Source organism: Vallicoccus soli (genome assembly GCF_003594885.1).
GTDB classification, from domain to species: domain Bacteria; phylum Actinomycetota; class Actinomycetes; order Motilibacterales; family Motilibacteraceae; genus Vallicoccus; species Vallicoccus soli.
In genome coordinates this window covers 57,672-115,342 of the sequence record NZ_QZEZ01000002.1, presented here as the reverse complement: position 1 = coordinate 115,342, position 57,671 = coordinate 57,672, and the positions used below count along the sequence as shown (strand labels likewise).

Annotated in this window: 56 protein-coding genes and 1 riboswitch (2 of these 57 cut by a window edge); of the genes, 48 read left to right on the top strand and 8 right to left on the bottom strand. The window is 77.6% G+C overall.

Going from position 1 to position 57,671, the window contains the following annotated elements; translation table 11 throughout:
• The 15 genes from D5H78_RS05735 to nusB all read left to right on the top strand — a co-directional run.
• On the top strand, positions 1-1,342 hold the 3' portion of the coding sequence (locus D5H78_RS05735; RefSeq protein ID WP_119949488.1) for a PulJ/GspJ family protein. The gene continues 461 nt to the left of window position 1, outside the view; only the last 1,342 of its 1,803 coding nucleotides appear in the window; the start codon falls outside the window, past its left edge; it ends in the stop codon at positions 1,340-1,342.
• Between the two features lies 1 nt (position 1,343).
• On the top strand, positions 1,344-2,123 hold the full coding sequence (locus D5H78_RS05730; protein WP_119949487.1) for a prepilin peptidase: 780 nt from the start codon (positions 1,344-1,346) through the stop codon (positions 2,121-2,123).
• Between the two features lie 100 nt (positions 2,124-2,223).
• On the top strand, positions 2,224-3,279 hold the full coding sequence (pilM, locus tag D5H78_RS05725; protein WP_119949486.1) for a type IV pilus assembly protein PilM: 1,056 nt from the start codon (positions 2,224-2,226) through the stop codon (positions 3,277-3,279).
• Positions 3,276-4,133 carry a PilN domain-containing protein gene (locus tag D5H78_RS05720; RefSeq protein WP_119949485.1) on the top strand — a complete coding sequence of 286 codons (858 nt, stop codon included), beginning with the start codon at positions 3,276-3,278 and terminating at the stop codon, positions 4,131-4,133. Before pilM ends, D5H78_RS05720 begins: the two co-directional genes overlap by 4 nt.
• A gap of 1 nt (position 4,134) precedes the next feature.
• Complete coding sequence (pilO, locus tag D5H78_RS05715) at positions 4,135-4,824, top strand: type 4a pilus biogenesis protein PilO (RefSeq protein WP_119949484.1); 690 nt, start codon at positions 4,135-4,137, stop codon at positions 4,822-4,824.
• A gap of 11 nt (positions 4,825-4,835) precedes the next feature.
• Positions 4,836-5,585: a hypothetical protein gene (locus D5H78_RS05710; protein WP_119949483.1), complete on the top strand. Its 750-nt coding sequence runs from the start codon at positions 4,836-4,838 to the stop codon at positions 5,583-5,585.
• A 58-nt stretch (positions 5,586-5,643) separates the two neighbouring features.
• Positions 5,644-7,983, top strand: coding sequence for an Ig-like domain-containing domain (locus D5H78_RS05705; RefSeq protein WP_165865620.1), 2,340 nt, complete (start codon positions 5,644-5,646; stop codon positions 7,981-7,983).
• Between the two features lie 70 nt (positions 7,984-8,053).
• Positions 8,054-9,235 carry a chorismate synthase gene (gene aroC / locus D5H78_RS05700; protein ID WP_119949481.1) on the top strand — a complete coding sequence of 394 codons (1,182 nt, stop codon included), beginning with the start codon at positions 8,054-8,056 and terminating at the stop codon, positions 9,233-9,235.
• A complete protein-coding gene (locus D5H78_RS05695; RefSeq protein ID WP_119949480.1) occupies positions 9,235-9,744 on the top strand; it encodes a shikimate kinase in 510 nt (169 codons plus the stop codon). Before aroC ends, D5H78_RS05695 begins: the two co-directional genes overlap by 1 nt.
• Positions 9,741-10,832, top strand: a complete 1,092-nt coding sequence (gene aroB / locus D5H78_RS05690) for a 3-dehydroquinate synthase (protein WP_119949479.1) — start codon at positions 9,741-9,743, stop codon at positions 10,830-10,832. The genes D5H78_RS05695 and aroB overlap by 4 nt, the downstream gene beginning before the upstream one ends.
• Before the next feature lie 212 nt (positions 10,833-11,044).
• Positions 11,045-13,480, top strand: coding sequence for an immune inhibitor A domain-containing protein (locus tag D5H78_RS05685; protein WP_119949478.1), 2,436 nt, complete (start codon positions 11,045-11,047; stop codon positions 13,478-13,480).
• A 535-nt stretch (positions 13,481-14,015) separates the two neighbouring features.
• Positions 14,016-14,567 carry a DUF5818 domain-containing protein gene (locus tag D5H78_RS05680; protein WP_133412007.1) on the top strand — a complete coding sequence of 184 codons (552 nt, stop codon included), beginning with the start codon at positions 14,016-14,018 and terminating at the stop codon, positions 14,565-14,567.
• A 19-nt stretch (positions 14,568-14,586) separates the two neighbouring features.
• The gene (locus D5H78_RS05675; protein ID WP_119949476.1) at positions 14,587-15,681 is read left to right on the top strand and encodes a M24 family metallopeptidase; all 1,095 of its coding nucleotides are present in this window, start codon (positions 14,587-14,589) and stop codon (positions 15,679-15,681) included.
• Between the two features lie 52 nt (positions 15,682-15,733).
• Positions 15,734-16,297, top strand: a complete 564-nt coding sequence (gene efp / locus D5H78_RS05670; RefSeq protein ID WP_119949475.1) for an elongation factor P — start codon at positions 15,734-15,736, stop codon at positions 16,295-16,297.
• Positions 16,297-16,704, top strand: coding sequence for a transcription antitermination factor NusB (gene nusB / locus D5H78_RS05665; RefSeq protein WP_119949474.1), 408 nt, complete (start codon positions 16,297-16,299; stop codon positions 16,702-16,704). The genes efp and nusB overlap by 1 nt, the downstream gene beginning before the upstream one ends.
• Before the next feature lie 91 nt (positions 16,705-16,795).
• Here nusB and bldD read toward each other — a convergent pair whose 3' ends face one another.
• Positions 16,796-17,296, bottom strand: coding sequence for a transcriptional regulator BldD (bldD, locus tag D5H78_RS05660; RefSeq protein ID WP_119949473.1), 501 nt, complete (start codon positions 17,294-17,296; stop codon positions 16,796-16,798).
• Between the two features lie 279 nt (positions 17,297-17,575).
• Between bldD and pyrR the strand changes: the two genes are divergently transcribed.
• The 20 genes from pyrR to rpe all read left to right on the top strand — a co-directional run bounded on the left by pyrR (position 17,576) and on the right by rpe (position 38,416).
• Positions 17,576-18,157: a bifunctional pyr operon transcriptional regulator/uracil phosphoribosyltransferase PyrR gene (gene pyrR / locus D5H78_RS05655; protein WP_119949472.1), complete on the top strand. Its 582-nt coding sequence runs from the start codon at positions 17,576-17,578 to the stop codon at positions 18,155-18,157.
• A complete protein-coding gene (locus tag D5H78_RS05650; protein WP_119949471.1) occupies positions 18,154-19,134 on the top strand; it encodes an aspartate carbamoyltransferase catalytic subunit in 981 nt (326 codons plus the stop codon). Before pyrR ends, D5H78_RS05650 begins: the two co-directional genes overlap by 4 nt.
• Positions 19,131-20,417 (top strand): dihydroorotase, encoded by a 1,287-nt coding sequence (locus tag D5H78_RS05645; RefSeq protein ID WP_119949470.1) that lies wholly within the window; start codon positions 19,131-19,133, stop codon positions 20,415-20,417. Before D5H78_RS05650 ends, D5H78_RS05645 begins: the two co-directional genes overlap by 4 nt.
• Positions 20,414-20,950: a PH-like domain-containing protein gene (locus tag D5H78_RS05640; protein ID WP_119949469.1), complete on the top strand. Its 537-nt coding sequence runs from the start codon at positions 20,414-20,416 to the stop codon at positions 20,948-20,950. The genes D5H78_RS05645 and D5H78_RS05640 overlap by 4 nt, the downstream gene beginning before the upstream one ends.
• Positions 20,947-22,062 (top strand): glutamine-hydrolyzing carbamoyl-phosphate synthase small subunit, encoded by a 1,116-nt coding sequence (gene carA / locus D5H78_RS05635; RefSeq protein WP_119949468.1) that lies wholly within the window; start codon positions 20,947-20,949, stop codon positions 22,060-22,062. The genes D5H78_RS05640 and carA overlap by 4 nt, the downstream gene beginning before the upstream one ends.
• Positions 22,059-25,358, top strand: a complete 3,300-nt coding sequence (gene carB, locus D5H78_RS05630; RefSeq protein ID WP_119949467.1) for a carbamoyl-phosphate synthase large subunit — start codon at positions 22,059-22,061, stop codon at positions 25,356-25,358. Before carA ends, carB begins: the two co-directional genes overlap by 4 nt.
• On the top strand, positions 25,355-26,233 hold the full coding sequence (locus D5H78_RS05625) for a dihydroorotate dehydrogenase electron transfer subunit (RefSeq protein ID WP_119949466.1): 879 nt from the start codon (positions 25,355-25,357) through the stop codon (positions 26,231-26,233). The genes carB and D5H78_RS05625 overlap by 4 nt, the downstream gene beginning before the upstream one ends.
• 26 nt (positions 26,234-26,259) lie before the next feature.
• Positions 26,260-27,207 (top strand): dihydroorotate dehydrogenase, encoded by a 948-nt coding sequence (locus D5H78_RS05620; RefSeq protein ID WP_119949896.1) that lies wholly within the window; start codon positions 26,260-26,262, stop codon positions 27,205-27,207.
• Positions 27,204-27,899 (top strand): orotidine-5'-phosphate decarboxylase, encoded by a 696-nt coding sequence (gene pyrF / locus D5H78_RS05615; RefSeq protein ID WP_119949465.1) that lies wholly within the window; start codon positions 27,204-27,206, stop codon positions 27,897-27,899. Before D5H78_RS05620 ends, pyrF begins: the two co-directional genes overlap by 4 nt.
• A gap of 169 nt (positions 27,900-28,068) precedes the next feature.
• Positions 28,069-28,389, top strand: coding sequence for an integration host factor, actinobacterial type (gene mihF / locus D5H78_RS05610; protein WP_119949464.1), 321 nt, complete (start codon positions 28,069-28,071; stop codon positions 28,387-28,389).
• Complete coding sequence (gene gmk, locus D5H78_RS05605) at positions 28,386-28,991, top strand: guanylate kinase (protein ID WP_119949463.1); 606 nt, start codon at positions 28,386-28,388, stop codon at positions 28,989-28,991. Before mihF ends, gmk begins: the two co-directional genes overlap by 4 nt.
• A gap of 34 nt (positions 28,992-29,025) precedes the next feature.
• Positions 29,026-29,292 carry a DNA-directed RNA polymerase subunit omega gene (gene rpoZ / locus D5H78_RS05600; RefSeq protein WP_119949462.1) on the top strand — a complete coding sequence of 89 codons (267 nt, stop codon included), beginning with the start codon at positions 29,026-29,028 and terminating at the stop codon, positions 29,290-29,292.
• Positions 29,293-29,303: 11 nt separating this feature from the next.
• Positions 29,304-30,545: a bifunctional phosphopantothenoylcysteine decarboxylase/phosphopantothenate--cysteine ligase CoaBC gene (gene coaBC, locus D5H78_RS05595; RefSeq protein WP_119949461.1), complete on the top strand. Its 1,242-nt coding sequence runs from the start codon at positions 29,304-29,306 to the stop codon at positions 30,543-30,545.
• A gap of 100 nt (positions 30,546-30,645) precedes the next feature.
• On the top strand, positions 30,646-31,842 hold the full coding sequence (gene metK, locus D5H78_RS05590) for a methionine adenosyltransferase (protein WP_119949460.1): 1,197 nt from the start codon (positions 30,646-30,648) through the stop codon (positions 31,840-31,842).
• A gap of 67 nt (positions 31,843-31,909) precedes the next feature.
• Positions 31,910-33,958: a primosomal protein N' gene (locus D5H78_RS05585; RefSeq protein WP_165865619.1), complete on the top strand. Its 2,049-nt coding sequence runs from the start codon at positions 31,910-31,912 to the stop codon at positions 33,956-33,958.
• A gap of 72 nt (positions 33,959-34,030) precedes the next feature.
• The gene (locus D5H78_RS05580; RefSeq protein WP_119949459.1) at positions 34,031-34,633 is read left to right on the top strand and encodes a DUF4282 domain-containing protein; all 603 of its coding nucleotides are present in this window, start codon (positions 34,031-34,033) and stop codon (positions 34,631-34,633) included.
• A gap of 138 nt (positions 34,634-34,771) precedes the next feature.
• A complete protein-coding gene (def, locus tag D5H78_RS05575; RefSeq protein ID WP_119949458.1) occupies positions 34,772-35,317 on the top strand; it encodes a peptide deformylase in 546 nt (181 codons plus the stop codon).
• Entirely contained in the window at positions 35,318-36,244 is a 927-nt protein-coding gene (locus tag D5H78_RS05570; protein WP_119949457.1) for a methionyl-tRNA formyltransferase, read from the top strand.
• Between the two features lie 3 nt (positions 36,245-36,247).
• Positions 36,248-37,720 (top strand): RsmB/NOP family class I SAM-dependent RNA methyltransferase, encoded by a 1,473-nt coding sequence (locus D5H78_RS05565; RefSeq protein WP_119949456.1) that lies wholly within the window; start codon positions 36,248-36,250, stop codon positions 37,718-37,720.
• 9 nt (positions 37,721-37,729) lie between these two features.
• A complete protein-coding gene (gene rpe / locus D5H78_RS05560) occupies positions 37,730-38,416 on the top strand; it encodes a ribulose-phosphate 3-epimerase (protein WP_119949455.1) in 687 nt (228 codons plus the stop codon).
• Between the two features lie 29 nt (positions 38,417-38,445).
• On the opposite strand, the gene D5H78_RS05555 is transcribed toward rpe, so the two are convergent.
• Positions 38,446-38,787 carry a hypothetical protein gene (locus tag D5H78_RS05555; protein WP_119949454.1) on the bottom strand — a complete coding sequence of 114 codons (342 nt, stop codon included), beginning with the start codon at positions 38,785-38,787 and terminating at the stop codon, positions 38,446-38,448.
• A gap of 94 nt (positions 38,788-38,881) precedes the next feature.
• Positions 38,882-39,012, top strand: a riboswitch (FMN riboswitch).
• Between the two features lie 118 nt (positions 39,013-39,130).
• Here D5H78_RS05555 and D5H78_RS05550 point away from each other — a divergent pair.
• The 7 genes from D5H78_RS05550 (at position 39,131) to D5H78_RS05520 (ending at position 43,893) form a co-directional block, all read left to right on the top strand.
• Positions 39,131-39,727 (top strand): riboflavin synthase, encoded by a 597-nt coding sequence (locus D5H78_RS05550; RefSeq protein ID WP_119949453.1) that lies wholly within the window; start codon positions 39,131-39,133, stop codon positions 39,725-39,727.
• Position 39,728: 1 nt separating this feature from the next.
• Positions 39,729-40,406 (top strand): nicotinamide riboside transporter PnuC, encoded by a 678-nt coding sequence (pnuC, locus tag D5H78_RS05545; RefSeq protein WP_218566280.1) that lies wholly within the window; start codon positions 39,729-39,731, stop codon positions 40,404-40,406.
• A gap of 80 nt (positions 40,407-40,486) precedes the next feature.
• Entirely contained in the window at positions 40,487-41,713 is a 1,227-nt protein-coding gene (locus D5H78_RS05540; protein ID WP_425472926.1) for a bifunctional 3,4-dihydroxy-2-butanone-4-phosphate synthase/GTP cyclohydrolase II, read from the top strand.
• A complete protein-coding gene (ribH, locus tag D5H78_RS05535) occupies positions 41,710-42,192 on the top strand; it encodes a 6,7-dimethyl-8-ribityllumazine synthase (protein WP_119949452.1) in 483 nt (160 codons plus the stop codon). The genes D5H78_RS05540 and ribH overlap by 4 nt, the downstream gene beginning before the upstream one ends.
• A gap of 46 nt (positions 42,193-42,238) precedes the next feature.
• Complete coding sequence (locus D5H78_RS05530) at positions 42,239-42,502, top strand: phosphoribosyl-ATP diphosphatase (protein WP_119949451.1); 264 nt, start codon at positions 42,239-42,241, stop codon at positions 42,500-42,502.
• A 56-nt stretch (positions 42,503-42,558) separates the two neighbouring features.
• Positions 42,559-43,404 (top strand): ATP phosphoribosyltransferase, encoded by an 846-nt coding sequence (gene hisG, locus D5H78_RS05525; protein WP_119949450.1) that lies wholly within the window; start codon positions 42,559-42,561, stop codon positions 43,402-43,404.
• A 3-nt stretch (positions 43,405-43,407) separates the two neighbouring features.
• Positions 43,408-43,893, top strand: a complete 486-nt coding sequence (locus tag D5H78_RS05520) for a PH domain-containing protein (RefSeq protein WP_119949449.1) — start codon at positions 43,408-43,410, stop codon at positions 43,891-43,893.
• Positions 43,894-43,901: 8 nt separating this feature from the next.
• Here the strand turns inward: D5H78_RS05520 and D5H78_RS05515 are convergent, their stop codons facing one another.
• Together D5H78_RS05515 and D5H78_RS05510 are read right to left on the bottom strand one after the other, a co-directional pair.
• On the bottom strand, positions 43,902-45,251 hold the full coding sequence (locus tag D5H78_RS05515; protein WP_119949448.1) for a hypothetical protein: 1,350 nt from the start codon (positions 45,249-45,251) through the stop codon (positions 43,902-43,904).
• On the bottom strand, positions 45,248-45,577 hold the full coding sequence (locus tag D5H78_RS05510; RefSeq protein ID WP_133412006.1) for a hypothetical protein: 330 nt from the start codon (positions 45,575-45,577) through the stop codon (positions 45,248-45,250). Before D5H78_RS05510 ends, D5H78_RS05515 begins: the two co-directional genes overlap by 4 nt.
• Before the next feature lie 158 nt (positions 45,578-45,735).
• Here D5H78_RS05510 and D5H78_RS05505 point away from each other — a divergent pair, with 158 nt between their 5' ends.
• The 4 genes from D5H78_RS05505 to D5H78_RS05490 are packed head-to-tail and all read left to right on the top strand — an operon-like array spanning position 45,736 to position 49,454.
• Positions 45,736-46,686: an AAA family ATPase gene (locus tag D5H78_RS05505; protein WP_119949446.1), complete on the top strand. Its 951-nt coding sequence runs from the start codon at positions 45,736-45,738 to the stop codon at positions 46,684-46,686.
• The gene (locus D5H78_RS05500; protein ID WP_119949445.1) at positions 46,683-47,792 is read left to right on the top strand and encodes a vWA domain-containing protein; all 1,110 of its coding nucleotides are present in this window, start codon (positions 46,683-46,685) and stop codon (positions 47,790-47,792) included. The genes D5H78_RS05505 and D5H78_RS05500 overlap by 4 nt, the downstream gene beginning before the upstream one ends.
• Positions 47,785-48,879: an XdhC family protein gene (locus D5H78_RS05495; protein WP_119949444.1), complete on the top strand. Its 1,095-nt coding sequence runs from the start codon at positions 47,785-47,787 to the stop codon at positions 48,877-48,879. Before D5H78_RS05500 ends, D5H78_RS05495 begins: the two co-directional genes overlap by 8 nt.
• A complete protein-coding gene (locus D5H78_RS05490) occupies positions 48,876-49,454 on the top strand; it encodes a nucleotidyltransferase family protein (protein WP_119949443.1) in 579 nt (192 codons plus the stop codon). Before D5H78_RS05495 ends, D5H78_RS05490 begins: the two co-directional genes overlap by 4 nt.
• A gap of 161 nt (positions 49,455-49,615) precedes the next feature.
• Here D5H78_RS05490 and D5H78_RS05485 read toward each other — a convergent pair whose 3' ends face one another.
• Genes D5H78_RS05485 through D5H78_RS05470 form a run of 4 tightly spaced genes read right to left on the bottom strand, consistent with a single transcriptional unit; the run spans position 49,616 to position 54,789 of the window.
• Positions 49,616-50,848: an MFS transporter gene (locus D5H78_RS05485; protein WP_119949442.1), complete on the bottom strand. Its 1,233-nt coding sequence runs from the start codon at positions 50,846-50,848 to the stop codon at positions 49,616-49,618.
• A gap of 37 nt (positions 50,849-50,885) precedes the next feature.
• Positions 50,886-52,322 (bottom strand): YlbE family protein, encoded by a 1,437-nt coding sequence (locus tag D5H78_RS05480; protein ID WP_119949441.1) that lies wholly within the window; start codon positions 52,320-52,322, stop codon positions 50,886-50,888.
• Positions 52,319-53,866 (bottom strand): AllF/FdrA family protein, encoded by a 1,548-nt coding sequence (locus tag D5H78_RS05475; protein WP_218566279.1) that lies wholly within the window; start codon positions 53,864-53,866, stop codon positions 52,319-52,321. The genes D5H78_RS05480 and D5H78_RS05475 overlap by 4 nt, the downstream gene beginning before the upstream one ends.
• Positions 53,863-54,789: an oxamate carbamoyltransferase subunit AllH family protein gene (locus D5H78_RS05470; RefSeq protein ID WP_119949440.1), complete on the bottom strand. Its 927-nt coding sequence runs from the start codon at positions 54,787-54,789 to the stop codon at positions 53,863-53,865. The genes D5H78_RS05475 and D5H78_RS05470 overlap by 4 nt, the downstream gene beginning before the upstream one ends.
• A gap of 82 nt (positions 54,790-54,871) precedes the next feature.
• Here D5H78_RS05470 and D5H78_RS05465 point away from each other — a divergent pair, with 82 nt between their 5' ends.
• Positions 54,872-56,578 (top strand): PucR family transcriptional regulator, encoded by a 1,707-nt coding sequence (locus tag D5H78_RS05465; RefSeq protein WP_218566278.1) that lies wholly within the window; start codon positions 54,872-54,874, stop codon positions 56,576-56,578.
• A 111-nt stretch (positions 56,579-56,689) separates the two neighbouring features.
• A protein-coding gene (locus D5H78_RS05460) for a uracil-xanthine permease family protein (RefSeq protein WP_119949439.1) crosses the window boundary here: on the top strand, positions 56,690-57,671 show its 5' portion. It continues 446 nt past the right edge of the window; only the first 982 of its 1,428 coding nucleotides appear in the window; it begins with the start codon at positions 56,690-56,692; the stop codon falls past the right edge of the window.

Below are 57,671 nucleotides of genomic sequence, written 5' to 3'. Positions count from 1 at the left end.
GCAGTTCCTCAACTACGTGTACTACACCGACAAGGAGTCGCCGTCGCCGCGCACCATCGCGGCGCTGCGCCCGCCCCGCAAGGTGCGGCTCGACCCGACGTACTCGACGGGCGGGCGCACCTACACCGACATGGCCTACGCCGGCGTCACCAGCGCCGAGGCGGACAAGTGCGGCCGGTACTACTACTCGGTGCCGCCGGCGACCGGCGCGCGCAGCTCGAGCTACACGGAGTCGTTCACCTACTCCAACGCCACCCAGACCTCGGCGGTGACCACGACGAACGCCGGCGGCTGCGACATCCAGTTCGGCGGCGGCGACACCATCGACGGCCCGCTCTACAGCAAGGACGCGCTGCTCGTCAGCGGCAGCCCGCTGTTCAAGGGCGAGACCTCGACGTACTGGCAGACCTCCTACAGCCCCGCCGCGCCGGCCACGGCGCCGTACCGCAAGGCGACCACGAGCAGCGCGCCGTCGAGCGCCGGCCGGAGCATCGGCATCACCGACCGCAGCGTCGACCTGCCGCCGACCAACGTCGCCCTGCGCGACAAGGCCGACCCCGCCAAGACCTCCGGCGGCTGCCTCTACACCGGCCCCACGAGCATCGAGCTGCTGCCCGACGGGACGATGCGCGTGCTGAGCCCCATGACCACGGCCGCGACGCCGGCCTGCGGCGGCGACCTGCGCACCGAGCAGGTCGTGCCGCTGCCGAGCAACGGCGTCGTCTACGTGGACGCCGGGACCGGGGCGTGCCCCGCCGGCAAGGTCCTCGGCCGCTACCCCCTGGACGGCGAGGTCGTGCCCGCCGACGACTACGGCTGCACCGCCGGCGACGCGTACGTCAAGGGCACCCTGGACGGCCGCCTCACCATCGGCACCGCCGGCACCATCTACGCGGTCGGCAACATCCGGTACGAGGAGGGCACCAGCGGCGGCGACGTCCTCGGCCTCGTCGCCCAGGGCTACGTCAAGGTCTGGCACCCGGTGAGGTGCGACTTCGTGCCGGAGCCCGGCTACTACTGCCAGAAGGCCCGCAACGCCGACAACCGGTTCGACAACCTGCTGTCGCAGGCGGACTCGGTGGTCGAGGTCGACGCGGCCATCATCTCGGTCGACAACTCGTTCATCGTGCAGAACTACGACAAGGGCGAGCCGATCACCGGCAAGCTGCGCGTCGTCGGCGGCATCTACCAGCGCTACCGCGGCACGGTGGGCACCGGCCAGGGGACGACCGGCTACCTCAAGGACTACGTGTACGACACCCGCCTCAAGAGCCTGCCCCCGCCGTACTTCCTCGAGCCGACCAAGGCGCCGTGGGAGGTCGTCGGGTTCAGCGAGGACTGACGTGCTCGCCCCCACCGTCGCTGCAAGCGCTCTCCTCGGGCTGCTCGTCGGCTCGTTCCTCAACGTCGTCGTCCACCGCGTGCCCGCGGGGCTCTCGGTGGTCCATCCGCCGAGCGCCTGCCCCGGCTGCGACGCGCGGATCGCCGCGTACGACAACGTGCCGGTGCTCTCGTGGCTCGTGCTGCGGGGGCGCTGCCGCCGCTGCCGCACGGGCATCAGCGTGCGGTACCCGCTCGTCGAGCTCGGGACCGCGTGCCTGTTCGCGGTCGTGGCCTGGCGGCTGGGGGCGTCGTGGGAGCTGCCGGCGTACCTCTGGCTGGCCGGCGTCGCCGTGCCGCTCGCGCTCATCGACCTCGACGTGCGGCGGCTGCCGGACGCGATCGTCCTGCCGGCCTACCCGGTCAGCGCGGCCCTGCTCGCGCTGGCGTCCGAGGGGACGGGGGAGTGGGGCGCGCTGCTGCGCGCCGGGGCGGGCGGCCTGCTGCTCTTCGCGCTCTACCTCCTGCTGGCCGTGGCCCAGCCCGGGGGCATGGGCTTCGGCGACGTGAAGCTCGCGGGCGTGCTCGGCCTGCACCTCGGCTGGCTCGGCTGGGGGACGCTCGTGGTGGGCGGCTTCCTCGGCTTCCTGCTGGGCGGGGCGGTCGGCCTCGCCCTCATGGCGGCGGGGCGCGCCGGCCGGCGCAGCGCCATCCCCTTCGGCCCCAGCATGCTCGCGGGCGCGCTCCTGGCCGTCCTGTGCGGCGAGGCGCTCGCCGGCCTCTACGTCGACCTCCTGCTCTGAGCGCCCGGCCCCGGACGGCTCAAGGGCACCACCCGTACGGCCGATGGACGCAGGGAACGCGCCGCGGAGGACCGCGGCGCACCTGGCGGAGGGACGCGGAGTGGCTGTGCGATCGGCCGTGGGCCTGGACATCGGCACCTCGAGCGTGCGCGCCGCGCAGCTGTCCTTCGGCGGCGGCAGCGCCCGCCTCGACCGCTTCGGCCAGCTCGCGCTGCCCGACGGCGCCGTGCGCGACGGCGAGGTGGCCGACGCCGACGCGGTCGGCGAGGCGATCAAGCGCCTCTGGAGCCTGACCGGCTTCCGCAGCAAGCGCGTGCACGTCGGCGTCGCGAACTCCAAGGTCATCGTGCGGCAGGTCGACCTGCCCTGGCTGCCGCTCCACGAGCTGCGCGCCGCCCTGCCCTTCCAGGTGCAGGACGTGCTCCCCATGCCGGTGGAGAGCGCGCTGCTCGACTTCCACCCGCTCAGCGAGTCCGGCAGCGACGAGGGCCGTACGGTGACCGGCCTGCTCGTCGCCGCCTCGCGCGAGATGGTCAGCGGGGCGCTCGAGGCCGTCGAGCGCGGCGGCCTCACCCCCGTGGCCGTGGACCTCTCCTCCTTCGCCGTCCTGCGCTCCCTCGCCGAGCCGGACCACCTCGGGCTCGCGGCGGAGGCCGAGGCCCTGGTCGACGTCGGTGCCCGCGTGACGAACGTCGTCGTGCACCAGGGCGGGGTGCCGCGCTTCGTGCGCATCCTGCTCGCGGGCGGCCGCGACGTCACCGACGCGGTCGCGGATCGGATCGGCCTGCCGCACGCCGACGCCGAGGCGCTCAAGCACCAGGTCGGCAGCGACGCCCCGATCGGCGGCGTCGAGGCGACGACCGCCGTGGTGGTGGAGGGCTCGACCGCGTCCTTCGTCGACGACATCCGCGGCTCGCTCGGCTACTACGCCTCGACGGGCGGCGCCCCGGTGTCGCGGATCGTCCTCACCGGCGGAGGCTCGCGCCTGCACGGGCTCGCCCACCGCCTCGGCCTCGCCACCGGCCTGCCCGTCCAGACCGGTGCGCCCTTCTCCCGCCTCACCCTGGGCCGCACCGGCCTGACCGCCGAGCAGCTCGCCTTCGTCGAGCCGCTCGCGGTCGTGCCGGTCGGCCTCGCCCTCGGAGCCGCCGCATGAGCCGCACCCGCAGCACCGCCCCGGCCGAGGCCGGCGCGGGGACCGCCCTGCTCGCGACCGCCTCGCTCGCGGCCCTGCCGCGCGTCGACCTGCTCCCGCCCGAGGTGGCCGAGGGCCAGCGGTTCGCGCAGGTCCGGCTCGGCCTCGTCGGCGGCCTCGTCGCCACCGCCGCGGTCGTCGGCGGGCTGTACGCCCACGCCACGGCGCAGGTCGGCGACGCGCAGGCCGAGCTCGACGGGGTCCGGGCGCAGACCGTCGCGCTCACCGCCCAGAAGGCCGAGTACGCCGAGGTCCCCCTCGTCCTCGCCCAGGTCGACCAGGGCCGCGCGAAGCTCGCCGCCGCCCTCGGGCAGGAGGTGCGCTGGTCGTACCAGCTCAACTCCCTCGGCAACGAGCTCCCGCCGAGCGTCTGGGTCGACGAGGTCAGCGTCAGCGCCGCGGCGGTGCCGGTGGCCACGACGCCCACGGGAACCGCGGGCACCACGGGCACCACGGGCACGGGGACGACGACCACGGGGACGGCGCCCGCGACGGGCACGGCGGCGGCCGGCGCGGCGGCCCTGCCCGGCTGGACCGTCACCGTCACGGGCAAGGCCGAGCGGATGGAGGACGTCGCCGCCTGGCTCGACGTCGTGGCCCAGCGACCGGGCTGGAGCGGCGCCACCGTCTCGTCGGCGGCGCTCGAGGTCGAGGAGGGGCGCAAGACCACGACCTTCACCTCCACCGTCCAGGTCGGCGGGGAAGCGCTGTCCAAGCGGTACGCCCTCCCGGGCGCCGCGGCGCCGGCCGCGAGCCCGGCAGCCCCGGCCACCACGTCCGCCCCCACCACGACGACCGCGCAGGCAGGGCAGTGACATGACGCGCACCCAGAAGTGGTCCGCCGGCACCGCGGTGCTCGCGGTCCTCCTCCTGCTGGCCGGCTGGTTCCTCCTCGTGGCCCCGCAGCGGAGCACCGCCGCCGGGCTGCGGCTCGAGGCGGTGGCCGCGGAGCAGGCGAACCAGGGCCTGCTGACCGAGATCCACCAGCTCCAGGCCCAGAGCGCCGAGCTGCCCGCGAAGCGCGAGGTGCTGGAGGCGATCAGCCGCAAGCTCCCGGCCGACGTGCAGCTGCCGGCGCTCGTGCGCGCCCTGACCGGGGCCTCGGCCGCGGCGGGCGCCGAGCTGCAGGCGATGGCCCCGGGCGTGCCGCAGGCGCTGGCGCCCGCCGACGCCGCCGCCGTCGGCAGCGCCGCCGCCGCCACCGTGTCCGCCGTCCCCGTGACGCTCACGGCGGGCGGGGAGTTCGCGCAGCTCGACCGTTTCCTCTTCGAGCTCGAGCGGCTGGACCGGGCGTTCCTCGTCACCGGGCTCACCCTGCGGGGCGGTGACGGGGCCGAGGTCGCCACGACGAGCGCCACGGCCCTGGCCGGGCCGCTGACCCTCGAGGTGCAGGGCCAGGTCTTCGTCGACGCGGCGGCGGTGCCCACCGCGACGTCCGTCCCCGGCACGACCGCCACGACCCCCACCCCGACGACCGGCACGGCGCCCGCGCCGGCCGCCTCCTGAGGACGGACGACATGACCCGCTCCGCGGCCGGCGACGCCGGCTCCAGGCGCCGCCTCATCGCGCTGTCCGTCGGCGCGACGACCGCCGGCGCCGTCGCCGCCTGCCTGCTCCTCCTCGGCGGTGCCGACGACGAGGGGACGGCCCTCGCGGTCGTCCCGGGGTCCGGGGCCGCGGCCGCGGCCACCCCCTCGCCCCGGCCCACGCCGACGGCCGAGGACGTGCTCCTCGTGGGCGTGCGCGACCCGTTCTCGGACCCGCGCGGCCCCGCGCCCGTCGCGGTGCCGACGGCGGACCCGACGCTCCCCGCGCCGGCGCCCTCGTGGACCTGGCCCGCGAGCACCCCGACCGCGACCTCGAGCCCCGCGCCGGCCGCGCCGAGCGCCACGGCGACCCCCACGCCGACCAGCAGCCCGACGGCGCGCCCGACGGCGCGCCCGACGGCCCGCCCGACGGCCCGCCCGACGACCCGCCCGACGACCCGGCCGACGACGCGCCCGACGACCCGGCCGACGACCGAGCCGTCGCCGGCCCCGACCGCGACGACCGCGCCGGCCCCGCGCCGCGTGCTGCTCACGGTCGGCAGCGTCCTCGTGGACCGCGAGCAGGTCCGGCTCTACCTCGACGGCGTCGAGCACCACGTGGACGTCGCGGACGCGGTCGCCGGCCTCGAGGTGCTCCGGGTGACCGAGGGCTGCGCCACCTTCCGCTACCGCTCCGGCGAGCCCTTCGACCAGTGCTCCGGCACCTCGCGCCGGCTCTGAGCCCCCACCCCACGACCCGCAGGACCCGGCGCGCAGGGCGCGGACCAGGAGGAACCACGTGAAGAACGAGCGACGCGGCGCGCTGCTGCGCGCCGCCGCCGCGACCGCCGCGGCGGCGCTCGCGGCCGGCCTCGCCCCGGCCGGGGCGCTCCCGGCCGCGGCCGCCGCGCCGCCGGCCCCCGCCGTCATCGCCCCGACGAGCGCCGACGGGCAGGTCCGCGACGTGGAGCTGGCGTGGTCGCCGGTCGCCGGGGCGACGGCGTACCAGGTGCAGGTCAGCGACACCGGCCTCTGGGGCGCGGGGACGTACACGGCGACCACCGGCGTCCCCCGCTTCGCCGCGCCCGTCACGCTGCCGCACGGGGACCTCGTGTGGCGGGTCCGCGCGCTCGAGGGCGACGAGCGGGGGGCCTGGAGCGCGGCGACCGAGTTCACGCGCGGTTGGGACGCCATGCCGCAGGACCCGCAGACCCACCTCGACGCGAACGGGGTGCTGCCCGCGGTCTCCTGGGCCCCCGTCCCGGGTGCCTCCTTCTACGAGGTCGAGTACAGCCGGGTGCCGTTCGACGCCCTCGACGAGGCCGACGCGCCCCAGGAGGGCACGTTGGACCACTTCACCTGCTACACCTCCCACACCTGGCTCGCGCCCTACGGCGTCTCGATCGGGCAGGCCCTGGAGGACCCCCCGGGTGGCGAGGAGGCGTGCGCGTTCGTCGTCAACTCCGGCGAGGAGGCCGACCCCGACGCCGGCCCGTCCTCGCCGTTCGAGATGGGCGGTTCGTTCGTCTGGGACACGCAGTACTTCTGGCGCGTCCGGGCCCGGGACGGGGCCGTGGACGACCGCGCGAGCATCGCGGACGGGAGCGCCGCGTGCACCGGGGTCTGGGTCGAGTCCGGGGCCGTGGTCGAGTCGGACGGCAAGGTGACCGTGCCGGTCGGGATGGACCCGCCGGAGTACGCGCCGACGCCCGACTGCTCCCGGTGGGTCGACGGCGGCAGCTTCACTCCCACGGTGCCGGACGGGTGGCGTGACGAGCCGACCGTCCCCACGGGGCTGCGCGTCGAGCCTGCAGCGGAGCCCACGAGCTCGCCCGCCTCCGCGAGCGACACCCCCCTGTTCCGGTGGGACCCCGTGCCCGGTGCCTTGAAGTACCGCGTGAGCCTGGGGCGGTCCGCGGACCTGCGCGACCCGGTGCACGTGTGGGAGACCCACGCGACCGGGATGCTCCCGCTGGGTGCGCTGCCGGACAAGGACCTGCGCACCTACTGGACCGTGCAGGCCTGCAACGGCAACGCGCGGTGCAGCCCCCCGGCACCCGTCCGCTCCTTCACCAAGCGCGCCACGTCGACCACGACCGTGGTCAGGGGCGCGGTGGACGACCGCTACCGCCTCGGCACCCTGCGCTGGTCCGTGCAGGGCGGCGCGCCGGCGGCGGCCGGGCAGCTGGTGGGCCCGGCGCCGCAGGCCAAGGGCTACGAGGTCCAGGTCCTGCGGGCGGGCGAGGTCGCGGCTGCCGAGCGGGCGGAGCGGCCGCCGGTCGTCGCGCTCTCGGCGCGCACCGACGGCGTCGGCGACGCGGCCCGCGAGCTGCGCTGGACCTTCGACAGCAGCGAGCTGGCGCAGGGGCAGTACGAGTGGCGGGTGCGGGCGCTCCCCGAGGTCGGCGAGCCGCTGGCCTGGAGCGCGCCCGGCCCGCTCGACGTGGGCGCCCCGGTGCTGACCCTCGCCGCGCGCAGCGGCTTCGAGCCCGGCGCGCCGGTCGCCGTCACCGCGTCCGAGGCCGTCACGGGCGTCGACGGCACGTCGGTGCAGGTGGTCGTGGCCGCCTCGGGGGAGCCCGTGAGGGGCACCCTCAGGCCGACGGCGGCCGGGCGGGCCTGGACCTTCACCCCGGACGGCGGCTGGGTCGCGGGGCAGGCGTACGCGCTGCGCGTCGGCACCGCCGTCGTCGACCTCGCGGGCAAGCGCGCGAGCGCGGCGGCCGGCACGGTGACGGCGGGCCTCCAGGTGGACAGCGCGAGCGGCGCGCTGCAGCTCGGCAGCGCCGGCGGCGCCTGGACGACCGTCCCGGCCTCCGACGCGGTGGGCAAGTCGTTCCTGCGGACCAGCGCGAAGGCGCCGCTGGGGACGCCCTCCTACGCCCAGGCGCGGTTCCGCGGCACCGGCGTGGACGTGCTCGCGTGCCGCGGCCCGAGGGCCGGCGTGCTGCGGGTCCTCCTCGACGGGCGGACGGCGGCGACGGTCGACCTCTACCAATCGTACAGCTCGTGCGGGCGGGTCTGGCGCAGCCCCGCCATGACCGACGGGCCGCACGCCGTGCGCCTGCAGCCCACCGGCACCCGCAACGCCCGCTCGACCGGGCGCCTGCTCGACGTCGACGCGGTGGTCGCGCGCTGAGCGGCTGACGGGCCGTCCGCACGGCGGACGAGGGCGGGGCCGTGCGGACCGCCGTGGGAGACTGGCGCCCATGCTGCGCTGGTTGACCGCGGGGGAGTCGCACGGCCCCGCCCTCGTCGCGATCCTCGAGGGCCTCCCCGCGGGGGTCCGCACCTCGATGCACGACGTCGCGTCCGCCCTGGCCCGGCGCCGGCTCGGCGCCGGGCGCGGGGCGCGGATGTCGTTCGAGAAGGACGAGGTCGAGTTCCTCGGCGGCGTGCGGCACGGCCTCACCCAGGGCGGGCCGGTCGCGATCCGCGTGGGCAACACCGAGTGGCCCAAGTGGGAGCAGGTCATGGCGGCCGACCCGGTCGACGAGGAGGTCCTCGCCGGGCTCGCCCGCAACGCCCCGCTCACCCGCCCCCGCCCCGGGCACGCCGACCTCGTCGGCATGCAGAAGTACGGCTTCGACGAGGCCCGGCCGGTCCTCGAGCGGGCCAGCGCCCGCGAGACCGCCGCGCGCGTCGCGCTGGGCAGCGTGGCGCAGGCGTTCCTCGAGCAGGCCGCGGGCGTGCGCGTGCTCAGCCACGTCGTCGCGCTCGGCGAGGCCGACGCCCCCGACGGCGTCGTCCCGCTCCCCGAGGACCTCGCGCGGGTCGACGCCGACCCGGTGCGCTGCCTCGACCCCGCCGCCGCGGCGGCGATGCTCGAGGAGGTCGAGCGGGCCCACAAGGACGGCGACACGCTCGGCGGCGTCGTCGAGGTGCTCGCGTACGGCCTGCCGCCCGGCCTGGGCAGCCACGTCCACTGGGACCGCCGGCTCGACTCGCGCCTCGCCGGCGCCCTCATGGGCATCCAGGCGATCAAGGGCGTCGAGGTCGGCGACGGCTTCCGCACGGCGCGGCGCCGCGGCTCCGAGGCGCACGACGAGATCGAGCGCGGCGAGGACGGCGTCCTGCGCCGGCGCACCGGGCGCGCGGGCGGCACCGAGGGCGGCATGTCCACGGGCGAGCCGCTGCGCGTGCGCGCGGCGATGAAGCCGATCGCCACCGTGCCGCGGGCCCTGGCCACCGTCGACGTGCAGACCGGCGAGGCCGCGAAGGCGCACCACCAGCGCTCCGACGTCTGCGCGGTCCCCGCGGCGGGCGTCGTCGCCGAGGCCATGGTCGCGCTCGTGCTCGCCGACGCGCTGCTGGAGAAGTCCGGCGGCGACTCGGTCGCGGAGACGGCCCGCAACGTGCGGTCGTACCTCGACGCGCTGCCCGACTTCTGATGGCGCCGCGCGCCGTCCTCGTCGGCCCGCCCGGGGCTGGCAAGACCACCGTCGGCCGGCTGCTCGCCGAGCGGCTGGGCTGCGCCTTCCGCGACACCGACGAGGACGTCGAGGCCGCGGCAGGGCGCAGCGTGGCCGACGTCTTCGTCGAGGACGGCGAGGCGCGGTTCCGCGAGCTCGAGCGGGCGGCCGTGGCGGGCGCCCTCGTCGGGCACGACGGCGTGCTCGCCCTGGGCGGCGGCGCCGTGCTCGACCCGGGCACGCGCGCGGACCTCGCCGGGCACCGCGTCGCGTTCCTGGACGTCGGCATCGCCGACGCCGCGCCGCGGATCGGGTTCGGCGCGGCCCGCCCGCTGCTCGTCGGCAACCCGCGGGCGCAGTGGACCAGGCTCATGCAGGCCCGGCGCCCGCTCTACGAGGAGGTCGCGACCGTGACCGTGCAGACCGGCGGCGTGGACGCCGACGAGGTGGCCCGCCGCGTCGCGGCGGCCCTGGGGGAGGGCTCGTGAGCGGCGCGACGCGGATCACCGTCGGGGGGGAGCGGCCGTACGACGTCGTGGTCGGCACCGGGCTGCTCGGCGAGCTGCCGGCGCTGCTCGGCCCGGCGGTCCGGCGGGTCGCGGTGGTCCACCCGCGGGCGCTCGCCGCCACCGGCGAGGCGGTGCGCGAGGACCTCGTGGCCCAGGGCTACGAGGCGATCGCCCTGGAGACGCCCGACGCGGAGGAGGCGAAGACCGCCCAGGTGGCCGCCTTCTGCTGGGGCGTGCTGGGGCAGGCCGGCTTCACCCGCAGCGACGCGGTCGTCGGCGTCGGCGGCGGGGCGACGACCGACCTCGCCGGCTTCGTCGCCGCGACCTGGCTGCGCGGGGTGAGGGTCGTGCACGTGCCGACCACGCTGCTCGGCATGGTCGACGCCGCGGTCGGCGGCAAGACCGGCATCAACACCGCCGAGGGCAAGAACCTCGTCGGCGCCTTCCACGAGCCCGCCGGGGTGCTCTGCGACCTCGCGACGCTGGAGAGCCTCCCGCGAAACGACCTGGTCAGCGGGCTCGCCGAGGTGGTCAAGGTCGGCTTCACCAGCGACCCGCGCATCCTCGAGCTCGTCGAGGCCGACCCGGCCGAGGCGTCCCGCGCCGACGGCCCCGTGCTGCGCGAGCTCGTGGAGCGGGCCGTCGCGGTCAAGGCACGCGTCGTGGCCGCCGACCTGCGCGAGTCCGCGGCCGACGGGCTCGGGCGCGAGGTGCTCAACTACGGCCACACCCTGGGGCACGCCGTGGAGAAGGTGGAGCGCTACCGGTGGCGCCACGGCGCCGCCGTGTCCGTCGGGCTCGTCTTCGCCGCCGAGCTCGCCCGCCTCGCGGGCCGGCTGCCCGACGCGGTCGCCGACCGGCACCGCACGGTCCTCGCCTCGCTCGGGCTGCCCACGACGTACGCGGGCGGGCCCTGGCCGCGGCTTCTCGAGGCGATGAAGGTCGACAAGAAGGCCCGGGGCGACCTGCTGCGGTTCGTGGTGCTCGAGGACCTCGCGCGCCCGGCGCGCCTCGAGGGCCCCGACCCCGCGCTGCTCGCCGCCGCCTTCGGCGAGCTCGCGCCGTAGCGCGCCCGCAGCCCGCCCGGATCGTCCCGTCGTGTCCCGGGACGTCCCCCGCGCGCCCGGCGGCGCGGCCGGTTCCCCGGTTTGCCGAACCGTTACGGGACGAACCCTCGCATCCGGTGCCCGGAGCACCTAGGGTCCGCCGGGTGGGGCTCGCACCGGGCGTCAGGCCGGCGCTGCGCCCCGCCACCCTGTCAGGACTACCAGGAGGCGCTGTGCGCAAGATCTCTGCCGGGCTCGTGAGCCTGGCGCTGGCGTCGGGGACGGGGGTGGCGCTGGGGACCCCCGCCGCCACCGCCGCACCCTCCGTGGGCGGGGCCGTGACCGCGGCCGGCGCAGCGGGGGCCCGCGTCGAGGACGAGCTCCCCAACGCGCTCGAGGACAAGCGGCGCGCGCTGCGCGAGGCAGGCCTCACCAAGGTGCTCAACGGCGAGGCGCGCCCGGAGAAGCGCGGCTCCAGCACCGTCGTGAAGGTCGGCGAGGGCAACGCCTCGTCCGTCGCCTCCGCGGGCGGCCGCGCGACCGCCAAGGCCGCCAAGGCCAAGGGCCAGGGCGAGGTCGACCAGTACGTCGAGCTCTCGCGCGAGAAGACGGACAAGGTCTTCGTCATCCTCGCCGAGTTCGGCAACCAGCGGCACCCGGACTTCCCGGACGTGGACACCGACCCCGACACGCCGGGGCCGACGACCTTCGACGGCCCGCTGCACAACAGCATCCCGCAGCCGGACCGCTCGCAGGACAACTCCACGCCCTGGCAGGAGGACTTCGACCGCGAGTACTACCAGGACCTGTACTTCGGCGAGGGCGACGGCGTCGAGTCCCTCAAGACGTACTACGAGCGGCAGTCCTCCGGGCGCTACAGCGTCGACGGCACCGTCAGCGACTGGGTGAAGGTCCCCTACAACGAGGCGCGCTACGGCCGCGAGGACGCGACCACCTGGAACCTCATCCAGGACGCGCTCGCCGCGTGGGTCAAGGACCAGCGGGCGCAGGGCCGCACCGCGGCGCAGATCAAGGCGGACATCGCCGAGTACGACCAGTGGGACCGGTACGACCACGACGGCGACGGCGACTTCGACGAGCCCGACGGCTACATCGACCACTTCCAGATCATCCACGCGGGCGGCGACGAGGCCGACGGGGACCCGTACCAGGGCGAGGACGCGATCTGGTCGCACCGCTGGTACGCGTTCAACACCGACGCGGGGATCACCGGCCCGGCGACGAACAAGCTCGGCGGCACGCAGATCGGGCGCACCGGCGTCTGGGTCGGCGACTACACGATCCAGGCCGAGAACGGCGGGCTCAGCACCGTCGCGCACGAGTACGGCCACGACCTGGGCCTGCCGGACCACTACGACACCTCGGGGCCGGGCTCGGCCAACGAGAACGGCGTCAACTGGTGGACGCTCATGGCGCAGAGCCGCGTCAGCGCCCCCGGCGACCAGGCCATCGGCACCCGCGCGCCCGACCTCGGCGCCTGGGACAAGCTCCAGCTCGGCTGGCTCGACTACGAGGTCGTGCCCGCCGGCCGCAAGCGCGTCGTCGACCTCGGCCCGCACGAGTACAACAGCGCCAAGGCGCAGGGCATCGTCGTCCCGCTGCCCAAGAAGGAGGTCACCCGCGAGCTCGGCGAGCCGGCCAGCGGCGAGAGCTTCTTCTGGTCCGGCCAGGGCGACGACCTGTCCAACACGATGACCCGCGAGCTCGACCTCACCGGCGCGACCACCGCGTCGATGTCGCTCAAGGCGCGCTTCGACATCGAGGGCAACGAGGAGGACGGCTACTACGACTACCTCTACGCCCAGGCCTCCTTCGACGGCGGCGAGAACTGGACCTCGCTCGACGGCACCGTCGACGGCGTGCCGTTCATCCGCGACGCGTCCGGCCAGCCGGCCATCTCCAACACCTCGGGCGGCGAGTGGCTCGACGTGGTCGTGCCCATGGACGCGGCCGCGGGCCAGACCCCGCTGTTCCGCTTCCTCTACCGCACCGACGGCGGCGTCGCGCCCGTCGGCTTCTTCGCCGACGACATCGTCGTGACGAAGGACGGCGAGACCGTGCTCGAGGACGGGGCCGAGGAGGGCGGCGAGGGCTGGACCCTCGACGGCTTCACGGTCACCACCGGCACCGAGGTCGACCAGTACGACAACTACTACATCGCCTCGCACCGGACCTACGTCTCGTACGACCGCTACCTGCAGTCCGGCCCGTACAACTTCGGCTGGGCGAGCACCCGGCCGGACTGGGTCGAGCACTTCCCGTACGAGGACGGCCTGCTCGTCTCCTACTGGGACACCTCCCAGGCGGACAACAACACGAGCCAGCACCCGGGCGAGGGGCTCATCCTGCCGGTGGACGCGCACCCGCAGCCGTTCTACAACCTGCAGGGCCAGCCGTGGCGCCCGCGCATCAACGGGTACGACGCCCCGTTCTCGCTCGACCGCCCGGCGTCCTTCACGCTCCACCTCAACGGGCAGCCGAGCTGGATCCGCGGCCAGGCCGCGCAGCCGGTCTTCGACGACCGCCGCTCGTACTGGTCCGAGGAGCAGCCGACCGCCAGCGTGAAGGTGCCGAACGCCGGCGTGCGCATGCAGGTCGTCCAGCAGAACGGCACGTCGATGCGGGTGCGGATCACCAGCACCAAGTGACGCGCTGAGCACGACCGGGCCCCGCGGGGACCGGGCGACGGGCCGGGGAGCAGCCGCTCCCCGGCCCGTCGTGCATCCGGGGGCGGGCGACGTCGCGCCTGCCCACCCGGGCGCCCGCTGCGTCCGCCGCGTCCGCCGGGGCTGCGCGCAGCGCGTGCCCGGTCCGCGCGCACGACGGTGCCGCGGGAGCGGCGCGTCCGGCCGGGACGGCTGCGACACGCCGTCCGCAGGGTGCGCGGACCGGACAGGGGGCGCCGCCGGTACGCACCGCCCGCCCTCCGGGAGGTGGTCCGCGCAGCGCACCACCGGCGCGGCGACGACGGACCGCGGGCGGGACCGTGCCCGGTTCGCGCACACCGCCGTGGCCGGGGAGCGGCGTGTCGGGCCGGGACGGCCGCGGCACGCCGACCGCTGGGTGCGCACTTCGGGCACGGGCGCAGCCCGCGCCCGCACACCGGCCTGCGAGGGCAGGGGGCGGCGCGAGCCGGGGCGGACCGGGTGGAACCGGACGGGGTCCGGCTGCGTCGGAGCGGGCATGGGAGCGGTGCGGAGGAAGGTACGGGTGCGGGCGGCGGCGGTGGCCGGGCTCGTCCTGCTGGGAGGTGCGGTGGCGGGCTGCGGCGAGCAGGGCGGTGGCGCGCAGGGCGGCGGGCCGGGGGCCGTCCCGACGGGCGGCGCCCTCGGCGCCTCGACCCCGGCGACGCCCCCCGGCGACGGCGGCCCTGCCGCGACCGGCACCCCCGCCGGCACCCCCGCCGGCACCCCCGCCACGACCCCGACCCCGACCCCGCCGCCGCCGCTGTCGAGCACGAGCCCTCCGGTGCTCGCGCGCCCGTCCGGGCCGCCCAAGGCGCCGACGGACGTGCCGACGGCGCGCACGATCACCGGCACCGTCCGCGAGGGCGTCGAGCCGGGCTGCCTCGAGCTCGTCGCGGACGACGGCGGCTCCTGGGTGCTGCCGGAGCGGCTGCGCGGGGCGGTGGAGGTCGGGGCGCGGGTGCGGGTGCAGGGCACCCCCTCGCCGCAACTGGTGAGCCCCTGCGCGGGGACGGTGCTGTCCGTGTCCTCCTGGGCGCCGGCCGGCTGAGCGCGGCTAGGGTCGCGGGGTGCACCCGCGACGCCCCCAGCCCGCACCGCCCGAGGCGCTCGCCGCGCGCCGCGACCGAGTTCGGGCCGCGCTGCCCGGGCTGGGCGCCGACGCGGCGCTGGTGACGCGCCTGGTCGACGTGCGCTACCTCACCGGCTTCACCGGGTCGAACGGGGCGCTGCTCGTGGGCGCCGGGCGCGACGTGCTGGCCACCGACGGCCGCTACCGCACGCAGGCCGCCGAGGAGGCGCCGGGCGTCGAGCTGCTCGTGCAGCGGGCCGTCGCCCTCGCCCTCGCCCGCGAGGCGGCGCGCGGGGGACGGGTCCGGGTGGCGGTCGACGAGCAGCACGTGACCGTGGCCCTGCACCGCGAGCTCGCCGGGACCGGCGTCGACCTCGTCGCCCTGGGCCCGCTCGTGCAGGGGCTGCGCTCGGTCAAGGACGAGCACGAGCTGGCGCTGCTGCGCGCGGCGTGCGCCATCAGCACGCAGGCGCTCGAGCAGCTGCTGCCGACGGTGGCGCCGGGGCGCTCGGAGCGCGACATCGCCCTCGACCTCGAGTCCCGCATGCTGGCCCTCGGCGCCGAGGCGGTGGGCTTCCCCTCGATCGTCGCGACGGGGCCGCACTCGGCCGTCCCGCACCACCGGCCCACGGACCGGCAGGTCGCGCGCGGCGACCTGCTCAAGATCGACTTCGGCGCCCGCTACGGCGGCTACCACGCCGACTGCACCCGTACGGTGGTCCTCGGCGAGCCGGCCGCCTGGCAGCGCGACCTGCACGCCCTCGTGCACGAGGCGCAGCGCGCGGGGCGCGAGGCCCTGGCCCCGGGCGTGCCCGTCGCGGACGTCGACCGCGCCGCGCGCCGGGTCGTCGAGGAGGCCGGGCACGGCGAGGACTTCCCGCACGGGCTCGGGCACGGGGTCGGCCTGGAGATCCACGAGGCGCCGATGATGGGGTACGACGCGGAGGCTAGACTGGCCGACCGCACGCCGGTCACCGTCGAGCCCGGGGTCTACCTCGCAGGGCGCGGCGGCGTCCGCATCGAGGACACGCTCGTGGTCGGTGCGACGACCGAGCTGCTCACCGCCACGACCCGCGAGCTGCTCGTCCTCTGACGGAGCCGGCTCGCCCCCGAACCGCTACCGACCGCGCAGGAGACCGCCACCCGTGGCCACCACCAACGACCTCAAGAACGGCCTCGTCCTCAACATCGACGGCCAGCTCTGGTCCGTCGTCGAGTTCCAGCACGTCAAGCCCGGCAAGGGCGGCGCCTTCGTGCGCACCAAGCTGAAGAACGTGCTCTCGGGCAAGGTCGTCGACCGCACCTTCAACGCCGGCGTGAAGGTCGAGACCGCCACGGTCGACAAGCGCGACATGCAGTACCTCTACCCGGACGGCGACGACTTCGTGTTCATGGACATGGAGTCGTTCGACCAGATGCACGTCCCCGCGGCCACGGTCGGCTCGGCCAAGGACTACATGCTGGAGAACCAGGACGCGGTCGTGGCGATCCACGAGGGCACGCCGCTCTACATCGAGCTGCCCGCCGCCGTGGAGCTGGAGATCCAGTACACCGAGCCGGGCATGCAGGGCGACCGCTCCACCGGCGGCACCAAGCCGGCGACGCTGGAGACCGGGGCGGAGATCCAGGTCCCGCTGTTCATCACCACCGGCGAGAAGGTCAAGGTCGACACCCGCTCGGGCGACTACCTCGGGCGCGTGACCAGCTAGTGCCGGCCCGGAGCAAGGCGCGCAAGCGCGCGCTGGACGTGCTCTTCGAGGCCGAGGCGCAGGGCGTGGCGCCGTCGGTGGCGCTCGCGCGCCGCGTCGACGCCGCCGACCCGCCGGTGAACGACTACACGGTGACCCTCGTCGAGGGGGTCACCGCGCACCGCGAGCGCATCGACGAGCTGCTCGCGACGTACGCGCGGGGGTGGACCCTCGAGCGCATGCCGGCGGTGGACCGCAACGTGCTGCGCCTGGGGGCGTACGAGCTCCTCGTCGGCGACGTGCCGGCCGAGGTCGTGCTCGACGAGGCCACGAGCCTCGTCGCGGAGCTGTCCACGGACGAGTCGCCGGACTTCGTCCACGGCCTGCTGGGCCGCCTGCGCGACCTGGGGCTCACGCTCGCCCCGTGAGGCGCGGCCCCGCCGGCGCGTCCACACGGGCCGGTTGAGGGCCCGGGACGAGCACGGGGCGGGGGACCGACGTCCCCCGCCCCGCGGCGCGTCAGCGGTCGATGCTCTCCACGGCGCGGCGCGCCTCCGGGTTGAGCACGCCCCAGCCGATGAGCTGCTCGGTGAGCACGCTCGGCGACTCGTCGTAGATCACCGCGAGGGTGCGCAGGTCGTCCTGGCGGATCGAGAGCACGCGGCCGTTGTAGTCGCCGCGCTGCGCCTGGATCGTCGCGGCGTAGCGGGCCAGCGGCCCAGCCTTCTCCGACGGCACGGCGGCGAGCTTCTCGAGGTCGAGCACGAGCCGCGGCGGCGGCTCGGCGGCGGCCATGGGGCTGCTGTCGGGCAGCAGCTCGGCCACGGGCACGCCGTAGAAGTCGGCGAGCTCGGCGAGCTTCTGCACGGTGACGGCGCGGTCGCCGCGCTCGTACGAGCCGACGACGACGGCCTTCCACCGCGACTGGGACTTCTCCTCGACGCCGTGCAGGGACAGGCCCTGCTGGGTGCGGATGGAGCGGAGCTTGAGCCCGAGGGCCTTCGCGTACTCGGTGGACACGGGTGACCCCCCGGTCGATGGGCGGCGGACCGGCCCCTCGCCGGTCCGGTGACCGGCTGTCATGCCTGTCACCGGGAGTGACATTACGGAGGGTCACGTGCGGATGCAAGCGTTTCGCCGATTCTCACGGACCGTGCTCAGCAGGGGCTCGACGAGCACGCTCTGCTCCGTACGGGGGGACGGTGCGCGTGCGCGGCGCGTCCGCCGGGCCCTGTAGGGTCGACGCGCACGACGTCCTTTAACGACCCGTCCCGAGAGGCGGGGAAGGAGGTCCACCCCGTGACGTCCGCCAGCGCCGCGGCACCGCCGCCGCCCGAGCGCCCCGTCCTCGAGCCGGACGAGATCTCCCGGGCCCTCACGCGCATCGCCCACCAGGTCGCCGAGCGCAACAAGGGCACCGACGGGCTCGTCCTGCTCGGCGTCCCCTCGCGCGGGGTCCCCCTGGCCCGCCGGCTCGCCGAGCGCCTCGAGCAGGTCGAGGGCACCCCCGTCCCGGCCGGCAGCCTCGACATCACCCTGCACCGCGACGACCTGCGCCTGCGCCCCGCCCGGGCGCTCGAGCGCACCGAGATCCCGCCGGGCGGGGTCGACGGGCGCACCGTGGTCCTCGTCGACGACGTGCTCTTCTCCGGGCGCACCGTCCGCGCGGCGCTCGACGCGCTCGCCGACGTCGGGCGCCCCCGCGCGGTCCAGCTCGCCGTCCTCGTCGACCGGGGGCACCGCGAGCTGCCGATCCGGGCGGACTACGTCGGCAAGAACCTGCCGACCTCGCTGCGCGAGGAGGTCCGCGTGCTCCTCGAGGAGCTCGACGGCGAGGACCGCGTGCTCATCCGCCAGGGCGCAGCGGGGGCCGGCGCGTGAGGCGGCACCTGCTGAGCACCCAGGACCTCGCGTACGACGACGCGCTGCTCGTCCTCGACACCGCCGCCGAGCTCGCCCGCGTGGCCGACCGCCCGGTGCGCAAGCTGCCGACGCTGCGCGGGCGCACCGTGGTGAACCTCTTCTTCGAGGACTCCACCCGCACCCGCATCTCCTTCGAGGCCGCCGCCAAGCGGCTCTCCGCCGACGTCATCAACTTCTCGGCCAAGGGCTCGAGCGTGTCCAAGGGCGAGAGCCTCAAGGACACCGCCCTGACCCTGGAGGCCATGGGCGCGGACGCGGTCGTCGTGCGGCACCAGGCCTCGGGCGCGCCGCACCGGCTCGCGCACTCGGGCTGGATCCGCGGCGCGGTGGTCAACGCCGGCGACGGCACCCACGAGCACCCGACCCAGGCGCTCCTCGACGCGTACACGCTGCGCCACCACCTCGCCGGCGGCCGCGGCGACCTGGCCGGGCGCCGGGTCACGGTCGTCGGCGACGTGCTGCACAGCCGGGTCGCGCGCAGCAACGTGCACCTGCTGCACACCCTGGGGGCTGAGGTCGTCCTCGTCGCGCCGCCGACCCTGCTGCCGCTGGGGGTCGAGGGCTGGCCGTGCGAGACGTCCTACGACCTCGACGCGGTGCTGCCCAAGACCGACGCGGTGATGATGCTGCGGGTGCAGCGCGAGCGCATGAGCACTGCCGGCGGCGGCTACTTCCCGAGCGCGCGCGAGTACTCCCGCCGCTACGGCCTCGACGCGGCGCGCCTGGCCGCGCTGCCGGAGCACGCGCTCGTCATGCACCCCGGGCCCATGAACCGGGGCCTGGAGATCAGCGCCGAGGCCGCGGACTCGCCCCGCTCCACCATCGTCGAGCAGGTGGCGAACGGCGTCAGCGTGCGCATGGCCGTGCTCTACCTGCTCCTCGGGGGCAGCGAGCCGGCGATCGGGACCGACGACACCAGCGGGGGAGCGGCATGAGCGAGCGCGTCTACCGGGGGGCCCGGCCGCTGGGCGGCGAGCCGGCGGACCTCCTCGTGCGCGGCGAGGTCCTGGCCGAGGTGGGCCCGGCCGGCACCCTCTCCGGCGCCGAGGTCGTCGACGTGGACGGGCTGGTCGCGCTGCCGGGCCTGGTCGACCTGCACACCCACCTGCGCGAGCCGGGCCGCGAGGACGCCGAGACCGTCGAGAGCGGCACCGCCGCGGCCGCGCTCGGCGGCTACACCGCGGTGCACGCCATGGCCAACACCGACCCGGTCGCCGACACCGCGGGCGTGGTGGAGCAGGTCTGGCGCCTCGGGCGCGAGGCCGGGCACTGCGACGTGGCGCCGGTCGGCGCCGTGACCGTCGGGCTGGCGGGCGAGCGGCTCGCCGAGCTCGGCGCCATGGCCGACTCCCGCGCCCGGGTCCGGGTGTTCAGCGACGACGGCCGGTGCGTGTCCGACGCGGTGCTCATGCGCCGGGCGCTGGAGTACGTCCGCGCCTTCGACGGCGTGGTCGCCCAGCACGCGCAGGAGCCGCGGCTCACCGAGGGCGCGCAGATGAACGAGGGCGCCGTCTCCGGTGCGCTCGGCTTGCCCGGCTGGCCGGCGGTCGCCGAGGAGGCCGTCATCGCGCGCGACGTCCTGCTCGCCGCCCACGTCGGCAGCCGCCTGCACGTCTGCCACCTGTCCACGGCGGGCTCGGTGGAGATCGTGCGCTGGGCCAAGTCCAAGGGCTGGGACGTCACCGCGGAGGTCACGCCCCACCACCTGCTGCTCACCGACGAGCTGGCGGCGACGTACGACCCGACGTACAAGGTCAACCCGCCGCTGCGCACCGCCGAGGACGTGCGGGCGCTGCGCGAGGCCGTCGCCGACGGGACGGTGGACTGCGTCGCCACCGACCACGCCCCGCACCCGGTCGAGGACAAGGACTGCGAGTGGGCCGCGGGTGCCATGGGGATGCTCGGCCTCGAGACCGCCCTGTCCGTGGTGCAGGAGGCGCTCGTGGACACCGGGCTGCTCGACTGGGCCGGCGTCGCGGACCGCATGTCGGTGCGCCCGGCGCGGATCGGCCGGCTCGAGGGGCACGGCGCGCCGCTCGCCGCCGGCTCGCCCGCGAACGTCGCCTTCGTCGACCCGGCGGCGCGCTGGACCGTGGTGCCGGGCGAGCTGGCCTCGCGCAGCCGGAACACGCCCTACGCCGGGCGCACCCTGCCGGGGCGGGTCGTCACCACCCTGCTGCGCGGGCGGCCGACCGTCGAGCACGGGAAGCTCGCGTGATCCTGCTCGCCGCCGAGCAGCAGGAGGTCACGCGCCTGCCCGAGCGGCTGGCGTGGACCGGGCTCACCCTGCTCGTGGTCGTCGGCATCGTGCTGCTGGCGTGGCGGGGCTGGCGGCGCCGGGCCGCCGCGCAGGGCGACGTGCCGCCGCTGCCGGAGGCGCCGGACGACCTCGGCGACGGCCTGGTGAGCGCCGAGGGGACGTACGTCGTCACGACGACCGAGGGCGACTGGCTCGACCGGATCGTCGTGCACGGCCTGGGCGTGCGCAGCGCCGCGATCCTCACGGTCGCGGAGCGGGGCGTGCTGTTCGAGCGCGAGGGCGCGCCGGACGTGTGGGTGCCGGCCGCCGCGATGCGCGGCGTCCGGCTCGAACGGGGGATGGCGGGCAAGTTCGTGGAGGAAGGGGGCCTGGTGGTCATCACGTGGCAGCACGGGGAACGCAGTCTGGACAGCGGTTTCCGCAACCGTCGGGCCGAGGACCGCGACGCGATCGTCGCGGCCGTGCAGCGGATCGCGGGGGAGCGGCGGTGAGCCCGGCGCAGCAGGCCCTGCTCGTCCTGGAGGACGGGCGCGCGTTCCGCGGCGACGCGTACGGCGCGGTGGGCGAGACGTTCGGCGAGGCCGTGTTCTGCACGGCCATGACCGGCTACCAGGAGACGCTGACCGACCCCTCGTACAAGGGGCAGGTCGTCGTCATGACGGCCCCGCAGATCGGCAACACCGGCGTCAACGACGAGGACCCCGAGTCCCGGCGCATCTGGGTCGAGGGCTACGTGGTGCGCGACCCCGCGCGCCGGCCGTCGAGCTGGCGCGCGCAGCGCTCGCTCGACGAGGAGCTCGCCGCGCACGGGGTGGTCGGCATCAGCGGCATCGACACCCGCGCGCTGACCCGCCACCTGCGCGAGCGGGGCGCGATGCGCGTCGGCGTCTCCTCGGTCGAGGAGGACCCCGCCGCGCTGCTGGAGCGCGTGCTCGCCAGCCCCGGCATGGCCGGTGCCGACCTCACCGCGCAGGTGACCACGCCGGAGGCGTACGTCGTGCCGGCGCAGGGCGAGAAGCGCTTCACCGTGGCCGCGATCGACCTCGGCATCAAGCGGATGACCCCGCACCGGATGGCCGAGCGCGGGGTCGAGGTCCACGTGCTGCCCGCCACGACGAGCCCGCAGGAGCTGCTCGCGGTCGGCGCGGACGGCGTCTTCCTCAGCAACGGGCCGGGCGACCCGGCGACCGCCGACCACGCCGTGGGGCTCGTGCGGGCCTCCCTCGGCGCCGAGGTGCCGACGTTCGGCATCTGCTTCGGCAACCAGGTCCTCGGCCGGGCCCTCGGCTTCGGCACCTACAAGCTCCGGTACGGCCACCGCGGCGTGAACCAGCCGGTGCAGGACCGCCGCACCGGCAAGGTCGAGGTGACGTCGCACAACCACGGGTTCGCGGTCGACGCACCCAGCGAGGGGACCGCGCAGACGCCCTTCGGGCGGGCCGAGGTGTCGCACGTCAACCTCAACGACGACGTCGTCGAGGGGCTGCGCTGCCTCGACGTCCCGGCCTTCTCGGTGCAGTACCACCCGGAGGCCGCGGCCGGGCCGCACGACGCGGCGTACCTGTTCGACCGCTTCCTCGACCTCATGGAGAGCCGCAAGTGAGCCGCCGCGAGGACCTGTCCAGCGTCCTGGTCATCGGCTCCGGGCCGATCGTCATCGGCCAGGCCGCCGAGTTCGACTACTCCGGCACCCAGGCCTGCCGCGTGCTGCGCGAGGAGGGGCTGCGGGTCGTCCTCGTCAACAGCAACCCCGCGACGATCATGACGGACCCCGACGTGGCCGACGCGACGTACGTCGAGCCGATCACGCCCGAGGTCGTCGAGAAGATCATCGCCAGGGAGCGGCCCGACGCCCTGCTCGCCACCCTCGGCGGGCAGACCGCGCTCAACACCGCCATGGCGCTGCACGCGGCCGGGGTGCTCGAGCGCTACGGCGTCGAGCTCATCGGCGCCAACGTCGACGCCATCGAGGCCGGCGAGGACCGCGAGCGGTTCAAGGGCGTCGTCGAGCGGGTCGGCGCGGAGTCCGCGCGCTCGGCCGTCTGCCACTCCATCGACGACTGCCTCGGGGCCGTGCAGGACCTCGGCTACCCCGTCGTCGTGCGCCCCTCGTTCACCATGGGCGGGCTCGGCTCGGGCATGGCGTACGACGAGACCGACCTGCGCCGCATCGCCGGCGCGGGGCTGCACCACAGCCCCACCACCGAGGTGCTCCTCGAGGAGTCGATCCTCGGCTGGAAGGAGTACGAGCTCGAGCTCATGCGCGACCGCAACGACAACGTCGTGGTCGTGTGCTCCATCGAGAACCTCGACCCGATGGGCGTGCACACCGGCGACTCGATCACGGTCGCGCCGGCGATGACGCTCACCGACCGCGAGTACCAGCGGATGCGCGACGTCGCCATCGGCGTCATCCGCGAGGTCGGCGTGGACACCGGCGGCTGCAACATCCAGTTCGCCGTCGAGCCGTCGACCGGGCGCATGGTCGTCATCGAGATGAACCCGCGCGTCTCGCGCTCCAGCGCGCTCGCGTCCAAGGCGACCGGCTTCCCCATCGCGAAGATCGCCGCGCGCCTGGCCGTCGGCCACACGCTCGACGAGATCCGCAACGACATCACCCGCGAGACGCCGGCCTCGTTCGAGCCGACCCTCGACTACGTCGTGGTGAAGGTGCCGCGGTTCGCCTTCGAGAAGTTCCCGGCGGCCGACCCGACCCTCACCACCCACATGAAGAGCGTCGGGGAGGCGATGGCCATCGGCCGCAGCTTCCCCGAGGCGCTGCAGAAGGCCCTGCGCTCGCTGGAGAAGCGGGGCGCGGCGCTGCACTGGGACGGCGAGCCCGGCGACCCCGCGGAGCTGCTGCGCCGTGCGTCGCGCCCCCACGACGGGCGCATCGTCGACGTGCAGCAGGCGCTGCGCGCGGGCGCGAGCCCGGAGGAGGTCCACGAGGCCACCGGCATCGACCCGTGGTTCGTGGACCAGCTGCTGCTGCTCGAGGAGGTCGCCGCGGAGGTCCGCGAGGCCCCCGAGCTGACCGCCGCGGTGCTGCGCCGGGCGAAGCGGCACGGCTTCTCCGACGCGCAGGTCGCCGCCCTGCGCGGGCTGACCGAGGAGGTCGTGCGCGGGGTGCGGCACGCGCTCGGGGTGCGGCCGGTCTTCAAGACCGTCGACACCTGCGCGGCGGAGTTCGCGGCCGTCACGCCGTACCACTACTCGTCCTACGACGAGGAGGACGAGGTCGAGCCGTCGACCCGGCGCAAGGTCGTCATCCTCGGCAGCGGCCCGAACCGCATCGGGCAGGGCGTGGAGTTCGACTACTCGTGCGTGCACGCGTCCTTCGCGCTGCGCGACGCCGGCTACGAGACCGTCATGGTCAACTGCAACCCCGAGACCGTCTCCACCGACTACGACACCTCGGACCGGCTCTACTTCGAGCCGCTCACGCTCGAGGACGTGCTCGAGGTGGTGCACGCCGAGCAGCGCTCGGGCGAGGTCGTCGGGGTCGTCGTGCAGCTCGGCGGGCAGACCCCGCTGGGCCTGGCCCAGGGGCTCAAGGACGCCGGCGTGCCGGTGGTCGGCACCCCGCCGGAGGCGATCCACCTCGCCGAGGACCGGGGCGCGTTCGGCGAGGTGCTCGCCGACGCCGGGCTGCCCGCGCCGCGGCACGGCACGGCGACCTCGTACGCCGGCGCCCGCCGGATCGCCGAGGAGATCGGCTACCCGGTGCTCGTGCGCCCGTCGTACGTGCTCGGCGGGCGCGGCATGCAGATCGTCTACGCGGAGGAGCAGCTGCGCGACTACATGGCCACCGCCACGGAGGTCTCGCCCGAGCGGCCGGTGCTCGTCGACCGGTTCCTCGACGACGCCGTCGAGATCGACGTCGACGCGCTCTACGACGGGCACGAGCTCTACCTCGGCGGCGTCATGGAGCACATCGAGGAGGCGGGCGTGCACTCCGGCGACTCCGCCTGCGTGCTGCCGCCGGTGACCCTCGGGCGCGACGAGGTGGAGCAGGTGCGCCGCTCCACCGAGGCGATCGCCCGCGGGGTCGGGGTGCGCGGCCTGCTCAACGTGCAGTTCGCGCTGGCCGGCGACGTCATCTACGTGCTCGAGGCCAACCCGCGCGCCTCGCGCACGGCGCCGTTCGTGTCGAAGGCGACGGCGGTGCCGATGGCCAAGGCCGCGGCCCGGGTCATGCTCGGCGCCACCATCGCCGAGCTGCGCGCCGAGGGCCTGCTGCCCGCGCACGGGGACGGCGGCGCCCTGCCGGCCGACGCACCGGTGTCGGTGAAGGAGGCCGTGCTGCCCTTCCACCGCTTCCGCACGGTCGAGGGCCAGGGCGTCGACGCGCTGCTCGGGCCGGAGATGCGCTCGACCGGCGAGGTCATGGGCATCGACGAGACGTTCGGCGAGGCGTTCGCCAAGTCGCAGACGGCGGCGTACGGCGGCCTGCCCACCAAGGGGACCGTCTTCGTGTCGGTGGCCAACCGCGACAAGCGCTCCATGGTGTTCCCGGTCAAGCGGCTCGCGGACCTCGGCTTCGAGATCGCCGCGACCGAGGGGACCGCGGAGGTGCTGCGCCGCAACGGCGTGCGGGCCACCGTGCTGCGCAAGCACTCGCAGGGCCGGGGCCCGGCGGGCGAGCCGACGGTCGTCGAGCGCATCCTCGACGGCGCGGTCGACATGGTCGTCAACACCCCGACCGGCCAGACGGCCCGCGCCGACGGGTACGAGATCCGCGCCGCCGCGGTCTCGATGAACCGGCCGATCATCACCACCGTGCAGGAGCTCGCCGCGGCGGTGCAGGGCATCGAGGCCATGCGCGGCGACCTCGGGGTCCGCTCGCTGCAGGAGCACGGCGCGCGGGTGCGCGCCGCGCTCGAGGCGGTGCGCCCGTGAGCGGCGGCCGGCCCGTGCAGGTGCGCGCCGAGGTGCTCACCCTGCGCCCGGTCGGCGACTACCTGTCGCTGACGCTCGTCGCGCCGGGCGTGGCCGACGACGTGCGGCCGGGGCACTTCGTGGCGCTCGCGGTCGGCGGCGAGCAGAGCAGCATGCTGCTGCGCCGCAGCTTCTCGGTCTACCGCGCCACCCCGGGTGGGCGGTACGGCGGCACCGTCGAGGTCGTCTTCGCCCCGCACGGCGCCGGCACCCGGTGGCTGGCCGGCGTGCGCCCGGGCGACGCCGTGGACGTCGTCGGCCCGCTCGGGCGCCCGTTCGCGCTGCCCGCCGCGTCGTCCGGGGCGGCCAGCTGCCTGCTCGTCGGCGGCGGGTACGGCGCCGCGCCCCTCGTCGCCCTCGCCGAGCAGCTGCGCGAGCGCCGCTGCCGCGTCGACGTCGTGCTCGGCGCGGCGAGCGCGGGCCGCCTCTTCGGGGTGACCCAGGTCCGCCGGTACGCCTCCTCGGTCAGCGTGACGACCGAGGACGGGTCGCAGGGCGAGCGGGGCCGCGTCACCGACGTGCTCCCCGACGTCATGCGCCGCGGCGGGACGCAGGCGGTCTACGCCTGCGGCCCCATGGGGATGCTCGCCGCGGTCACCGCCGCGGCCACCCGCGCCGGCGCGGTGGCGCAGACCGCGGTCGAGGAGGCCATGGCCTGCGGCATCGGCGTGTGCATGACCTGCGTGCTGCCGGTGGTCGGCGCCGACGGCACGACCCGCATGGTCCGCTCCTGCACCGAGGGCCCGGTGTTCCGCGGCGACCGGGTGCGCTGGGCCGACGTCGGCACCGTCCCCGAGGGCACCCTCGGCGCCCCCGTCGCAGGAGGTCACCGGTGAGCCTGCTCGAGCCGTCCGCGGTCGACATGACCGCCCCCCTGGCCAGCGTCGACCTGCCGGCCCCGGTGCTCACCGCCTCCGGGTGCGCGGCCGCGGGCCGCGAGCTGGACCCCTTCCTCGACCTCACCGAGCTCGGTGCCGTCGTCACGAAGTCGATCATGCTCGAGCCGCGGTCGGGCCGCGCGACCCCGCGCATGGCCGAGACCCCCAGCGGGATGCTCAACTCCATCGGCCTGCAGGGCCCGGGCGTCGCGTCGTTCCTCGCCCACGACCTGCCGTGGCTGCGCGAGCGGGGCGCCCGGGCCGTGGTGTCCGTCGCGGGCGGCAGCGTCGACGAGTACGCCGCCCTGGCCGAGCGGGTCGGCGGCGAGGAGGGCGTCACCGCCCTCGAGGTCAACATCTCCTGCCCCAACGTCGAGTCCCGGGGGCAGGTCTTCGCCTGCGACCCGGCGGCCGCGGCGTCGGTGCTCTCGGCGGTGCGCCGGCGGACGCCCGCGCGGGTGCCGGTGCTCGCCAAGCTCTCGCCCGACGTCACCGACATCGTCGAGGTCGCGAGGGCCTGCGTCGACGCGGGCGCCGACGGGCTCAGCATGATCAACACGCTGCTCGGCATGGTCATCGACACCGACACGCTGCGCCCGGCGCTCGCCGGCGTCACCGGCGGGCTCTCCGGTCCGGCCGTGCGCCCGGTCGCCGTGCGCTGCGTGTGGCAGGTGCGCGCCGCGCTGCCGGACGTGCCCATCCTCGGCATGGGCGGGGTCCGCACGGGCCTGGACGCCCTGCAGCTCGTCCTCGCCGGCGCCGACGCGGTGTCGGTGGGCACCGCGACGTTCAACGACCCGTCCGCCCCGCTGCGGGTGCAGCGCGAGCTGCGCCAGGCGCTGGCCGAGCGCGGCTTCGCCCGCTTCACCGACGCCGTCGGCGCCGCCCACCACCAGCTGCCGCGCCGGCGCGCCGAGGGGGTGCCCGCGTGAGCGCCCCCGTGGCCCCCGTCGCCGTCGCCCTCGACGCGCCCGACCTGGCGACGGCGGTGCGGTGGGCCCGCGCCGTCGGTCCCCACGTGAGCACGGTCAAGGTGGGCCTCGAGCTCTTCCTGCGCCACGGGCACGAGGCCGTGACGGCCTGCCGCGAGGCCAGCGGCGGGCGCGCGGTGTTCCTCGACCTCAAGCTCCACGACATCCCCAACACCGTCGCCGGTGCCGCGCGGGCGGTGGCGGAGCTCGAGCCGGCGTACCTCACCGTCCACGCGAGCGGGGGACCGGCGATGGTCGCGGCGGCGGCCGGGGCCCTGCCGCGCACCCGCGTCGTCGCGGTCACGGTGCTCACCTCGCTGGGGGAGGACGACCTCGCGCGGGTGGGGCTCGCCGGCCCGGCGCTCGACGCGGCCGTGCGCCTGGCCGTGCTCAGCGTGCGCGCCGGGGCCCGGGCGATCGTCTGCTCCCCGCGGGAGGTCGCGGCGGTGCGCGCCGCCGTCCCGGCCGGGACCACCCTCATCACGCCCGGCGTGCGCCCGGCGGGCGCGGCCGCCGGCGACCAGCAGCGCGTCGCCACCCCCGAGCAGGCGCTCGCCGACGGCGCCGACCTGCTCGTGGTCGGCCGCCCCCTGACCGGTGCGGACGACCCGGGCGCCGCCGCCGCGGCGCTCGCGGCGTCGCTGGCCCCGTGACGCCCCGCGGGGGCGGCGGGGCGGCGGGCCGCGTCACCGCAGGTCGCCCCGCGGTGACCTGCGTTGCTCCGCGCGGGGGTGACTCGCTAGGTTCCTCGGACACCGCTGGAGACCGCCGGCGGACCCCGCACGAGACCCGTACCGCCCCCGACACGACCGAGGTGACCGCGTGGCACTGCCGCCCCTGACCCCCGAGCAGCGCGCGGCGGCGCTGGAGAAGGCCGCGGCCGCGCGGCGCGAGCGGGCCGAGGTCAAGAACCGGCTCAAGCACTCCGGCGCGTCGCTGAGCGAGGTCCTGCAGGAGGGCCAGACCAACGAGGTCATCGGGAAGATGAAGGTCTCGGCGGTCCTGGAGTCGCTGCCCGGCGTCGGCAAGGTGCGCGCGGCCAAGCTCATGGAGGACCTCGGCATCTCCGAGAGCCGCCGCGTGCGCGGCCTCGGGGCGAACCAGCTCGCGGCCCTGCAGCGGGAGTTCGGCGGGGGTGCCTGATCCCCTCCGGCACCCCTGAGCAGCCCGCCGCCCGGCGCCTGCTCGTCCTGTCCGGCCCCTCCGGGGTGGGCAAGAGCACGGTGGTGCGCGAGCTGCGCCGGCACCACCCGGCCGTGTGGGTCTCGGTCTCGGCCACGACCCGGTTCCCGCGCCCCGGGGAGGTCGACGGCGTGCACTACTCCTTCGTCGACGACGCCGGGTTCGACCGGCTCGTGGCCGACGGCGAGCTGCTCGAGCACGCCGAGTTCGCGGGGAAGCGCTACGGCACGCCGCGCCGGCCGGTCGTGGAGCGGCTCGCCGCCGGCGTGCCGGTCCTGCTCGAGATCGACCTGCAGGGTGCGCGGCAGGTGCGCGAGCGGATGCCCGAGGCGCGGCTCGTCTTCCTCGCGCCGCCTTCGTGGGACGAGCTGGTGCGCCGGCTCGTCGGGCGCGGCACGGAGGCGCCGGACGTGGTGGAGCGGCGCCTCGCCGCGGCGCGCACCGAGCTGGCGGCCGAGCCCGAGTTCGACCTCACGCTCGTCAACACGAGCGTCCAGGAGGTCTGCGACCGGCTGGTAGCCTTGCTCGAGATCCCTGCCCGGTCGCCGGCCCCCGAGGCCTGAGCGCGGGCGGGCCGTCCCCGATCGGAAGGCACCCGTGTCCGGCACCGCCGCCACCCCCGAGGGCATCACCAACCCGCCCATCGACGACCTGCTCGAGAAGACCGACTCGAAGTACAGCCTGGTGATCTACGCCGCGAAGCGCGCGCGACAGATCAACGCGTACTACTCGCAGCTCGGCGAGGGCCTGCTGGAGTACGTCGGCCCACTGGTCGACACGCACGTGCACGAGAAGCCGCTGTCCATCGCCCTGCGCGAGATCGACGGCGGGCTCCTCACCGCCGAGAAGACCGACCAGCCCTGACCCCGACGCCGGTGGCCGCAGCGGGCGGGCGCGCGCCGAGGGTCGTCCTCGGCGTCGGCGGCGGCATCGCCGCGTACAAGGCGTGCGAGCTGCTGCGGCGGCTGTCCGAGGGCGGGTGCGCCGTCCGGGTCGTCCCGACCCGGGCGGCGCTGTCGTTCGTGGGCGAGGCCACCTGGGCCGCCCTGTCGGGGCAGCCCGTCGCCACCGAGGTCTGGGACGACGTCCACGAGGTGCCGCACGTGCGGATCGGCCGCGAGGCCGACCTCGTCGTCGTCGCGCCCGCCACCGCCGACCTGCTCGCGAAGGCCGCGCACGGGCGGGCCGACGACCTGCTCACCTCCACCCTGCTGACCGCGACCTGCCCGGTGCTCATGGCCCCCGCGATGCACACCGAGATGTGGCAGCACCCCGCGACCGTCGATAACGTCGCCGTGCTGCGCCGGCGGGGCACGGTCGTGCTCGACCCCGCCGTGGGGCGCCTCACCGGCGCCGACTCCGGTCCCGGGCGGCTGCCCGAGCCGGAGGCGGTCGCCGCGGCCGCCTGGCGCCTGCTGCGCCGCGGCCCCGGCGGGCTCGCCGCCGACCTCGCCGGGCGCCGGGTCGTCGTCTCCGCCGGCGGCACCCGCGAGCACCTCGACCCCGTGCGCTTCCTCGGCAACCGCTCCTCGGGCCGGCAGGGGTACGCGCTCGCGGCCACCGCCGCCGCCCGCGGCGCGCGGGTGGTGCTCGTCAGCGCCAACAGCGCACTGCCCGACCCCGCCGGCGTGCGGGTGCGCCGCGTCGTGTCGGCCCGCGACCTGCGCGCCGCGGTGCTCGAGGAGGCCGCGGCGGCCGACGCGGTCGTCATGGCCGCGGCCGTCGCCGACTTCCGGCCCGCCGACGTCGTCGCCACCAAGATCAAGAAGACGGGGGCCGACCCCGCCCCGCTGGCCCTCGTGCAGAACCCCGACGTGCTCGCCGAGCTGTCCGCGCACCGCGCCCGCCCCGGGCAGGTCGTCGTCGGGTTCGCCGCGGAGACCGGGGACGCCGAGGGCGACGTGCTCGCGCACGGGCGGGCCAAGCTCGCGCGCAAGGGCTGCGACCTGCTCGTCGTCAACGAGGTCGGCGACGCCGCCGGCTTCGAGCGCCCCGACAACGCCGCCGTCGTCCTCGGCGCCGACGGCAGCGAGGTGCCCGTGCCGCTCGGGCCCAAGGAGGACCTCGCCGACGTGGTCTGGGACCTCGTCGCCGCCCGCCTGCCCGCCCGGGCCTGAGCCGCCCCGGCGCGGCTATGCTCGCGCACCGGACCGCGGGAGGGCACCGCCGCTGCGGCGGCGCCGCCCCGCCACCTGCCCCCGACGACCCTGGAGCGCCATGACCCGCCGCCTGTTCACCTCCGAGTCGGTGACCGAGGGGCACCCGGACAAGATCGCGGACCAGATCAGCGACGGGGTCCTCGACGCTCTGCTCAAGGACGACCCGGCCAGCCGCGTCGCCGTGGAGACCCTCATCACGACCGGCCAGGTGCACATCGCCGGCGAGGTGACCACGTCCGCGTACGCCGACATCCCCCGGATCGTCCGCGACACGATCCTCGGCATCGGCTACGACTCGTCGTCCAAGGGCTTCGACGGGCACAGCTGCGGCGTCTCGGTGTCGATCGGCGCGCAGTCGCCCGACATCGCGCAGGGCGTCGACGAGGCGTACGAGGCCCGCACGGGCACGGCGGAGGAGGACGACCTCGACCGCCAGGGCGCGGGCGACCAGGGCCTCATGTTCGGCTACGCCAGCGCCGAGACCGCCTCGCTCATGCCGCTGCCGGTGTGGGTCGCGCACCGCCTCGCCGAGCGGCTCACCGCCGTGCGCAAGGACGCGACGCTGCCGTACCTCCGCCCGGACGGCAAGACCCAGGTCACCATCGAGTACGACGGCGACCGCGCCGTGCGCCTCGACACCGTCGTGGTCTCCAGCCAGCACGCCGCCGACATCGACCTCGCGGGGATGCTCCAGCCCGACGTCGTCGAGCACGTCATCGAGCCGGTGCTCGCGGACGTCGACCTCGACACGTCCGACTACCGGGTGCTCGTCAACCCCACCGGCCGGTTCGAGATCGGCGGGCCCATGGGCGACGCCGGGCTCACCGGCCGCAAGATCATCGTCGACACGTACGGCGGCATGGCCCGCCACGGCGGCGGCGCCTTCTCCGGCAAGGACCCGTCCAAGGTCGACCGCTCCGCGGCGTACGCGATGCGCTGGGTCGCCAAGAACGTCGTCGCCGCCGGGCTCGCCGCGCGCTGCGAGGTGCAGGTCGCGTACGCGATCGGCAAGGCCCACCCGGTCGGGCTGTTCGTCGAGACGTTCGGCACGGAGCAGGTGCCGGTCGAGCGCATCCAGGGCGCGGTGACCGAGGTCTTCGACCTGCGCCCGGCCGCGATCATCCGCGACCTCGACCTGCTGCGGCCGATCTACCAGCAGACGGCGGCGTACGGGCACTTCGGGCGGGACCTGCCGGACTTCACGTGGGAGCGCACCGACCGCGCCGACGCGCTGCGCGCCGCGGCCGGCGCCTGAGCGCTGCCCCGAGGCCGCCGCGGCGCGGCCGGGCGGTCCTGTCGGGGCCGCCCGGTAGGACGGTGGGGTGACGAGCGCGGGGGAGGCCCGGTCGGCGCGGGCGGCGCGGGCGGCGCGCGCGGCCGTGCGGCCGACGCGCCCGCGCGAGCCCGCGGCGGCCGAGCTGCCCGTCGCTCGGGTCCTGCTCGACGTGCCGCTCGCGCACCTGGACCGCCCGTTCGACTACGAGGTCGGCGCCGGCCAGGCGGCCGACGCCGTGCCCGGCGCGCGCGTGCGCGCGCGCTTCGCCGGGCGCGAGGTCGACGGCTTCGTCCTCGAGCGCTGCGGCGCGAGCGCGTACGACGGGCGCCTGGCCCGGCTCTCCCGCGTGGTGAGCCCCGAGCCGGTGCTCACGCCCGCGGTGGCGCGGCTCGCCCGCGAGGTGGCCGACCGCTGGGCCGGCACCGTCGCGGACGTCCTGCGCCTGGCCGTCCCCCCGCGGCACGCCCGCGTGGAGCAGGCGCAGGTCGCCCCGCCCGCGCCGGGGCCCGATCCCGGGCCCGGGGAGGACGCCTGGGCCGCCCTGCCCGACGCGGCGTCCTACCTGGCGGCGCTGCGGCGGGGCGCCCCGGCCCGCGCCGCGTGGCAGGCCGCGCCCGGGCAGGACTGGCCGCGGGCGCTGGCCCAGGCCGCCCGCGCGTCGTGGGAGGCCGGGCGCGGCGCGCTGCTCGTCGTCCCCGACCAGCGCGACGTGGACCGGGTGGACGCCGCGCTCGCCGCGGTCCTCCCGCCGGGCGCGCACGTGGCCCTGAGCGCGGGCCTCACGCCGGGGCGCCGCTACCGCCGCTGGCTGCGCGTGCTGCGCGGGGAGGCGCGGGTCGTCGTCGGTCCGCGCGCCGCCACCTGGGCCCCGGTCGCCGACCCCGGCCTGCTCGCGTTGTGGGACGACGGCGACGACCTGCACGCGGAGCCGCGGGCGCCGTACCCGCACGTGCGCGAGGTCCTCGCCCTGCGCGCCCACCTCGAGGGCTCCGCCCTGCTCGTGGGCGGGCACGCGCGCACCGCCGAGGCGCAGCTGCTCGTCGAGAGCGGCTGGGCCGGGTCCCTCGTCGCGCCGGCGCCGGTGCGCCGCGCCGCCGCCCCGCTCGTCCGGCTGCCGGGCGACGCGCGCGAGCACGACCGCGACCCGGCCGCCGACTCCGCCCGCCTGCCGTCGCTGGCGTGGCGCACCGCCCGCGAGGCCCTCGCCCGCGGCCCGGTGCTCGTGCAGGTGCCGCGCGCCGGCTACCTGCCCGCCCTGGCCTGCCAGGACTGCCGGACGCCGCAGCGCTGCGCCGCCTGCGACGGGCCCGTCGTCGTCACCGGGCGGGACCGCCCGCCCGCCTGCGGCTGGTGCGGGCGGCGCGACGCCCGCACCGCCTGCCCCGTCTGCGGGAGCACCCGGCTGCGCGCGGTGCGCGTCGGCAGCGAGCGCACCGCCGAGGAGCTGGGCCGCGCCTTCCCCGGCACGACCGTGCGCACCAGCGGGCGCGGCGGCGTGCTCGCCACCGTCGGGCCCGAGCCGGCGCTCGTGGTCGCGACCCCCGGCGCCGAGCCGGTCGCCGAGGGCGGGTACGCCGCGGCGCTGCTGCTCGACGGGCACCTGCTGCTGGCCCGGCCCGACCTGCGGGCGGGGGAGGAGGCCCTGCGCCGCTGGCTCGGCGCGGCGGCGCTCGTGCGCACCCGCGACGCCGGCGGCGAGGTGGTCCTGCTCGCCCCGCCCGACCAGCCCGCCGTGCAGGCCCTCGTGCGCTGGGACCCGCAGGGCGCCGCCGCCCGCGAGCTCGACGAGCGGCGGGGGGCGCACCTGCCGCCCGCGGCCCGCGTCGCGGTGCTCACCGGCCCGCCGGAGGAGGTCGCCGACCTCGCCGGCGCCGTCGAGCTGCCCCCGGGCGCGCAGGTGCTCGGGCCGGCGCCGGTCGAGGCGGCGCCGGGGGCGCCGCCCGGCGCGGACCCCGAGGTGCGGCTCGTCGTGCGCGTCCCGCCCCCGGCCGGGCGCGCGCTGACGGCCGCGCTGCGGGCCGCGCAGGCCGGGCGCAGCGCGCGCAAGGCCGACGTGCACGTGCGGGTGCAGGTCGACCCGCGCGAGCTGGGCTGAGCCGCGGCGCGGCGCGGACCGCCCGGCCCGGCGCCGCCCTACGGTGGCCGCACCCGAGACGGAGGGACGCACGTGAGCCAGAACCGGCTGGAGTCCAAGGGCTTCTTCGCCGCCCTGTTCGACTTCTCCTTCACCTCGTTCATCACCCTGAGGTTCCTGCGGGTGATCTACGCGGTGCTCGTCGGGCTGATCCTGCTCGGCGGCCTGTTCTTCCTGGCGAGCCTGCTCCTCACCGGCGAGCCCGGGGCGGTGCTGCTGGCGGTCGTCGTCGTGCCGCCCGTCACGCTGCTCTACCTGGTCGTCGCCCGGGTCTACCTCGAGCTCGTCGCGCTGCTGTTCCGCATCGGCGAGAACACCTCGGTCATGGCGCGGGCCCTGCTCGCCCAGACCGGTGGCGCGCCGGGGGGCCCGTACGCGCCGGGCGCGCCGTACGTCCCCGCCGCGCCCGCGGCGCCCTGGGGGCCGCCGCCGCACGCCGGGGGGTCCCCGTACGGCGCCCCGGCGCCCGGCCCCGCGCCCGGCCCCGCGCCCGCCCCGGCGCCCGGCCCGGCGCCCGGCCCGGCGCAGGGCGGGCCGTCGCCGTACGCGCCGCCGGCGCCCGAGGGCCCGTACGGCGCCCCGGCCGCGGACGACCCCCACGCGCCGTACCGCCGCCCGGACCGCGACGAGGGCTGAGGGGCGCGGGGCTCCGGACCGCCCCGGCGGCGCGCCCCGGGTAGGCTCGACGACCGTCCGCGCCGCCGGCGACGCCCGCGGCCGGACCGCCGACCGACCCGTACGCCGACCCACCGGCCGACCCACTGGGGGACCTGCGTGGCCATCCAGCCCATCCGCCTCTTCGGGGACCCGGTGCTGCGCACCCCGGCCGAGCAGGTCGTCGACTTCGACCGCGAGCTGCGCCGGCTCGTGCAGGACCTCACCGACACGATGCTCGACGCGCCGGGCGTGGGGCTCGCCGCGCCGCAGCTCGGGGTGTCGCTGCGCGTGTTCACCTACCACGTGGACGGTGTCCTCGGGCACGTCGTGAACCCGACGCTCGACCTCGGCGAGGAGGAGCAGGAGGGCGAGGAGGGCTGCCTCAGCTTCCCCGGCCTCGCGTACCCGACGAAGCGCGCCTGGCGGGTCGTGGCCAAGGGGTTCGACGTGCACGGCGAGCCCGTCGAGCTCGAGGGGACCGACCTGCTCGCCCGCTGCGTGCAGCACGAGACGGACCACCTCGACGGCGTCCTGTTCATCGACCGGCTCGACCGCGAGCAGCGCAAGGCGGCGATGCGCGCCATCCGCGAGGCCGAGTGGGGCGGGGCGCCCGCGCCGACGGTCAAGGTGTCGCCGCACGCGACGTTCGGCCGGGCCCGCTAGGTGCGCCTGGTCCTCGCCGGCACCCCCGAGGTGGCGGTCGCCTCGCTGGACGCCCTGCTGGCAAGCCGGCACGAGGTCGCGGCCGTCGTCACCCGCCCGGACGCCCCGCGCGGGCGGGGGCGCCGCCAGGCCGCGTCGCCGGTCGCCGAGCGGGCCCGCGCGGCCGGCCTCGAGGTGCTCACCCCCGCCCGCCCGTCCGAGCCGGCGTTCCTCGAGCGGCTCGCCGCCCTGGCGCCGGACTGCTGCCCCGTCGTCGCGTACGGCGCCCTCGTCCCCCGCGCCGCGCTCGACGTGCCGCGGCACGGCTGGGTCAACCTGCACTTCTCGCTGCTGCCGGCCTGGCGCGGCGCCGCGCCGGTGCAGCGGGCGCTGCTCGCCGGCGACGACGTCACCGGCGCCTCGACGTTCCGGCTGGAGGAGGGGCTCGACACCGGGCCGGTGTACGGGGTCGTCACCGAGCAGGTGCGCCCGCGCGACACGAGCGGCGACCTGCTCGGCCGGCTGGCCGTCAGCGGCGCCCGCCTGCTCGTGGCGACGCTCGACGGCCTCGAGGACGGCGCCCTCGTCCCGGTGCCCCAGCCCGGCGAGGGGGTCTCGCACGCCCCGAAGCTCACCGTGCAGGACGCGCGGGTCGACTGGGCGGCGCCCGCGCAGCGGGTCGACCGGCTCGTGCGCGCCTGCACGCCGGCTCCCGGCGCCTGGACGACGTGGCGCGGGGAGCGGCTCAAGCTCGGCCCCCTCGAGCCCGCGCCCGGCGGGGACGCCCTCGCCCCCGGCGAGCTCCGCGCCGGGCGGGACGGGGTGCTGGTCGGCACCGGCTCGCACCCGGTGCGCCTCGGCGAGGTCCGCCCGCAAGGCCGCGGCGCCATGGCCGCCACCGCCTGGGCCAACGGCGCGCGCCCCCACCCCGGCGAGCGGCTGGGCTGAGCCGTGGACGAGCGCAGGGGCAGGGGAGGGCGGCCGGGGCCGCGACGGCCCGAGCGGGGCGGCGCGGCGCGGCGCCCCGGGGGACGCCCCGGCGGGGCCCGGCCCCGGCGGGCGCCGGAGCCGGACGCGCCGCGGCAGGTCGCGCTGGAGCTGCTGCGCGCGGTGCGCGAGCGCGACGCGTACGCGAACCTCACCCTGCCCGCCCTGCTGCGCGAGCGCGGGCTCGGCGGGCGCGACGCCGCGTTCGCGACCGAGCTCGGCTACGGGACGCTGCGCGGGCTGGGCACGTACGACGCCGTGCTGGGGGCCTGCGTCGACCGGCCGCTCGACGCGGTCGACCCGCCGGTGCTCGACGTGCTGCGCCTCGGCGCGCACCAGCTGCTGGCGATGCGGGTTCCGCCGCACGCGGCGGTGTCCGCGACGGTCGACCTCGCGCGGGTCGTGCTCGGCGAGGGGCGGGGCTCGTTCGTCAACGCGGTGCTGCGCCGGGTCGGCCGCCAGGACCTCGACGCGTGGGTGCGCGAGGTCGCGCCCCCGGCCGAGCGGGACGCCGTCGGCCACCTGAGCGTGGCCCGCTCGCACCCCCGCTGGGTCGTCGCCGCCCTGCGCGAGGCCCTGGCCGGCGACGACGCCGAGCTCGACGCGCTGCTCGCCGCCGACAACGCGCCCGCCGCGGTGACCCTCGTCGCCCGGCCGGGGCGCGCCGAGGTCGACGAGCTGCTCGCGGCGGGCGCCGAGCCGGCCCGCTGGTCGCCGGTCGCCGCCGTGCTGCCCTCGGGCGACCCCGGGGAGCTCGACGCGGTGCGCGAGGGGCGCGCCGGGGTGCAGGACGAGGGCTCGCAGCTCGTGGCCCTCGCGCTCGCCGCGGCACCGCTCGAGGGCCGCGACGAGCAGTGGCTCGACGTGTGCGCCGGCCCCGGCGGCAAGGCCGCCCTGCTCGCGGCGCTCGCCGCGCAGCGCGGAGCCCGGCTGCTCGCCGGCGAGGTGCAGCCGCACCGCGCCCGGCTGGTGCACGCCGTCACCGGCGGGGTCGCCGGCGCGCAGGTCGTCGTGGCCGACGGGCGCCGCCCGCCGTGGCGCCCCGGCGCCTTCGACCGCGTGCTCGTCGACGCGCCGTGCACCGGGCTCGGCGCGCTGCGCCGGCGCCCGGAGGCCCGCTGGCGCCGGCGCGCCGAGGACCTCGGCCCGCTCGTCGCCCTGCAGGACGAGCTGCTCGCCGGGGCGCTGGCCGCGGTCCGCCCCGGCGGCGTGGTCGCGTACGTCACCTGCTCCCCGCACCTGGCCGAGACCCGGGCCGTCGTCGCGGCGGCGCTGCGGCACCACCCGGACGTCGAGCAGCTCGACGCCCGCCCCCTGCTCCCGGGCGTCCCGGACCTCGGGCCGGGGCCGGCGGTGCAGCTGTGGCCCCACCGGCACGGCACCGACGCCATGCACCTGGCGCTGCTGCGCCGCGGGGGCGCCGCGCCGCCCTCGTAGGCTGCGCCCGTGGCCGTCCAGATCGCACCCAGCATCCTCAACGCCGACTTCGCCCACCTGGCCGACGAGGTGGGGCGCATCGCCCCCGCCGCGGACTGGGTGCACGTGGACGTCATGGACGGGCACTTCGTGCCGAACCTGACCCTCGGGCTGCCCGTCGTCGAGCGCCTCGCGCAGGCGAGCGCGCTGCCGCTGGACTGCCACCTCATGATCGAGGACCCGGACCGCTGGGCCCCCGGCTACGCCGAGGCCGGCGCCGCGAGCGTCACCTTCCACGTCGAGGCCGCCAGGGCCCCGGTGCGCCTGGCCCGCGACCTGCGCGCCGCCGGCGCGCGCGCCGGGCTCGCCCTGCGCCCCGCCACCGCGGTCGACAGCGTGCGCGACGTGCTCGGGGAGGTCGACATGCTGCTGCTCATGAGCGTCGAGCCGGGCTTCGGCGGGCAGGGCTTCCTCGACCTCGTGCTGCCGAAGGTCCGCCGGGCGCGCGAGCTGGTCACCGACCTCGACGTGCGGATCCAGGTCGACGGCGGGGTCTCGTCCGCGACGATCGAGCGCTGCGTGGACGCCGGCGCGGACGTGCTCGTGGCCGGCTCCGCGGTCTACGGCGCCGACGACCCCGCGGAGGCGGTGCGGGCGCTCAAGGCCCAGGGGCAGGCGGCCGCGGACGCGTCGTGGTGGGGCGGCGCGGGGTCCTGACCCCGCCCCCGACGTCGCAGGACCGGGGGTCAGCGACCGGGCGGGAGCACCCGGGCGGCGCGGGTCACGTCGACGACGTGCACCACGTGGTGGTGGACGACGTGGTGCACCACCCGCCCGGTGATCTCGACGGCCGCGGGCCCGCGGCGCCCGGCTCCGAGGGCCTGGCGCGCGACCGAGACGGCGAGGCCGAGGCCGACGGTCGCCGTGGCGCCCGCGGCGGCGGCGACGCCCGGGCGGCGCACGAGCTCCGCCCAGCGCCCGGCCGGGCGCACCGGGAGGCTGCGCGGCGGCAGGACGACGCCCTGCTGCGGCTCCGGGTGCACGGGGTCCTCGGCGGCGGGCGGGGCGGGGTCGGGGCGCTGGTCCACCCGGCGATCCTCCCCCGCGCGCCGCGCCGAGGTCCAGCGCCGCGGCGGGGCGCCGGGAACACGCCGACGTGCCATGCTGTTGCCCGCGACAGCAACGCGTGCTCCGGGGTCGGTGCAATTCCGAACCGGCGGTGACAGTCCGCGACCCGGCCGAAGCCATCGGCCGGTTGACCCGGTGGGACTCCGGGACCGACGGTGAGAGTCCGGACGGGAGGCAGCACGCGGCGGCGGCCGGTCCGGCCGTGCGCCCCGTCCGGGGTGCGCGAGCGGCCCTGCCGCCGACCCGCACGCCTCCCTCGCGCGCCCCGGTGACCGCACCCGGCACGGCGGAGGGACGCAGGGGATGTTCACCGGGATCGTCGAGGAGATCGGCGAGGTCGAGCGTGTCGAGGCGCTCGACGACGGCAGCGCGCGCCTCGTGGTGCGCGGCCCGCTCGTGACGAGCGACGCGGGGCACGGCGACTCGATCGCCGTCTCGGGCGTCTGCCTCACCGTCACCGCGCTCGACGGCGGCGCGTTCGCCGTCGACGTCATGAAGGAGAGCCTGGACCGCACGCGCCTCGGCGCGCTGGCCGCGGGCAGCGCCGTGAACCTGGAGCGGGCCCTCGCCGCCTCGGGGCGCTTCGGCGGGCACGTCGTGCAGGGGCACGTCGACGGCACCGCGGCGCTGCTGCACCGCTCGCCGGCGCAGCACTGGGACGTCCTGCGGTTCTCCCTGCCGGCGGCGCTGGGCCGCTACGTCGTGGAGAAGGGCTCCATCACCGTCGACGGCGTCTCGCTCACCGTCTCGGCGGTCGGCGCGGACTGGTTCGAGGTGAGCCTCATCCCCACGACCCTCGAGCGCACGACGCTCGGCGCGCTCGCGCCGGGCGAGCCGGTCAACCTGGAGGTGGACGTGCTCGCGAAGTACGTCGAGAAGCTGCTCGGGGCGGGGGCCTGACGTGCTGCGCTGGCTCTTCGAGGCCGAGCTGCACGTGCTCGGCTCCACCATCCTCTGGCGCGAGGTCGTCGGGAACGGCTTCGGCCTGGCCAGCGCCGTGCTCGGCATGCGCCGCAGGGTGTGGGCGTGGCCGGTCGGCATGGCCGGCAACCTCCTGCTGCTCACCGTCTTCCTCGGCGCGGTGTTCGCCACCCCGCAGCAGGTCGACCTCTACGGCCAGGCCGGCCGGCAGGTGTTCTTCTTCGCGGTGAGCGCGTACGGCTTCTGGCGCTGGCACCGCGGCGAGGTCGACGGCGGTGCGGCGGTCCTGCCCCGCTGGGCGAGCGCCCGCGAGCGGCTCGCGCTCGGCGCCGTCGCCGCGGCCGGGGTCGCCCTGGCGTACGTCGTCCTGCGCGCCCTCGGCAGCTGGGGGCCGCTCGCCGACGCCTGGATCCTCGTGGGGTCCCTGCTCGCGACGTACGGGATGGCCCGCGGGCTCATCGAGTTCTGGCTCGTCTGGGTCGCGGTCGACCTGGTCGGGGTCCCGCTGCTCGTCGCGGCCGGCTTCTACCCGTCCGCGCTGCTCTACGGCGTGTACGGCGCCTTCTGCCTCGTCGGGCTGCGGGCGTGGGTGCGCGTGCGGCGCGACCTGGACGCCGCGGCCACCGCCGCCGCGCCGCTGCCGGCGGGTGCGCCGTGACCGCCGTGGGCACCGTGGGCGCCGCCCTGGTGCGCCTGGACCCCGTCGAGCGCGCCGTGGCCGACGTCGCCGCCGGGCGGATGGTCGTCGTCGTCGACGACGCGGACCGCGAGGACGAGGGCGACCTCGTCATGGCGGCCTCCGCCGTCACCCCCGAGGCGATGGCGTTCCTCGTCCGGCACACCAGCGGCGTGGTGTGCGTCCCCATGACGGGCCAGGACCTCGACCGGCTCGCGCTGCCGCCCATGACCGAGGTCAACGAGGACCGCAAGCAGACGGCGTACGCCGTGTCGGTCGACGCCCGCGAGGGCGTCACCACCGGCATCTCGGCGCGCGACCGCGCGCGCACCGCGCGGCTGCTCGCCGACCCCGCGACCACGGCGGGCGACCTGTCCCGGCCGGGGCACCTCTTCCCGCTGCGCGCGGTCGAGGGCGGGGTGCTGCGCCGCGCCGGCCACACCGAGGCCGCGGTGGACCTCGCCCGGCTCGCCGGGCTCGCCCCGGTGGGCGTCATCGCCGAGGTCGTCGGCGAGGACGGCGAGATGGCCCGGCTGCCCGAGCTGCGCCGCTTCGCGGACGAGCACGGCCTCGCGCTGGTGTCGGTGGCCGACCTCGTGGCGCACCGCCGGCGCACCGAGTCGCTCGTGGAGCGGCGGGCCGAGACACGGCTGCCGACGGTGCACGGGGAGTTCCGGGCGGTCGGCTACCGCGCGACCCTCGACGGGTCCGAGCAGGTCGCGCTCGTCATGGGCGACCCGACGCCGGACGGCACGCCGCCGGGCGGGCCGGACGCGCTGGTGCGCGTGCACTCGGAGTGCCTCACCGGCGACGTCTTCGGCTCCACCCGCTGCGACTGCGGCACCCAGCTCGCGGCCTCGATGGCGGCCGTGGCCCGCGAGGGCCGCGGGGTGGTGCTCTACCTGCGCGGCCACGAGGGCCGGGGGATCGGCCTGCTGCACAAGCTGCAGGCGTACCAGCTGCAGGACCGCGGCGCGGACACCGTCGACGCCAACCTCGAGCTGGGGCTGCCGGCCGACGCGCGGGACTACGGCATCGGCGCGGCCGTGCTCGCCGACCTCGGCGTGCGGCGGATGCGCCTGCTCACCAACAACCCCGACAAGCGGGCCGGGCTGACCGGGCACGGCCTGACCGTCACCGAGCGGGTGCCGCTGCCGACGCTCGCCACCCGCGACAACCTGGCGTACCTGCGCACCAAGCGCGACCGCATGGGCCACGACATCGACCTGCCGGACACCCTCCTGCCGGACGACGCGGCCCTCGACGACCTGGGAGGGTCCCCGACGTGAGCGGAGCAGGAGCACCGGTGCTGCGGCTGGAGGGCGCGCAGGACCTGCGGGTCGCGGTCGTGGCCGCGCAGTGGCACGAGCGCGTCATGGACGGCCTGCTCGCGGGGGCGCACCGCGCCCTCGACGAGGCCGGGGTGCGCGGCGCGACGGTCGTCCGGGTGCCGGGCAGCTTCGAGCTGCCCGTGGCGGCGCTGCGCCTCGCCCAGCTCGGGTACGACGCCGTCGTCGCCCTCGGCGTCGTCGTGCGCGGCGGCACGCCGCACTTCGACTACGTGTGCCAGGCGGCGACGAGCGGGTGCACCGAGGTGTCCCTGCGCACGGGCGTGCCCGTGGGCTTCGGCGTGCTGACCTGCGACACGGACGAGCAGGCGCTCGACCGGGCCGGGCTGCCGGGCTCGCGCGAGGACAAGGGCCACGAGGCGGTGACCGCGGCGCTCGCGACCGCGCTCGCGCTGCGCGGCCTCGCCCCCGCCCGCTGAGCGGCCCGCCGCGCCGGCGACCGGGCCCCGCGTAGGCTGGCCCCCTGTGAAGACGTTCGAGCAGCTGTTCGCCGAGCTCAGCGACAAGGCGGTGTCCCGCCCCGCGGGCAGCGGCACCGTCGCGGCGCTCGACGCCGGGGTCCACGCCATCGGCAAGAAGGTCGTCGAGGAGGCGGCCGAGGTGTGGATGGCCGCGGAGCACGAGGGCCCCGAGCGCGCCGCCGAGGAGATCTCGCAGCTGCTCTACCACCTCCAGGTGCTCATGATCGCGTCGGGGCTCGGCCTCGACGACGTGTACGCCCACCTCTGAGCGCGCCGCAGCGCTCCCGCCCGCACCGCCACCACCAGCCGAGGGGACCCCCGCCCATGCTCCGCGTCGCCGTGCCGAACAAGGGCTCGCTGTCCGAGGCGGCCAGCGGCATGCTCCGCGAGTGCGGCTACCGCCAGCGCTCGGACCACCGCGAGCTCGTGCTGCAGGACCCCGACAACGGCACCGAGTTCTTCTTCCTGCGCCCGCGCGACATCGCCGTCTACGTCGGTGCGGGGCAGCTCGACGTCGGCATCACCGGGCGCGACCTCCTGCTCGACAGCGGCGCGCCCGCCGAGGAGCTGCTCGCCCTGGGCTTCGGCGGCTCGACGTTCCGCTACGCCGCCCGCCCCGGCACGGCCGCGCAGGTCGAGGACTTCGCCGGGCGGCGCGTCGCCACGTCGTACCCCGGCCTCGTCGCCAAGCACCTGGCCGACCGCGGGGTCAGCGCCGAGGTGGTGCGCCTCGACGGTGCGGTGGAGACCGCGGTGCAGCTCGGCGTCGCCGACGTCATCGCGGACGTCGTGTCCACCGGCACGACGCTGCGCCAGGCCGGGCTCGAGGTCGTCGGGGAGCCGATCCTGCACTCCGAGGCGGTGCTCGTGCGCCGCACCGGCGCGGAGCCCTCGCCGGCCGTCGAGCAGCTGCGCCGCCGGCTGCAGGGCGTGATGATCGCCCGGCAGTACGTCCTCATGGACTACGACATCCGCGCCGAGCTCGTCGACCAGGCCGTGCAGCTGACCCCGGGCCTGGAGTCGCCCACCGTGTCGCCGCTGCACGACCGCGGCTGGGTCGCGGTGCGCGCGATGGTGCCGCGGCGCGACACCAACCGCGTCATGGACGAGCTGTGGGAGCGCGGGGCCCGCGGGATCCTCGTCACCGACATCTCCGCCTGCCGGCTCTGAGCGGTGCCCGACCCCTCCGCGCCCCGCTCCGCCGACGCCCTCCCGGCGCTGCCGCTGGTGCTCCGCCCGCGCACCGCCCGGCGGGTGCTCTACCCCCTCGTCGCCCTCGTCCTCGTCGCCTTCGTCGGCGGTGCGCTCCTGCTGCCCGGTGAGGGCCGCGGCGCCTTCGGCCCCGCCGACCGCGCGGGCGTCGTCGCCACCGGCCTGGCGATCGCGTGGGTGATGCACCGCATCGCGGCGGTGCGCGTGCTGTGCCGCGAGAGCGGGCTGCGCGTGGTCAACGTGCTGCGCAGCCGCGACGTGGAGTGGGCCGAGGTGCTCGGCGTGCGCCTCGGGCAGGCCGCCCCCTGGCTGCAGCTGGACCTGTCCGACGGCACCACGCTGGCGGCGATGGGGGTGCAGGGCAGCGACGGCGAGCACGCCCGGACGCAGGCGCGCACCCTGGCGCGCCTCGTGCAGGACCGCAGCCGCACGGAGCACGACCGCTAGCGCCGCCCTCACCGCCGGCCCCCGCGCGGCGCGCCGTTGCGCACGTCGACGACCACCCGCTCCACGCGGACGTGCTCGCCGGGCCCGGCGAGGAAGGCGTGCGCTCCGGCGACCCAGGCGCGCACCGAGCCCGCGCCGCGCCCGCCCGGGCCGTCGAGGCCGTCGAGGCCCCGCGCCGCCGCGAGGTAGGACCCGCCCAGCGCGTGCGCCGCGGCGACGCCGCCCGGGTCAGACCCGCCGACGAGCACCGTCGTGCGCCCGCGCGCGTCGGGCGGGCGGGCGCCGTCGAGGCGCGGCACGAGGTCGTGGCGGGCCTCGAGGGCGAGCGAGCGCGCCCCGGCGGGCAGGTCCGCCCGGCCGGTCGGCGCACCCGTGGTGAGCAGGTGGGTCACCCGCCGCGCCGGGTCGCCCGCCCAGCGCCGGGCCGCGGCGGCCGCCAGCAGCCCGCCCTGGCTGTGCCCGACGAGCAGCAGCGGCTCGCCCGGGCGGACCCCGGCCCGCGCGAGCGCGGCGTCGAGCCCGTCGAGGCGGGCGGTCGCGGTGGTCGTCCCCTGCACGAGGTCGAGGTTCGTGCGCAGGTCCGACAGGTACGCGCGCTCGCGCGGGTCGACCTGCCAGTCGCGCGTCCCGGGCAGCAGCACCACCCACGCGGTGCGCACCGGCCCGCGCGGGACCGCCCCGCCGCCGCGCGTGCGCACCCGCAGCAGCTCCACCTCGCCCTGGCGGTCGCCGCGCGCCGCGGCCTCGCGGGCGGCGAGGGCCGCGACGAGGTCGCCCAGCCCCCGCGGTGCCGCACCGGGCGAGCGCACGGGCGCGCCGGCGGTGCCGGCCCCGGGGTCGTACAGGCCCGCCACCAGCGCCGCCGCACCGGCGACGCCGCCGGGCCACAGCAGGTCCACGGCGTCCAGGGCCCCGTCGAGCGCCGCGTGCAGCGCCGTGCGCCCGACCCCGTCGACCGCCCGCGGGCGCCGTGCCGGTGGCGCCGGGGCGGGCAGCGCGAGGCGCAGCGGGTGCCGGTCGGCCGGCCCGAGCTCGCCCGGGCCGACGGCCCGACGGTCGGCGGCGCGGTAGGCGGCCACGGCGGCGACGACGGCGGCGGCGTGCGCCTGCATCCGCAGCCCCGCCGTGAGCACCGACCGGGCGCACGCCGCCACCGCCGCCTGGGCCCGCACGGCCCCGCCGGGCACCAGCGCCGCCGAGGCGAGCAGCGCCGGGTCGGCCGCGCACCGGCCGAGCCGGGCCGCCAGCCCGAGGGCGCCCGAGCCGGCGCCGGCGAGCACGTCCGCGCAACGCAGCAGGGCGGCGTACGTCGCGGCGGACCCGCGCGCGCCGCCGCCCACCTCGACGGGCAGCGTCACGGCGCGCCCCCGAGCCCCCGCACCGGGTCGAGGGCGACCCGCGCCGCCGCGGCGGCCGCCGCGCCCCGGGCGGCGGCACCGCGGACCTCCTCGGCGTGCGCGCGCAGCAGCAGCGCGGCGGCGCCCGCGTCGTCCGCCGCGCGCACCAGGTCCTCCGCGTCGCGGCGGGCCGCGGCCCGGGCGGCGTCCGCCCCCGGCCCGGTCCAGTCCGCGCCCGGCGGTGCCGCCCGCACCGACCCGGCGAGCTCCAGCACCTGCTCGCGCAGGCGGAGCAGGTCGGCCGCGAGGTCGTCGAGGTGGCCGGGGTCGACCGCCGGCAGGTCCACGGGCTCCTCCGTCCCGCGCCGGACGTCCCGGCGCCGGGGGCGGACCGTACGCGCCGCCGCGCCCTCGACCACCGCCGTCCACAGGCCGCGCGGCGCGCGGGCGGGCGCCGCGCGCGGTGCAGGTCCCCGCCGGCCCCTCGGGGCCGTAGCGTGCCCCTGTGGACAGCCCGCCCGCCGGCCCGCCCGGCCCGCCCGGCCCGCCGCGCGACCCCGCGGCGCTCGCGGGCGCCCTCGCGCGCCACGGCTACCTCGCCGACCGCGGGACGGCCACGGCGGCGTACCTCGCGCTGCGGACCGGGCGCCCGCTGCTCCTCGAGGGCGAGCCGGGCACGGGCAAGACGAGCCTGGCCACGGCGCTGGCCGGCGTCCTCGGGGCGCCGTCGTTCCGGCTGCAGTGCTACGAGGGGCTCGACGCGGCGCAGGTCCTCTACGACTGGGACTTCCCGCGCCAGCTGCTGCACCTGCGGGCGGTCGAGGCCGCGGGCGGGGCCGCCCGCGCGGCCGAGGACCTCGAGCGCTCGGTCCACGAGCGCCGCTTCCTCGTGGCGCGCCCGCTGCTGCAGGCCCTGGAGGCGAGCCGGCCCGGGCGCCCGAGCGTCCTGCTCGTCGACGAGGTGGACCGGGCCGACGACGCGTTCGAGGCGTACCTGCTGGAGGTCCTCGCCGACGCGGCCGTCACGGTCCCCGAGCTCGGCACCCTGCGGGCCGAGGAGCCCCCGGTCGTCGTCCTGACGAGCAACCGCACCCGCGACCTGCACGACGCGCTGCGCCGGCGCTGCCTCTACCACTGGGTCGAGCACCCCGACCCCGAGCGCGAGGTCGCCGTGCTGCGCCTGCGCCTGCCCGAGGTGACCGAGCGGCTCGCCCGGCAGGTCGCCGCGGCGGCCGGGGCGCTGCGCGCGGCCGCCCTCGTCAAGCCCCCCGGCCTCGCCGAGTCGCTCGACTGGGCGGGCGCCGTGCACGCGCTGGGAGCCGGTGAGCTGGACGCCGAGGTGGTCGAGGGCTCGCTGGGCGCGGTCCTCAAGCACCGGGAGGACCGCGAGCGGGTGCTGCGCGCGGGCGCCCCGTCGGTCGAGGACCTGGTCGCGGCCGCGCGGAGGGCCGGGTGAGCGCCGTGGAGGGGCTGGCGCGCCTCGCCGCCTGCGCCCGGCGCGAGGGGGTCGCCGCGAGCACGGACCGCGTCGAGGCGCTGCTGCGCTGCGCAGACGCGCTCGGCCCCGCCGGGCGCGAGGACGTGTACTGGGCCGGTCGGGTCGCGCTGTGCGGCGGGCCGGACGACCTGCCCCGGTACGACCGCGCCTTCGCCCGCTTCCTCGGCGCCGACCCGGCCGGTGCCGCCGCGGGACCGCCGGTCGTCGTGGACCGGCCGGTGGCGGCCGCGGACGGCGCGGGGACCGAGGGCGACGGCGCCCGGCGCACCCTGGCCGACGTGCGGGAGGTGCTGCGCGGGCGCGACCTCGGCGCGCTCGACGCCCTCGGCGAGGACGAGCGCGAGGCCGTACGGCGCCTCGTCGCGCTGCTGCGCCCCGTCGGCGCCCTGCGGCCGTCGCGGCGCCGGCGGCCGGCGCCGCACGGCGAGGTGGACCGGCGCCGCACGGTCCGCGACGCCCTGCGCCACGGCGGGGAGGTCGTCGCGCTGCGGCACCGCCGCCGGGTGCGCCGCCCGCGCCCGCTGCTCGTCGTCGTCGACGTGAGCGGCTCGATGCAGCCGTACGCCGACGCGTACCTGCGCCTGGCGCACGCCGCGGCCCGCGCCCGGCCCGGCACCGAGGTGTTCACCATCGGCACCCGGCTCACCCGGGTGACCCGGGAGGTCGCTCACCCCGACCCCGACGAGGCCCTGCGCGCCGTCGCGGCGGCGGTGCCCGACTGGTCCGGCGGCACCCGGCTGGGGGAGCAGCTCGCCGCGCTGCTCGAGCGCTGGGGCCGGGCCGGGGCCGCCCGCGGCGCCGTCGCCGTCGTGCTGTCCGACGCGTGGGAGCGCGGCGACTGCGCGCTGCTCGGCGAGCAGCTCGAGCGGCTGGGCCGGCTCGCGCACCGCGTGGTCTGGGTCGACCCGCACGAGGGGAAGCCCGGCTACGCGCCGCTGACGGCCGGCATGCGCACCGTCCTGCCCCGCGTCGACGCCGTGGTGAGCGGCTGGACGCTCGAGGCCCTCGAGCGGCTCTGCGCGGTGCTCGCCGCCCCGCAGCACGGGACGGCGCGCCGTGCGTGAGGTGCTCGACGACCTCGTGCGCTGGCACCGCGAGGGCCGCGCCGGGGCCGTCGCGACGGTGGTGCGGACCTGGCGGTCGGCGCCCCGCGCCGCCGGCGCCGCGATGGCCGTGTCCGCCGACGGCGAGGTCGTCGGCAGCGTGAGCGGCGGGTGCGTCGAGGGCGCCCTCTACGAGGTGGCCCGCGAGGTCGTCGCCTCGGGCCGCCCGGTGGTGCAGCGGTACGGGGTGAGCGACGACGACGCGCTCGCGGTCGGGCTGACGTGCGGGGGCGAGCTCGAGGTGCTCGTGGCCCCGTCCGACGGCGCGCTCGCCGAGGAGGTCGCGGCGGCCGTCGCCGCGGGGGAGCCGCTGGCCGTGGCCACGCTCGTCGAGGGCGTGCACGGGCCGGGGCCGCAGCTCGTCGTCCGCCCGGGCTCGAGCCGGGGCTCCCTCGGCGGGGAGCGGCTGGACGCCGCGGTCGTCGACGACGCCCGCGGGCTGCTCGCCCGCGGTGCGACCGGCACCCTGCACCTGGGCCCGGACGGCGAGCGGCGCGGGGAGGGCACGACCGTGCTCGTGCAGTCCTTCGCCCCGCCGCCGCGCATGCTGGTGTTCGGCGCCATCGACTTCGCCGCCGCCGTGGCCCGGATCGGCGCGTTCCTCGGCTACCGGGTGACGGTCTGCGACGCGCGGCCGGTGTTCGCGACCGCGCGGCGGCTGCCCGGCGCCGACGAGGTGGTCGTCGAGTGGCCGCACCGCTACCTCGCCCGCACCGAGGTCGACGAGCGGACCGTCGTCTGCGTCCTCACCCACGACCCGAAGTTCGACGTGCCGCTCCTCGAGGTCGCGCTGCGGACCCCGGCCGCGTACGTGGGGGCGATGGGCTCGCGCCGCACCCACGAGGACCGGCTGGCCCGGCTGCGCGAGCGGGGGCTGGGCGAGGCGGAGCTGGCGCGGCTGTCCTCGCCCATCGGGCTGGACCTCGGCGCGCGGACCCCGGAGGAGACCGCCGTGTCCGTCGCCGCCGAGATCACCGCGCTGCGCTGGGGCGGTACGGGCCGCCGGCTCAGCGACCTGTCCGGCCCGGTCCACCACGACCGGCCGTGAGGACGGCGGGGCTGGTGCTCGCCGCCGGCGCGGCGCGCCGGCTCGGCCGGCCCAAGCACCTGCTCGAGCGCGACGGGCGCCCGTACGCGGCCCTGGCCGTGGACGCCCTGCGCGGCGGCGGGTGCGACGGCCCGGTGCTCGTCGTGCTGCGCCCCGGCGCGGCGCTGCCGCCCGGCTGCGCCGCGGTGCCCCTGCGCCACCCGGGCGCCGACGACGGGCAGGGCTCGTCGCTGCGCGCGGGCCTGGCCGCCGTCGCCGCCGACCCCGCCGTCGGCCGCGTCGTGGTGACGCTCGTCGACACGCCCGGGGTCGGGCCGGAGCACGTGCGGCGCCTGCTCGCCGCGGCGGCGCCGGACGCGGCCGTGGCGACGTACGCCGGCGCGCCCCGCACCCCCGTCCTGCTCGCGCGCCGGACGTGGGGGGCGGTCGCGGCCCTGGCGCGCGGCGAGACCGGGGCCCGCGGGTGGCTGCGCGCCCACCCGGACCGGGTCGTCGCCGTCGAGTGCGGCGACCTCGGGCCGTGGCAGGACGTGGACGTCCCGGCGGACCTGCTCCGCCCGCCGGGAGGCGCGTGATCGGGGAGGCATGATCGCGGCCGGGGGGCTGCATGATCGCGGCCGGGGGGCTGCATGGTCGCGGCCGGGGGCTGCATGATCGCGGCCGGGGGGCTGCATGGTCGCGGCCGGGGGGCTGCATGGTCGCGGCCGGGGCGGGGCACGCCTCACGGCCGCGCGGGTCAGTCGGTGGCGCGGACCAGCCGGTCGGGGGTCATGCGCAGCAGGAGCGGGACCGAGGCGGCGGTGAGGGCGAGCAGGGCGACCCAGGGGGCGGTGACGCCGCCGGTCGCGTCGCGCAGGGCGCCGAAGAGCGTGGGCCCGGTGGCGCCGACGCAGTAGGACACGAGGAAGCCGAGGCCGCTGAGCCGCGCGGACGTCGCCGGGGTGTCCGCCCAGTCCGCGAGGTGCACGAGCCCCAGCGCGAACCCGCCGCCGCCTCCGAGCCCCAGCAGCACCATCCAGGCCCAGCCGCCGCCGACCGGGGCGAGGACGAGCCCGGCGAGGCCGACGACCGACAGGCCGACGACCCCCAGCAGCAGCGGGCGCCGGTCCCGCAGCCGGTCCGCGAGCAGCGGCACGCCGACGCTGGCGACGAGCTGGCTGGCCATGAACGCCGCGAGGTGCACGCCGGCCGCCTCGTCCGTGCTGCCCTCCTCGACGAACGTCGGCGCGATCCACGCGAGCTCGGTGTAGAAGAGCAGCGACTGGGCGGCGAGGTACGCCGCGAGCAGGCGGGCGGTCGGGCTGGACCAGGGCAGGCGCCGGCGCGGGGCGTCCGCGCGGTCCCCGCCGAGCCGTCGGCGGGCGCCGCGCAGCACCGGCGCCCAGCCGACGAGCCCGGCGACGACGAGCACGACGGGCAGCAGGAGGGCCTCGCGCCACGACCCGGCGGCGTCGGCGAGCGGCACGGCGAGCGCCGACGCGGCGGTGGCGCCCACCATCATCGCCGAGAGGTAGACGGCCGTGAGGAGCCCCGCCCGCCGCGGCGCGTAGTCCTTGACGATCCCCGGCAGCAGCGTGCCGATGAGCGCGATGCCGACGCCGACGAGCAGCGTCCCGGCGTAGAGCAGCGCGAGCAGGTCGCCGGCCACCCGCAGCAGGGTGCCGGCGAGCAGCGACAGCAGGGCGAGGGCGACGGTGGCCTCGCGGCCGTGCGCGTGCGCCAGCCGCTGCGCCGGCGGGGCGAACAGGCCCATGCAGAGCACGGGCAGGGTGGTGAGGAGCCCCACGGCCGGGCCGCTGAGGCCCAGGTCGTCCTCGAGCGCTGAGGTCAGCGGCGGCACCACGGCGAGCGGGGTGCGCAGGTTGAGCGCGACGAGCGCGATGCCGGTGACGAACAGGGCGACGCCGACGGGCCGTACGCCCTCGCGCTCGGACGGGGGCGCCGGGACCGGCGCGGCGGGTGTGCTCATGGCCCGTCCATCGTGCCCCACCCGCCCGGGCGCGCCGTCACGCCGGCGGGGCGGCCTCGGCGAGGGCGGCGAGCGCCGCGGTGAAGACCCCGGGCGGCGGGGTGACGAGCCCGGCGCCCACCTGCCCCGTGCCGGCGACCCGCCCCGCCATGCCGGTGTTGATCTGCGGCAGGATCCCGGTGCGCACCACGCGCGTGACGTCGATGCCGGTGGGCGTGCCGCGGAAGCCGAGCACCGGCACCTGGTACGACGGCGACTCGGCCAGGGTGATCTCGTACATCCGCTGCGTCGTGGCGAGGGCGAGCTCGACGTCGCCGCCGACGAAGCGAACGATCGCCGGCGCGGCGGCCATGGCGAACCCGCCGATGCCGGCGGTCTCGGTGATCGCGGAGTCGCCGATGTCGGGGTTGGCGTCCTGCGGGCCGTAGTCGCCGAGGAACAGCCCCTCCGGCACCTGGGCCGGGCCGGTGAACCACCGGTCGCCGGTGCCGGACACCTGGATGCCGAACTCGGTGCCGTTGCGCGCCATCGCGACCACCAGCGACGAGCCGGGGACGTCGCGGGCGGCGTCGGTGGCGAGCTTGCACGCCGGCATGACGAGGTTGAGGAAGAAGTGGTCGTTGCCGGACACGAAGGCGGCGGCGCGCGCGACGTCCGAGGACGGCGCCCCGCCGTCGATGAGGGCGGGCAGGAGCTCCCGCAGGAGCATGAGGGTGCCGGCGCGGTTGCGGTTGTGCCCCTCGTCGCCCATCTGCAGCATCTGCGCGACGATCGCCCGCACGTCGACGGGGCCCGCGGCGCGGACGGCCCCCTGCAGCAGGGGCCCGAGCACCGCCGACATCCACCGGAGCCGATCGAGGACCTCCGGGCCGTACGCGCCGTAGCGCAGGACCTTGCCGAGCCCCTCGTTGAGCGAGCAGTACGCCCGCCCGCCCCCGACCGGGTCCTCGAGCTCGAACACCCACATCGACGGGCTGACGACCCCGGCCATCGGCCCGACGGCGCGGTGGTGGTGGCACGGCTCCCACGCGAAGGCGCCGGCCGCGAGCCCCCGCTCGGCCTCCTCGGGCGTGGCGGCGAGGCCCTCGAGCACGGCCGCCCCCATGAGGGCGCCCCTCAGGGGCCCCGAGGCGGCCTCCCACGCCACGGGCGGCCCGGCGTGCAGGAACGTGCCGCGCTCGAGCCCCAGCGCCTCCGACGCGGGACGGACGTCGACGAGCTGCGCGCCGGCGGCGAGCATCCGCCCGACGGCCGTCGCGTCGGCCTCCTCCCGGCGCGGGTCGGCGAGCACGCGGGCGAGCGCCGCGGGGACGTCGAGCCCGTCCGCGGCCAGGGGCGGGCGCCAGTCGACGGGCTCCACGGCCACGGCCTGCGCGGTCAGCGCGTCGGCGAGCAGGGAGGCCCCCGCCGTCACGACGGCCGCCGGCGGCCCGGCGAGCAGGCCCGAGAGCGGGGCGGGCGTGGCCCGGTTCATGCGGGGACCTCCGGGGACGCGGTGGCGGGCGCGGTGGCGGGCGCGGTGGCCAGCGCGACGGCGGCACGAGCGGCCGCGGCGTTGGACCGGTGGACCTGCGCGCCCGCCCCGGCGAGGGCCGCGGCCTGCTGGCGCAGGCCCTGCGGGTCCGCGTCGGTGCCGCAGAGCGACACCACGACGTCGAGCCGGCGCCCCTGCCCGGCGGCCCGCGCGACGGCCGCGCCGAGGGCGGGGGCGAGCTCGGAGGCGGGGTCGGGGTGCGCGCCGTGCCCGAGGACGACGTCGAGCAGGAGCACCCCGACGTCGGGGTCGTCGGCCTCCTGCGCGAGGCGGTCCAGGCGGGTGCGCTGGTCGATCATCGGGTGGGCGCGGCCCTGGGTCATCCGGTCGTCGCCGAGGTCGAGCATCGCGTGCCCGGCCCCCGCCGTGGCGAGGTCGTCGGGCAGCGCCCACGCCGGGTCCAGCGGGATGTTGGACCGGACCGGGCCCAGTGCGCGCGCGGCGACCGCCATGGCCTCGTCGCAGAGGGTGCCGCCCGCGAAGAGGCCCCGCAGGACCGGGGCACGGCGCAGCCCGGCGTCGTCGTGGCCCGCGGGGTCCCACCGCTCCGGCGCGCTCCACGTGCCGCCTACCGCCTCGACCGCGGCGCGGGCGGCCGCGGTGAGGTCGTCGCGGTCCGGACCGAGCAGGGCGAGCTGGACCGGCGTGCCGAGCGAGGCGGCGAGCGCCGCCACCTCCTCGGCGACCTCCGGCGCGGGCGGCTTGGACACGAGCACCACGAGCTCCGTCGCCGGGTCGGCGTCGAGCGCGCGCAGGGCCTGGCGCGCCGAGCGCCCCCCGACCGCCGCCGACAGGTCGCGCCCGCCGAGGCCGAGGCAGTGGCTGACCCCGACGCCCGAGGCGTCGAGCAGGGCCATGACCTGCTGGGCGCCGGTGCCCGAGGCGGCGACGAGCCCGACCGGCCCGGGCCGCACGGCGTTCGCGAAGCCGAGCCCCACGCCGGCCACGACGGCGGTGCCGCAGTCCGGGCCCATGACGAGCAGGTCGCGCCGGGCCGCCTCGTCCTTGAGGAGGACCTCCTGCTCCACCGGCACGTTGTCGCTGAAGACCATGACGCTGAGCCCGGCCCGCAGCGCGTCGAGCGCCTCGGCGCAGGCGCTCGGGCCGGGCACCGACACGAGCGCGAGCCCGGCGTCCGCCGCGCGGGCCGCCGCGGCGGCCGTGGTCCGCGGCGGCGGGGGAGCGCCCCACCCCGCCGACGCCGGCGCGGACAGGCCGGCCAGCGCCTGCTCCAGCACCTGCTCCGCCCCGTCCAGCGCGGCCTCGTCCTCGCCCCGCAGCGCCACGAGCAGGTCGTTCGGCCCCGCGCCCTCGGGGGCGGGCAGCCCCATCCCCGCGGCGAGCTCGACGTTGAGCGGGGTCGCCATGGCGACGAGCGCCGCGCTCACCCCCGGCGCCCGCCCGACCGCGCCGCTCACCTGCATGAGGCTCACCGAGTCGTGGTACGCCCCCGGGCGCACCCGCACCCTCGTGCTGCCGCTCACGCCGCCTCCCCTGCGCTCGCCCGTCCGGTCCCCCCGCACCCGCCCGACGCGCCCCGGCCCGCCGCCGCGGCCACCCGCAGGCCGAGGCACAGGGCCGCACCGCTCGTCGAGCCCACCCGCAGCAGCGCCGGCACCGCGCCGGGCGCCCCGGTGAGCACGGCCGCCACCTCGGGCAGCGCCTGCCCGTCCGCCGCCGCGACGAGCAGCGCGGCGGACAGCGCGCTCGTACGGCCCAGCGCGGCCCCGACCGCGCCCGCGAGCGCGTCGGCGAGGTCGCGCGTCGACCCCGCGCGGGCCGCGCCGGCCGCGCGGGCCGCGCCGGCCGCGCCGGCCGCGCCGGCCACGCCGGCGGCGCCGCCACCGCACGCCGCGTCCGCGCGCGCCCGCAGCGCCACCAGCGCCCCCGCGAGCACGTCGTCGCCCGCCGGGGTGAGCCCGGGACCGAGGCCGACGAGGCCCCGCACGGGGCCCTGCACCGCGCCCGGGCCCGCGGCCAGGGCCGCGGCGAGCCCGCGCGCCGCGTCGACCACCGGTGCGGGCAGCAGGTGCGCCGTGCCGGGCGGGGGCGCCGCGAGCGGCCCGCGCACCCCGTGGTCCCGCTCGCGCACCACCCGCACGCGCACGCCGCCCAGGTCGAGGACCCCGCGCCCGAGCAGCGCCCGCGGGGGCAGGTCCGGCAGGGCGGGGCCGGCGAGCGCCACCCCCAGCGGCAGCGCGAGGGCCCCGCGGGCCAGCAGCGCCAGGACGTCGCGCCCGGGCGGCGCGCCCTCGACGCGGAGGTAGGCCGCGCCCGCGGCCCGGTGCACGGACAGGAGCCGCGCCGGGCGCGCGGGGCCGTGGACGAGGTCGCGCACGGCGCGCCCGGAGCACGCGGGGAGGTCGGGCAGCGCGTCGCGCTGCGGAGCCGCTGCCGGCGCACCCACCGCCCGCTCCTCCCGTCGCCCGGCCCGCGCGCCGACCGGCGAACGGCCCCGCCGACGCTAGCCGCGGCGCTACGGTGCGCGGGTGGGAGAACCTGCCAACGTCCTGCCGCCCAGCGGTACGGATCTGCCAGCCCCGGTGACGGGCGGGCTGTCCGTCGCCGAGGTGCTCGGGACCGCCGTGCTCGGCGGCGCGCAGGTCCTCGCCGGGGTGCGCGGCCTGGGCCGCACGGTGACCCGGCTCAACGTCATGGAGGTCCCCGACATCCTGCCGTGGGTCAAGCCGCAGGAGCTGCTCCTCACCACCGGCTACCCCCTGCGCGGCGAGGGCGCCGGCGCCCCGGCGGACCCCCGGGCGCTCGTCGACCTCGTCGCGGCCCTGGACGACCGGGGCCTCGCGGCGCTCGGGGTCAAGCTGGGCCGCTACCTCGACGCGGTGCCCGCCGAGGTGCTGGCCGAGGCCGACCGGCGCGGCTTCCCCGTCGTGCGCCTGCCCGACGACGTCGCCTTCGACGACGTGCTCGAGCAGGTCCTCACCGAGCTGCTCAACCGCCAAGCCGCGGTGCTGGCCCGTGGCGAGCAGGTCCAGCGCGCCCTCGTCGAGGCCGTCCTCGACGGCGGCGGCGTCCCCGAGGTGGTCGGGGCCCTCGTACGGATCCTCGGCGGCGCCGTCCTCGTCACCACCGCCGACGGGCGGGTGCTCGCCGACGCGGGCTCGGAGGCGGCGCTGGAGGCGGCGTACGGCTCGGACTGCTTCGAGGGCACCGGGCGCTTCCGCACCGAGCGGGAGCGCCCCGGCGCCCACGGGCACCCCGGGATGCGGGGCAACCACGTCGTCGTGCCCGTGGTCGCGGCCGGCGTGGAGCACGGGCGGATCGTGGCCCACTCGCCGGCGGGCGCGCTCGGGGAGGACGACGTGCACGTCCTGGAGCGGGCGGCCACGGTGGCGGCGCTCGCGCTCACCCGCCAGCTCGCGGTGCGCGCGGTGGAGTCCAAGTACCAGGGCGACTTCCTGCGCGACGCGCTCGCGGGGCGCGTGGACCCCGAGGCGGCGGTGTCGCACGCGGCGGCGCTGGGGTGGGACCTCGACCGCCCGCTCGTGGTCGTCGTCGCCGAGCTCGACCCGCCGCCGGACGACGCGGACCCGGCGCTCGGCCTGCGCCCGGTCATCGAGCGGTTCACGGCGGCCTGGCAGTCGGTGGTGCGCCCGGTCGACCCGCACGCGCCGGTCGTGGGGTTCACCCAGGAGGTCGTGGCGCTGCTCGGGGTCCCCGAGGACGGCGACGTGGAGCGGCGGGTGCGCGAGCTCGTGCGGGCCGTGTCCGGCGACGGCGGGGGCGGGCGGCGCCCCTTCAGCACCGGGGTGGGCCGGGTCGCCGCGACGCCGGCCGCCCTGGGGGAGGCGTACGAGCAGGCCCGCACGGCGGTGCGGGTCGGGCGGCGCACGCACGGCCCCGGCGCGACGGCGCACTTCGACGGGCTGGGGGTCTTCCGGCTGCTGAGCCTCGTGGACGACCAGCGCGAGCTCGACGCGTTCGTCGCGGAGGTGCTCGGCCCGCTCGCGCGCCCGGACGACGCCGACGCGCGCGACCTGCTGCGCACGCTCGAGGTGCTCCTCGAGACCGGGCTCAACGTGGCCGAGACCGCGCGGCTGCTGCACTTCCACTACAACACGCTGCGCTACCGGATCGCGAAGCTCGAGCGCCTGCTCGGGCCCTTCACGTCCGACCACGAGCTGCGCCTGGGGCTCATGCTCGCGCTGCGCATCCTCGTCATGCGCGGCTCCGGGTAACCCCGGCGATCCCTGCCAGCCGGGCGCGCGCCCCGCTGGCAGGTCTCGACGGTGCGGGCACCCCCGCCCGCGCCTAGGTTCCCTGCACACCCGAGGTCGAGGAGGCACACCGTGGCGCTGGGCTGGAAGCTGTACGGCGACGGGTCCGCGCCGCCGCCCGGGGAGGTCGTGCGCCCCGGGGAGCGCCTGTCGTGGGGCCGCACCGTGGGCCTCGGGATGCAGCACGTCGTCGCGATGTTCGGGGCGACCTTCGTCTTCCCCGTGATCATGGGGCTCGACCCGAACCTCGCGATCATGATGTCGGGCGTCGCCACGATCCTCTTCCTGCTCGTCGTGCAGGGGAAGGTGCCGAGCTACCTCGGCACGTCGGCGTCCTTCGTCGGCGCGGTGGCGGCGATCCGCGGCCAGGGCGGCGACAGCTCCGACGTGGTCGGCGCGATCCTCGTAGCCGGCGCGGTGCTCGCGCTCGTCGGCGCGGTCGTGCACTACCTCGGGGCCGCGGTCGTTACGCGCGTCCTGCCGCCGGCGGTGACCGGCGCGGTCGTCATGCTCATCGGCTTCAACCTCGCACCGGTGGTCGGCGCGACGTACTGGCCGCAGGACCAGTGGGTCGCGCTGCTGACCATGCTCTTCGTCCTGCTCGCCACGGTGCTGCTGCCGGGCTTCCTCGGGCGGATCGCGGTGCTCCTCGGCCTCGTCGCCGGCTTCCTGCTCTCGTGGCTGCTCGACGCGACCGCCGGGCCGATCACCGCGCCGACGGGGGCGGGCGAGGTCACGACGCACGACCGCGTCTCCTTCGCCGCCATCGGCGACGCGCCCTGGATCGGCTTCCCCGACCTCACCGGGCCGTCCTTCTCGTTCGACTTCAGCCTGCTCGTCATCCCGGCCGTCGTCGCGCTCATCGCCGAGAACGCCGGGCACGTCAAGGCGGTCGCGGAGATGACCCGCGACGACCTCGACCCCTACCTCGGGCGCGCGCTCTTCGCCGACGGCGCCGCCACCATGCTCTCCTCGAGCGTGGGCGGCTCCCCGACGACGACCTACGCGGAGAACATCGGCGTCATGGCCGCGACCCGGGTCTACTCGACGGCCG

Coding starts and splice junctions, on each gene's coding strand:
- pilO (WP_119949484.1), top strand. CDS start 4,135: ATGACGCGCACCCAGAAGTGGTCCGCCGGCACCGCGGTGCTCGCGGTC.
- D5H78_RS05550 (WP_119949453.1), top strand. CDS start 39,131: ATGTTCACCGGGATCGTCGAGGAGATCGGCGAGGTCGAGCGTGTCGAG.
- D5H78_RS05695 (WP_119949480.1), top strand. CDS start 9,235: ATGGCGCCGCGCGCCGTCCTCGTCGGCCCGCCCGGGGCTGGCAAGACC.
- D5H78_RS05710 (WP_119949483.1), top strand. CDS start 4,836: ATGACCCGCTCCGCGGCCGGCGACGCCGGCTCCAGGCGCCGCCTCATC.
- D5H78_RS05620 (WP_119949896.1), top strand. CDS start 26,260: ATGACCGCCCCCCTGGCCAGCGTCGACCTGCCGGCCCCGGTGCTCACC.
- aroC (WP_119949481.1), top strand. CDS start 8,054: ATGCTGCGCTGGTTGACCGCGGGGGAGTCGCACGGCCCCGCCCTCGTC.
- D5H78_RS05485 (WP_119949442.1), bottom strand. CDS start 50,848: ATGAGCACACCCGCCGCGCCGGTCCCGGCGCCCCCGTCCGAGCGCGAG.
- metK (WP_119949460.1), top strand. CDS start 30,646: ATGACCCGCCGCCTGTTCACCTCCGAGTCGGTGACCGAGGGGCACCCG.
- D5H78_RS05480 (WP_119949441.1), bottom strand. CDS start 52,322: ATGAACCGGGCCACGCCCGCCCCGCTCTCGGGCCTGCTCGCCGGGCCG.
- D5H78_RS05540 (WP_425472926.1), top strand. CDS start 40,487: ATGGTCGTCGTCGTCGACGACGCGGACCGCGAGGACGAGGGCGACCTC.
- D5H78_RS05720 (WP_119949485.1), top strand. CDS start 3,276: ATGAGCCGCACCCGCAGCACCGCCCCGGCCGAGGCCGGCGCGGGGACC.
- D5H78_RS05680 (WP_133412007.1), top strand. CDS start 14,016: ATGGGAGCGGTGCGGAGGAAGGTACGGGTGCGGGCGGCGGCGGTGGCC.
- hisG (WP_119949450.1), top strand. CDS start 42,559: ATGCTCCGCGTCGCCGTGCCGAACAAGGGCTCGCTGTCCGAGGCGGCC.
- D5H78_RS05645 (WP_119949470.1), top strand. CDS start 19,131: ATGAGCGAGCGCGTCTACCGGGGGGCCCGGCCGCTGGGCGGCGAGCCG.